The organism is Vibrio sp. ED002 (assembly GCF_023277445.1).
Classification (GTDB): domain Bacteria; phylum Pseudomonadota; class Gammaproteobacteria; order Enterobacterales; family Vibrionaceae; genus Vibrio; species Vibrio jasicida.
In genome coordinates this window covers 2,131,482-2,188,056 of record NZ_CP080239.1, presented here as the reverse complement: position 1 = coordinate 2,188,056, position 56,575 = coordinate 2,131,482, and the positions used below count along the sequence as shown (strand labels likewise).

The window sequence follows — 56,575 nt, the reverse complement described above, 5'->3', positions numbered from 1 at the left end:
TACAAACAGCATATGTTCAGCCGTGGCGGTGCTGAGTTGACCCCTTTCTTTGAAGACTTGTTGCTTGCTTTAGCTCCAGTATTTGAGCGCATCAGTAACCCAGTCATCATTAGCGGGCACACCGATTCTACCCCGTTTAAAAAACGCTTTGGAAAGCAATCTAACTGGGCGCTTTCGGCTTCACGAGCGGATGTCGCAAGAAACACCTTAGTCGAGGGTGGTATGCCGGATGATCGTGTGATGCAAGTGACGGGCATGTCGGATCGCGCGTTACTTAATCCTGACGAGCCAGATTCGAGTGAAAACCGTCGTATAGAGTTGTTTATTCTGACCACGCCAGCCGCGCAAGTGCTAGAGACCTTCTTCGGTAATCAAGAAGGCAGTGAACTACAGAAAGCCAAGCAAAAAGCGGAATTTAACCAACCCGTGATCAGGCAAGAAGTGATTCGCTATTCGGTGGATTCAGAAACACCAAAAGCGAAAATTCAAGACCTCTAAAATCAAAAAAGGTCACAACAAATACACGGTGTGACCTTTCATCTCGATTGCTGTTTGCATTGCTAATAATTGTTGCTATCACTGTTTAGTTGAGTTCGATATGCCTGTACGCGCGCCCAATAAAACCAAAAAAGATTCGCTCAAAAAAGCCTTTCTTTGGCTGATCATTTTTGATTATCTGTTGCTGGCATTCTTTCTAACTCAACTGCCAAGCCTTAATCTTAATAGTGGCACCATGATCAGCTTATTATTGGTCGTGTATAACATTTTGCTAGTTTCGCTTTGTTACCAACGCACCAGTAAGCAAGACTCTTACATCATTTATCCCGTACTCTCTGCAACGCTACTGGCGTTCGTATGCTTTTTGTATTTCTTCTTTTTGGTGTGATTCTTGGGATGCTGTCGCATTAAAGCATCAACTTAATGGTACCATTTGTACGTTTTTAACTGAGTGGCTATCTAATGGCGCTGCACAGTTGGTGAGCGTTCCAACATCAATACGACTCGTTTTTGAAAAAGCCACAATCACGTCAATACACGCTTCCTCATTTTCTGCTACCGATGGGTTGGCACTGATAAAAGCGCGAATTTTGTCCACATAAACCGGATGCTCTAAATAAAGGCTCGCCAGCTTTTTTCTACCGATATAAGTATGTTGGCGCTCCTCGCCAATTGGGGACAGCTTATTCTTGTGTTCATGCACTAAGTGGTAATTACAATTGTTGCAGCTTCTCACCTGAGTAAGCGTTAAGGTATTTTCTTCGTCTTTGAATACCTTGATGTCGGTTTGAGTTTGGTTGAGAGCAGCATGACTCTTTGTATCGGCTTTTGAATACTCTAACTGCCCTAACAGGTCGGTATTTTTGCTCACTAAGAAAGCCACATCTACCCCAGAAGCACTGATAAGGTGGCTATCAACGGGAGTGGCACTTGAGCATCCATTTAGAACGACCAATCCAAAGAGAAAAGTAAGTAGTTTTGATTTCATATAGGAATCCTTATTGAATGGAAGAAGTCATTTAAAAAGAATAAAGAAACCAAAGACGGATTAATTGTCATTGCATGCCTACCAGAATCCACCCAAAATAAAAAACCCAGCATTATCGCTGGGTTTGCCTTGATACGGCGACTAACAGTCAACCATTAACATGTTATTTGGTGCTCATTAGTTCTTTCTCTGTCAGGTAAGCTTCGATGATCTTTTCTGCTGACAAATCGATATCTTCCTTGGAAGTATGGCAACTTAGTACAGAAAACAGCATGGTCTTAAGCCCCTTATAACCAGAAGTCGATGGATAAAGAGTTCCCTCTTGTTGCAGTCGATGTACAACACGGGCCGTTAGCTCATTGCGATATTCCTCGCCTCCTTCACCAAACTGTGCTGAAAAACGATTCGACACCACATCGTTGAGGATAGTGATGCCATCCACTGTTGAAAGTTTTTCTGCCATACATTGTGCAAGCGCAGTACAACGGTCAACATGGTCTTCGATCCCCTGCTTACCTAATGACTTAAACGCAGCATAAACAGGCACACCACGAGCTCGACGCGAAGCACCAATCCCAAAGTTGATCGCATTGCGATCTGGCTTATCCATCGCATCATTAAGGTAGTCACCCATATTGCTGCCGCCCATCGCTTGAGCCAGCAAACCTGCGTTCTTCACGATGACCATTCCCGAGTCATAAGGCATGTTAAACCACTTATGACCATCAGTATCAATTGAATCAACTCTATCGATACCATCCAGTAGATAACGATGTTTTGCACTCGCTGCCGCCCAGAGCCCAATAGCGCCATCAACATGCAACCATGCATTACCATGAGCAGCAACGGCATCAGCAAGTGCATGGAAAGGGTCGAAAGCTCCGGAGTCAATACAGCCTGCTTGCGCGCAAACTAGGGTTGGCCCCTCAAGTGCAGTAATGGTCTCCATCAGGGAATCTGGAATTATGCGTAGGTTTTCATCCGTTGGAACTTTTACAATGTTTTCCAAACCGATTCCAATCATGGAAAGGGCACGTTTAATCGTTGAATGAATTTGATCGCTCACAACAACATTAATACGCGGCGCACCATACATACCTTGACTTGCCACATCCCAGCCTGCACGTTCTAAAAGTGCATTACGAGCGGTAATAAGGCTTGTATAAATCGCCTCTTGGGCACCAGATGTAAAGCCGATACCCGAATTTGGCGCCAAGCCAATTAGTTGGGTCATCCATTCTGCGGCGGTTTCTTCAACCACTGACAAAGCTGGACTAGCAACGTAATACGGTACATTTTGGTCCCATGCGCTCACCAGCCAATCTGCCGCCAGTGAAGCAGGGAAAGAGCTGCCAATGGCATAGCCAAAGAAACGTGGTCCCCCCGTTGCGATCAAGCCTGCATCAACATTTTTAACCATCTCATTGATAACGACTGACGGCTGCGTTGGTGTCAATGGGAGTGGCCCACCAATCGCTTGTCTCAACTCCTGAGAAGTGATGCACTTGTCTACAGGTCGCTCATTTAATGACTCTAAGTAGTCAATGGCGTGTTCAAAGGATTGGGTAAGCGGTGAACGGTATTCATGGAATCGATGTGACATGTTTGCTTCTCTCTTTGGTTTCGATACTCCTAATCTTATGGATTGAGAGAAATATAAATTGTCACCTCGTGCCACCAAACTGAACTATTCCGTCGGCACACTCTCTTTAGCCGAAATGTCACTTTATGCGCTAAGACGTAAGAAAAGACGATGCCTTCCGATAAGCAGACGGCGTTACTCCCAATTTTCTTCGAATAAATCGAGTAAAGTTTGCTGTATCGGTATACCCCAATGACGACGCAATGGTTGTGATTGATAGATGTGAATCTTTTAATAAGCGTAAACTTCTTTCCAACAGTAATTCTTCAATGACATCGCTATAGGTGACGCCAGCCATACACAAGCGCCGTTGCAAAGTTCGTTTATTGATCCCCAAAATACGCGACGCGTCGAGAATAGAAAGCCGTCCCATAGAGGTATAAGGCTGAATGGCTAATCGAAAAGAAGGAAGAAAAGACGTTGGTATCTCACTAAGAGCCGCTTTCACAACAGATTGTCTTTTACTGGGCATACAAACCATTTGGCTTAAGATGCCATCATCGAGCTGAATGCCTGTAGCTGCACGATTAGTATAGAACTGAATATGCTGAAGCTGAGAGCAGTTAAAAAACGGTGCCACCCCTGCGCACTTTAGACTCACACTCAACGTTTTTTGCTTAGAGTTCGAGAGCGCATCAACCAACTCATCCATGAAGATAACACTGAATAACTCAGCATATTGGTACCATGATTCAGCTTCACCATCTTTGTATCGAGCAAACCAAAGATGATTGTGGTAACGCTCAAGACCAATACGAGTGTTATTTGAGAACAGGGAAATCACACGGCAAAACTCTTCGATGCCTTCCGCTACCGTCATTGATGGAGTCAGGGATAACTGTTCTAAAATTTTAGGCACATACAAATCACGACACATCCCCCAGATGGTGTAAATAAAGGTTTCTGGTGAGCAAGATTTCCCAAACGCTAAAATAAGATTTTTAAGCGTGGTTTCAGGTAGAAACTCAACATCAGTAATCTGAATATCTTCTGGCGCCTGTGTTACCTTTATAAGCTGATGCACATCGACATCACTCCGCTTATAGAGCTCCGCTAAATAATGCACCCACTCCGCTCTAACCAAAGGGACACCTTCAAATACAACCGCCATCCTCTGCCCTTCACTTTGTCTAAATGTCGAAAGGTAAAGAAACCAAAACCGCTTGTCTTGTCATTTCGCGACAACAAAGGAATTCGCAAACACCATAAATGTGTTTTACGTACCGATGTATTTGAAGAGAGGCTTTACTGAACTCTCAAATGCACCGACGCAGAAATCACGATCGTATCTGCACTTAGCTTCGCAATTTGGAAAAAGCCACCCTTCTCTGAAAGCTGAGAAGCGTTCAGTGAGTCGACGTCCAACTTCTTAAACCAATATGGCGCTAACGTGCATTGTGCCGAGCCCGTTGCAATATCCTCATCAATTCCAATTTTGGGTGCAAAATAGCGCAATACGTAATCGTTAGGGCCTCGTTGAGCGGTAACCATCACCGCATGGAAATCTCGGATTTGTTTTAGGCAAGTAAAATCGGGGTGGTAACGTTTCACTTGCTGTTCTGATTCCAACACCACAACAAGATCGCGAGTAGTAAACACATCAACTGCCTGCACTCCCGATGGCTCCAGATTTAACAAGCTTAAATCCAAACTCGTCGGCACTGGCTTACCTTCCCATGATGGAAGTGCCATTTGATACTGGCAACCATGCTTAACGATAGTAATGTCGCCATAATCACTGTGTAACTTAACAGAACGCTGCTTTAGGCGAGCAATCAAGGCCGCACCAGCCCCCATACTGCCATGACCACACAGGTTGATCTCGCTGGTCAAAGAAAACCAACGAATGCGCCAACAGTTATCGATATGACTAAGAAATGAGGTGACAGGTTGTGCGACACTTTGTGCAATCGACAACATCTCTGAATCATTTAACCAATGAGACAAAAACACCACGCCACAAGGGTTACCTTGCGCTTGTTCAGAACAGAATACATCGTAAACTTGGGTATCGATAACTCACCTCATATCGCTAGCAGCCAAAAACCATAATGTTCATTATTAACGCATTTTCCAAATTAGAGAAAAACACTATTTTTCATCCATTGATAGGGAAAATATCGTGCAACAAATCATTAAGCAAGTGTACACATATCAATAATTGAATTTAGAAGGCTATTTATCTCTCTTGCTGGTTTCAACATTTCGCTCAGATAACAAATCAAAGCAATGAAAAAAGGAAGCATGTAATGCTTCCTTAAAACGTGTTATCTATCGTTAACACTCATCGAATCATTAGATAGAAAATAACCCCAGCAAAGAAACCAAGGATAAATATCAGAGACTTGCTGCGTTTACTTAATGCTTCCTTGCCTTGTTTTTGTGTTGCCATGATGACTCCTTGTCTTTGGCTGAATTAGCGCTTAAACCATTGTCTAAGCGAGTACGTGCTCGCTGATCATTTTGTTAAACGATACGAGGTCAAAAGAGCCCCTGATCTCAAAGCGCACTCGCCCGACTTCACTTAGGAACAATTCAATTTCACAATCCAGATCAAGTGTGCCAGACGTTTCAACCGAGAAAGCGTTAATTTTGCTGTATGGCAGAGAAGTGTAGTCCACTTTTGAACCTGTAATCCCTTGCACGTTGGCTGCGATAACGCGCTTATTGGTGAACACCACTTGGTCACGCACGGTCTTGAAGCCAGCAAAAATACTTTCTCCTTCAATCAAGAACTTGTGGAAATCGTCGCGCACCTTTGAAGTTTCAATCGGCTTGAGTTTGAATATGGATGAGTTTTCGAAATCGATCATGGTGTTTCCTCAGAACATGAGTGAATAAAATCAACTGCCAATTAATAGCAAAGTCTCTACCACGAGCCTATTGATTTTGATGACTTTTCTAACTCCATCTCGTTTTTGCTATCGCGCCGGCTTATTTCCATCCTTGTCGCCATTGTTGCGTGTCTTTCAAATCATGCCAATCTAGCTCGCGCTCTCGCTTGGTCATAACCGCTTCAATCACGCATCTCACGACGTTGCCTTCTTCATCAAACTCCATTTCTGAAATGATGAAGTGCTTCTCTTTGTTTTCCGGCTCTGTCGCAGTCCATTTGCTGCGAAGTAACTTTTTAGGGTGAATTCGATTCATAACACTCTGCCATTCATAAGAAAAAAGTTTGCTTTTAATACGTATAAATTAGCAAATGCAATCACATTCAAAGTCGCTATTTTTTTCTTCAATATGGTGTTTTTTCTTATTGGTTTGATCTCTTTTTCTGATACTTCCTGTTACTTTGAGTGTTCAAACAAACACAACACATAAAACAACGACAATGAAAAAAACAACACTTTTACTTGCTTCCGTAGCACTGGCACTTTCCGGTGTTGCCCAAGCCGATAAGCTGGAAGACATACAAAAATCAGGCACCTTACGTGTTGGAACAACGGGCGATTACAAACCGTTTTCTTACTATGACGGCAAAAGTTATTCTGGTTATGACATTGATGTCGCCAACCACATTGCGGAGCAACTAGGCGTCAAATTGAAGCTGGTTCGAACCACATGGAAAGATCTACTCAATGACCTTGATGAAGACAAATACGACATCGCCATGGGTGGTATCACACGTAAAATGCAACGCCAACTGAACGCAGAGCAAACACAAGGCTATATGACATTTGGTAAGTGTTTCTTGGTTGCAAAAGGCAAAGCAGAGCAATTCAATACGCTCGAAAAAGTTAACGACCCTTCGGTTAGAGTCGGCGTCAATATCGGTGGTACAAATGAAGCCTTTGCGGATAAAAACCTGCAACAAGCTCATTTCACCCGCTACGAAAACAACTTAGACGTACCGAAAGCCGTCGCGGCGGGCAAAGTTGATGTCATGGTGACAGAAACTCCGGAGGGGTTGTTCTATCAAGTCACGGACGAGCGTTTAGAAGCAGCTCGCTGTGAAGACCCGTTTACCAAAGGTCAGTTTGGCTACTTGATCCCAAAAGGCGAACAGCGTTTATTGAACACAGTGAACTTCATCATGGATGAAATGAAACTAAAAGGCATCGACGAGCAATTTATGCACCATAACTCGCTGAAGTAATTCACAGCCCATATCAAAAACCGTTCAATTTAGAGCGGTTTTTGTTGCTTCTTAAGATGCTTCACGCCATATTGTAATGCTGCGCTAATTTTACCGCACTAACCATCCTGCTGATGGTTCTAATATCAACCATGATTAATAGGTAAAATATGAAATTCTCAAGCACGCTCCCTCAAACTCATGAACAGCTTCTAACTAAAATTCTTGCGGTATTCACTGCTGACTCACGCATTCTTGGTATTGGTGCAAGTGGCTCTTACGCCTCTGACTCCATGGACAAATACAGTGATTTGGATTTGGTCATCGCCATCAATCCTGAAGATTTTGATTCGGTAATGGCAGAGCGCTTTGCGCTTATCGACCAAGTAGAAGGTCAAGTCGCGGCTTTCACTGGTGAACACGTGGGAGAACCAAGATTAGTGATCGCAATCTACGCGCCAGATGCGATTCATGTCGATTTCAAATTTGTCTCTTTGCCGGATGCAGCCACTCGTGTTGATGACACTAAAGTGCTTTGGGAACGCGACGGGCAGCTATCGCAAGTCTTCGAAATTACGGAGCCTCATTACCCACAACCGGATCCACAGTGGATTGAAGATCGCTTTTGGATTTGGGTTCATTACGGCGCAACCAAGATTGCGCGTGGGGAATACTTTGAGGCTGCGGAATTTTTATCGTTCCTACGCTCTGTTGCGATATCGCCATTAGCCCTGAAACAACAAGGGTTGACTCCTTCTGGCGTGAGAAAAATAGAATCACGCATGCCTGCGTTTGCGGCGGAGCTAAAACAAACCGTCGCCATGCCAGAACGAGAAGCGCTGATTCCTGCATTTGAAAAGATCGTAGAGCTGTATCTATCGCTGCGAAAGAACGAGCAAGTCAGTATTAAACCGGAAGCTCAGCAGCTTTGTATGGATTACTTCCAGCAAGAGCTGAAAAGCGAGTAGAGCCGGCACAGCGTAAAAACAATGACACGCAAAAACAACAACAGATAGAAACAACAAAGGGGATATCACTATCCCCTTTTTCATCGGTCTGATTCACTGAGAGCGATTACATCACGCACTCTTTTGCGGCTTGTGCCTTCTCGATGCCTTCTTCAATCAGAGATTTGGTTTCTTCGCTGCCGATAGATGACATCACTTTATCCATCACCTTATCCACTGTCGATTCAGAAGACGCTTCCACCAAACAAGCGTAAGCATTGGCAATGTGTTCTTTCGCTTCAATAAGTGCTTCAGGGTCACTGAAATCCACATTCATTGCTTCTTCAACCGATGCCGCCAGTTCTTCTACAGATTCAGCTGCATCACCAAATTGGTCTAGGTTAAACGCTTCTTCTACTGAATCCATCTGCTCTTGAACCGTATCAATTGCTTTGTTTGCGGCTTCTTGTGCTTGGTCAATGGCTTTGCTTGCGTCATCACAGCCGACAAGTGCCATTGCTAAAACCATTGTTGAGATTGTCTTTTTCATATTTGTTCTTCTAACAAGTAAATCGCTAAATAAACAAGGGTGAAGAGGTTTGAGCCAGCAGTTGGTTTGCAGAGGTTATAGAGAAACGAAACGTTTGGCTGAGGGCAACAATGCTAGACCGGAGCGGAAAACTGGCGACGCTGCTATTACAACGACCTCGGGCAGACAGGCCTGTAAACTACTCTCGACAATTCACCGATCAGCGTTACATCATTTTTATCATTGATACGTTTGCAACTATACATCGTCATTCAGTGTGCGACACGACATTCCATCAGCGACAAATTGATCATCAGTAGTTCAGAAGATCATTGGATCAGAATATCGACCACAGAAGTGAGCTGCGGTTGTTGCACCAGCTCATGTGCTGCACGGTGCACCAAGCGGGATCAATGAAGATTGTATTCAAAGCTGCGCCACAGAACCAATTTGTAACTACTAGTGCATAGCTGGGGCGCTGAGCATGACCTTTGCTATCTATTCAGATGAACCTCAGCCTCTTGAACTGGGTTTGCAAGCGCTGTTAGCGGATGGGAGCGACGGTTTCAGTACTTCGACCAAATCTGGATCATTAAATAATCTTACTCAATTATCTCTTATATTATTGGAACATGGAATAGCAGCGCAAAAACGCAAAAACCTTTCTAGCAGTGATTCATTAAAGTTGAGCTATAATTTACAACTTTTTTACCGCCTAACCTGCGGAACGATCAGCTGGCGTCGTTAATTAACCAGTGCTCAATGATTATAGTAAAGCGCTGTTCGCCAGTCGATGGAGGTGTCTTACCGAACTGCGGCGAACCGGAAGCAAAAAGCGCGGAAATCAATGCAGTACGAGCGCGGAGGCCACCAAGGGCAGAGCAGGATATAAAAGAAAAGCGATTGGATTTTGCCATGCAACCAGTTCGAACTTATAACAAGCTTTTATTATAGCCTCGAGCGCGACAGTTCGGATTTGACAAAAACTTTTTCTGGGGCGGCACGGTGGCGGGCGCGGATGCAAATGACAGCGACCAGTGAAACCAAAACACTAGTGGGACGTTTGCTTATAATTGAAGTGAGCCTATCACAAGCCCCTGCCTCCAAAATTAGAGTTTGACCGCACTTTCCTTTGGATTTACTTACAGATGAAACAGTTACTAAAAATCTGACCGCAAATTCACATACAAAAGAAAAACGGAGCGTATTTCACAGTTTCAAGGAACAAAAAGGCCACTGTGATAGCGGCTTTGGTTAGTCATTAATTGGTGTGAGCTTCACGCATTTATCTGGTACATCGCGAAATAGGTATCAGCTTGAATAACGTGTTTTTGGCTAAGCTGCTTCAAAGCCTCAACAGCGTTTGCGAATGGGTCATCTCCTGCGAATGCCTCAACCAACTTGTTGTAACGCTTTGAAGAAGAAAACAGCACATGCGCCAGCTCTTCAGCGCTGACTTCTAGCTCTACGGTCTCCTTGTAAACCTTCATCGCTTGGAAAGCATCACAATCACTGAAGTTGATAGCGTGGTCATAGTTGGACTCCATCAGTTCCATCTCTATGCCTAACAGCTTGAGGGGCTTTTCGAGCAACACTTCAAAATCGTACACCACAACGTGCGCTGCAGATTGGCAGACGCGTTGAAGCTCAGTCACCAAAGCCGCAGATTTCGCGTAAGAAAGTGAGCCTGCAAACGTCACGACATCCGCACTGTTGTCTGGTAATGGCACATGCTCACCATCCCCGACATGATACTCAATACCTGCTGATGGTTTGGTTTGCTCAATCATTGACGTGCTCGGATCCACACCATGCAATTGCTGACAGTATTTAGCCAATGCCAGTGTTGATATGCCCGTACCGCAGCCAATATCTAATCCCAACTGGAACTGGGGTAACGCACCTAAATTAGCTTGTAGGATGACTTGATGCAGCGGCGGACGATAAGCCGCGTAATGCTTAGAGATGGCTTGGTTGTATTCTTCGCTCACTGATGTTCTCCCAAAATCTGTCGATGTTAACTAGTCGTATAATGTCGGATATTACTGCCACTCAAAAGCAAAAAGCCACTCATTTGAGTGGCTCTATCTCACAACTTTAAATGCTTTCTGATTTGGTACGATGCTCTGCCTCAAACCAGCTTATAGCTTGGGTTCGGCTTCGAATTGCTTGAGGTCATCAGTAATGTCATTCCAAGGTGCTTTGGATGCGACAAAAATATGGAAGCTTGGCTTATGGGAAGGCACATCATCAAGAATACCCAAGCGCACATTGACGATACCGTTGTTCTTCTTCGAATAAAGGCTAGAGCCGCAGTGACGGCAGAATGAGAGTTCGGTATTGGCGCTCTTCTGATAGGTTTGGATGTGTTCCGCGCCCTCAATCACAATAAGTTTATCCAGTGCAACGCCACCTGCTGACGAGTAATCGGATCCGGTAAATTTGCGGCATTCAGAGCAATGACAATTGCCCATGTATTTGAATTCATCCGCGACTTCGAGTTTCACCTTGCCACACAGACATGAGCCTTTGAGTACTTCCATTGTTAAGTCCTTCTCTTTATTGGAATGTCAGTTACCGAATCACCATGCCAGTCCGAGACGACGAAATAAAGACAAGAAAGTCAGGTTTGCAAAAATGGAACGAAGAAAACCACCGCACTCTTCCATAAGCGCAGTGGAAAACAACTAGGACAAGTCGTTGCTTTTTTTTTAGAAGCGGAACTCTGCACTTAGCGCGTAGCTGTTCTCAACAACTTTTGCTTCGTACATGGTGTACTCAAGTGCAACGCGAGCTGGGCCCAATGTCACACCTGCACCTACGCCGTAGTAGATGTCGTTTGAATCACCAAGGTTCGTTTGGAAGTGGCCCATACCAACACGACCGTAAACGTCAAAAATAGTGATTGGTAGTGTTAGTTTCGCACTTGCTAGCCAAGCATCAGAGTAGATGTGCTCGAAGTCTTTGTGTGTATCGATGAAATCTGCATATCCACCTTCAATCGACAGTAGGTCATTAAACTGGTAACCGATGTAAAGATTGTAACCGCTGTTTTGGTCACTAAAGTCTGTGTTCTCGTTCTTTACTTGGTATTCAGAATATAGGTAGCTAGCACCAATGTATGGGTTAGCAGCAGCTTGTGTAGCAAAGAAGATAGCAGCGATTGGAAGAATAAATTTGTTCAGTTTCATTTCTTAATAACTCTCAATATAAAAGGTTGACTAACATTCCCTAATCCTTCAGTACGTGATGCTCATGCATCGAATTTTTATTTCCTTATTGCAAGTGACTTCAGGGAACGTTGCGCCTTTTCTCTTTTAAGAAGCTCGCCCCTCACTTGCGGTGTGGGATGCATCATCCTGTGTTTTCGCCGCTGTGACATAACGTAAAACTCAGCAGTTAATAAAACTTCATCACTGGCATATAAACAAAATATAAAATCAATAAATACAAAAACTTAAATATCAAAACAGAGGGTAAAACAACTAAGTTAATTGGAACTTTTCTGCCATTCAGTGTTGATTTCCTAGGTAAAAAGGAAGGCATTAAAGGTAGAGAGCAAAAATCGGCGTTCCGATAACGGAATGTGTAGAAAATCACGTTACTCGCGCTTTAAATTGTCAGCAAAATCATCCAATTGAGACTACATTTACTCAATGAGATGAATAAAAAATAGAAGAGCGAGTGTGAATGCCTGACAAAAACATCAGTTTTATCGTAGATGAGTGGCGTTTTGTGCCCAATGAGGGGCAAATACAGTTTGCTGACTCATGCATTACGATTGATAACCGTCTCTCAAAGTTGCTTGAGTTCTTATGTCTGAACCCAGGGCTGACTCACACGCGAGATGAACTTATCGAGCAAGTCTGGGGCGGCAGTGTATTGACCGATCAAGTGGTCACCCAAGCGGTATTTGAACTCAGAAAAGTGCTGAAAAAACACAGCCAACAGGAATGCAGCTACATCGTCACCGTACCAAAGCGTGGGTATCGATTTGATGGCGAAGTAAAACTGGAAAAAATCGCGATACAGAAACCGGAAGATCAGGTAATTGAAGAGGAAGAGTCACAAACTGAATCCTCGAAACCCGCGATAGAGGCCGTTGAGCACCGTCCTACAAAGAGCAAACAACCCATCTTAATTGGCGCACTTTCTTTGATTGTTCTTATTCAGGCGGCATTTTTACTGTTTCGCGCAGACGACCCAAAGCCGAACCCTGATTCTCACACCGGGCACTTAAGCCATTACGAATTTCGTTATGCAGTATTGAATGTCAGTGAAGATGTGAAAGCACGACCAGAACTGTACGGTATCGTCATTAAGTTCATGGAACACATAGGGTTTTACAGCAACATTCGTGTGGTCAAATCCAAAGAACACAGAAAACTCGCCGCAGTAGAGTTCAACATCTCCACCAGCAAGAACAGCGATGGAAAAAAGCTGCGTTTGTTGTTCCAGTATCACAATCGCGTTTCAGGGCAGACTCATTTGAATCGTCGTTACTCGACCAACTTTGAACGGTTTCATCAAACTTTCCCATCCATGATCGATGACATGCTACGCGCGATGTACATTGAGGTGCCGGAAGAAGAGTTGGAACACAATGTGTCAATCTTCCCTAAAGATCCTGAAGCAGTAAAAGCTTTGATGTCTGGGACGGGCGCTTTGTACAACAACGCTGGCTATGAAAATGCGATGGCGTATTTTCGTCAAGCAAAAGCCCTCGCACCAGATAATGCCTACACCATTTCGGTAAACTACATCGGTGAAGTGTTAAGGGTGTTTACCAAAGACGAAGCCAATAAGCAGCAAGTGATTGAAGCACTCAACAAGGAATATTCCTCTTCCTTGTCTGAAGTTTTGAAGCGAGGGAATAACCCAAGAGTGTGTGAAGCCAACGCAATCTTGGCGCTGTCGGAAGACAATCCGGATAAGGCATCACAAATACTGTTGTCGATTCCGTACAATCAGCAAACGTCCTTAACTTATCTATTACTAGCGAAAGCGGAAGAAGCTCGCGGTCACACAAGCGGGGCAAAAGAGCTGTATTTGCAAGCGACACAAAATACGTCGTCGCCAATTGCACTGAAACTTGCGGGCCCATTGTTCTTTGACAGCAACTTGGACACCATGATTAAAGAATTGCAAAGCGTAAAAAGCGAAGCTAACCCGTAGTGGTTAGCTTCGCATTAAAGTTTAGAAGTACTGTCCTGCCACACGTCGAGAAGAAGGTTGTCGGCTGATTAAGATATGGCATAGCTCAAGCAGCAAACCAAACGCGAGCGCACTGTAAACGTAGTGCTTATCGATGTTCAGCCCCAACCCTTCAACAATCAGCAGCGCACCTAATACAATGAGGAATAGCAGCGCGAGCACTTTCAATCCGGGATGGCGAGTAATCACAGCCTGAACTTTATTCGCCATCAACATCAGAATCACGCTTGAAGAGATGATCACACCAGCAAGAATAGTGATGTCCTGCGTTAGGCTTGCCGCGATAATCAACGAATCGAGAGAAAACACCACGTCCACCGCAATAATCTGCAATATTACCGTGCCAACTTGCCCAGCAAAGAATTGGTGTGGTGGAGTTTCAATAGGCACGACCCACGCCCAAAGCTCTTTGATGCCTTTAAACAGCAAGAATGCGCCACCGACAATAAAGATAAGATCATTACAAGAGAGCGGTACCCCTTGGTATTCGATAAACGGTTCTTTCCAAGACAGTAACCAAGATACCGAAAATACCAGCGCAATGCGGTTTAACACCGCTAAACCGATACCGAGATTACGTACGCGTTGGCGCAAATGAGGAGGAAGACGCTCAGTCATGATGGTAATAAAGACGATGTTATCGACACCCAGAATGAGTTCTAACATGAGTAAGGTGCCGAAGGCGATAAAGTAGTCGAGATTCATTATTTAAGTTCTCTGTGCAAAGTACGAAAGAATAGTTATTCAATATCCACTCTCTCCTAAGCAGGCACTACCTTGCGCTCAAATCCCCTCTCTAACATGGGGAAGTCTGTATTCCGTTCTTAGGTGCTTTGGGTGAGTTGTTCCCTAATGACGCGCTTATGAGTAGCGTCTTTTCATTGCTTTGTAGAACACGTAAAGCAATTTGATCGCGATAAGTGTCATCATTTTCTCCAAGGTTGTGGTTAATCAGAGGAGGGCTATTGTATTCACCCGTTTCATAACCACATCACAAAGCACTAAGAAAAAGATAAAGAAAATATAAAACAAATAAACACTTTAATTTCAAAGCTTTAAATAAGCTAAAAACCACCAAAGGTGAAAAACTCGTACCAAAAGAAACGGTTTCTTTGGCTTATAAAATGGCATGAGAGAGATATGATTTTTTGCTGAGAGAGACTTGACGCTTTTTCCGGTTGTTGACCGTACACTTGCCCTATAAAGAGGAGAACGTGATGCTGTCATCGATTGAACAATTTCTACAAATCCTGAGTGACTACGACATACTGCTCGGTCTGATTTTCATTTTGGCTTATCAAATCTTCAGTAAGATCGCGACGAAAGCACTCACTACGTTAGCGCGGAATAAAAAAGTCAAACCACCAAGAATATTATTCATTACCAGAACGGTGAACATTTTGTTGTTCGTCTTCTTATTTGCTACGTTTTTGCTCGTGAGTGGTATTGGCTACGGGAATTTTTCTATCTTCCTTTCTTCTGTGTTCACCGTTCTAGGCGTGAGCTTTATTGCTCAGTGGTCAATTCTGAGCAACATCACTGCTAGCTTTCTTATCTTCTTCGTTTTCCCTTATCGTGTAGGCGATAACATTCGTATTGATGATGGCGCAGGAATTGAAGGGATGATCATAGACATTCGTTTGTTTCACACCTTGATAAAGCATGAAGACGGCGACTTTTCGACTTACCCAAATAACCTCTTGCTACAAAAGAACGTCACCAAGAGAACCTATAAGAATGCCGTTGAACCCACTCTACAAAAGGTCACCGACGTAGATATCGATGTTAGTGCCGGTGTTGATGACCTTCAGATACAAGAAAACCGAGCATAGTGCTCGGCTTTCTTAGTATTTTACCCATCAAACGATGACAGGTAAGGTCTTCCACGTTCGTTCATGAAGCAGCTCACACCCATTCTCAGTAATGACGATATTTTCTTCATGCACCATCATTTTATTCGGTGCGAATGCCATCCCAGGTTCAAGCGTTAATACCATGCCGGGTTTTAAGATCACATCACCGTTAGGAACATGGGATGGCCATTCCGTCAGTTGCATTCCAAGCCCATGCCCCATACGTCCGACATCATTCCCTAACGCGCCGTTTTTCTCGAGTACAGACCACATTGCCTGCCAAAGATCACCTGTGGTTCTGCCCGGCTCTGCAATTATTAGCCCCGCTTCCGTCGCTTGATAGACCGTATCGTACGCCTGCTGAGCCTCTTCATCTATTTGACCAAAGGCATAGTTTCTGTCGAAGTCACTAAAGTAACCATCATAGTTTGCTCCGGTATCAATAATCAGCACATCGCCTTCTGTTAGTTCTCTATCGGTCGGCCCCATAATGATACTGTCATAACCACCAACACCGGAGCCAGATATCAAATAAGGGCAACTGTCAGCACCTAACCGTAACATTTCAATTTGCATGGCTTTACAAGCTTGGCGCTCTGTCATGCCGACTGCAAGGTATTGCTTTAAGAACTCAAACCCAGCGGCGGTGACCTGACAAGCAAAACGAATCTTGTCAATTTCAGCTTTAGACTTAACGCTACGAATATCACGGACAATCTGTGATACATCGACAACATTATGCCGACTCAATAGAGTTTGAAGTTGCTGGAAGTTCTGTGCGGGCATGCGCAAGTGTGTTTCCGGCCCGATCATTGCGCCGATTTTATGAGTTCGTAAACTGACTTCTGCTAATGTTGATGCCAATAATGAAATACCGTCATCTTGTGGTCGAGGTGACGGCCAACTTCTTACATCATCTATCCATGTATCTTCAAAGCCTGATACGCCGATCTCCGGAACCACGGCGATAGGTTTACCAGTACTAGGAACAACGAGAAACCATGGTCGCGTAGGACTCTCCCAAAACTGAGATTTGAAGCCACTGAAGTAACGAAATTCTGGTTCCGTAGTAAAGAAAGCCGCATCAATGTTCTGTTCTCGCAAGCGCTTTTGCAGCTCATAAGTACGCTGTTCAAACTCCGCGTTTTCAAACCCTCTAGGTGGGGCAATCAAAGGTAATGTGCTCATTTTTAGTCCTTTTAGCGCGATAAACACGACGTTAGTTGAACAAAATGTCTCTTGGTAACAAGGCGATTTCAGGGAAGAAAATCAGCAACGCAGACATCAAAATCAGAATGAGGAAGAATGGTAATGTGCCACGAATGACTTCCATGTACGGTCTTTCAAAGATGGCAATAGCAGTAAAAATATCGCACCCAAATGGAGGGGTAGCCGAACCAATTGCCATTTGAAGCGTCACCATGACACCCACCAAGATGGGATCGATTCCTGCGGCATTGACGATAGGCATAAATATCGGTGTGAGTATCAGTAACACCACAAGCGAATCGACAAACATACAGCCTACAAAGAAAGTTAACGCGATGATAAACAGGATGTATTCAGGTGACGCATTATCCAGTTCAAGAGGTGCAAGTAACTCTTGGGGTATTTGTTCGAATGAGATGTACCATGAAAAGGCTTGCCCAATGCCGACCAGTACGAAAACGACTGCGGTAATTAATCCCGTATTTAAAGCTGCATCACAAATATCTTTGACGCCCAACTTTCGGTACAGAAGGCACTCAACAATAATGGCATACAACACAGCAAAAGATGCGGCCTCTGTTGGCGTGACAATACCAGAATAGATACCGCCAATGATCAATGCAGGAAAACCTAATGGCAAAATCGCTTGTTTAATAGCGAGCAGCTTTTCGGCCCTATTGGTCTTTTCAACCAAGGTTAGGCTATCACTGTGTTTTACACTGTAGGCATAGCTGTACAAAGAAAATAACCCTGCCAGAACTAACCCTGGGCCAATGCCCGCAATAAACAACTCGCCAACACTGGCATTGGCAAGCGTACCGTAAAGAATCAAGCCGATGCTTGGGGGAATAAGAAACGCAATATCACTTGCGTTGATGATCAACGCCATAACGAAGCTGTCTTTGTACCCCGCTTGCAACAGCTTAGGGCGCATGATTTGTCCAACAGATACGACTGTCGCTTGCGTAGAGCCAGAGACTGAACCAAATAAAGTACAACTGATACACGTGGTGATTGGAAGCCCTCCTCGAAGGTGTCCCACAAACGCCTGTATTAACCCCAACAAGTTGTATGCTGTATTACCTCTCGTCATGATGTCCGCAGCTAAAATGAACATCGGAACCGCAATTAATGCATTGGGAGAAATCCCAGTAACCATCTGCTGAATGACAACACCAGGTTCAACTTGGGAAAAATGGATGAGACCGATTAAAGCCCCTACAGCAAGAGGAACAATCATAGGAAAACTAAGAAACAGCAAGATAACCATGACTGTGACCAAGGTGAAGGTCATGACATAAATATCCGGCTCTCCAGCAATGATGTCAGAGATAAACTGTGTCACGCTACTCATTCGAATTCACCTTTGGCACTGGTTTTGTTTTCAATGACATCAAAAGACACGTAGATCTCTTGGTGTAGCAAGTTCATGATAAAACTCATTGAATATTGCAAACCGGCAATCGCAAATCCGATAGGAATGATTGAGTACACCCAATACACTGGAAACTGCAATGCAGGACTAAGTCGGTTGATAGATTTAAGCTCTTCAACATAGAGTAAACCTTGGTACGCTAGATAGAACATAAGAAGCGCAGTGCAAAACGCGATCATTGTGGTGAGGATTTTTTGAGCACGAAAACTTAGCGAGTCATAGACTGCCGTCATTCGTATGTTGCGACCTTGCCTCACCGCGTAAGCAAAACCCACAAAGGTCACCGTCACAATTAAAAACTGGTTGAGCTCTTCAGAAAAAAATAAGCTTTTGTTAAAAGCATAACGACCAATCGCATTCGCCGTAGAATTTGTCATCATGACAAGAATGGCAATCATGATCAGAAAGCGTTCTAGCTTTTCTGTTGCAACACTGATTTTATGTAAAAGATCTTTCATCATTCACTAAGCTCCATACTTCCTTGAGCAGTACAATCCTTTTTCTGCTACTCGTGTTGAGCAGCAAAGACGATTACCCGCTTGCTAATCAAACGGATAATCGATGGCGCATAGAGCATTATTGCGTTTGGGAAGCCACTCGCACTTCATCTAGAATATTTTCAAGAATGGCTTTCGCTCCTTGGCGAGCTTCTGTCTGTTGATCGGCTGGATAAGCGTTCGCAACAACATCAAAGTAAGTATCATGAAGCTTTTCACTCAACACTTTAAAGCGCTCTCTTTCATCATCAGAAAGTACGACGACTTGAAGATCTGGGCGCTCTTTGAGGATCTTGTCCATATTTTCTTTGTTGATGCGAATTTGGTAATCGTAGGCAGCCTGATCTGCGGCTTTGATCGCTTTATCAACCATGGCTTGCTTTTCCTTAGACAAACCGTTGTACCACTTGCTGTTGGTCGAAACGGTGCTCACATAAGGCTGCTGCCCCGGGAACATCAAATAGTCTTGAACTTCATGCCATTTAGCGTTGTATATGAAATAGATTGGGTTGACCATGCTATCAATCGTTTTCAGTTGAAGAGAGCCATAAACCTCTCCCCAAGATAAAGGTGTCGGCGTTGCACCAAATGCTTTATAAGTTTCGACAGGAATCGTTGACGTAAAAGTGCGGATCTTTTGATTGGCGAAATCTTCTGGTGTACGAATCGGTTTATTACCTCCCCATACCATCTCGCCTTCAGACATCATGGACAGTAATTTTAGGTTTACACTCTCAAACTTAGGGGCGAGTTGGTTATAAATCGTCGGGCTTTCCGTTAAAACCTGATGCGTTACTTTTTCATCCGTACCCAGCACGTAAGGCAAACTGACTGCCTGAACTTCAGGAACGTATGAACCTAAGTGACCTGCGCCAACAGATACGAATTGAATGGTTCCTTTTGCTGCTAATTCGACGATGTCGTTTTCAGTGCCCAGTTGTCCGTAGTAGTAAATACGAACACGAATATCACCATCCGATTCTTTCTTAATCACCTCCGCAAACTTCTGAGCGTAGATATCTTGAACGTCCGTTTTGTCCTCTTCTGAAGCAAACTTCCATGTTTCGGCATGAACACCAAACACAACGCCTAAGCTTAAAATTGCCGCGCTTAATTTTTTCATCCTTTTCTTTCCTTTTCCTTCCAAGTGACACGTAAAATGAACCCCTTCATTTCACGCTTATCCTGAACTCACAGAGGACAACTTCTTTCCAAAACCTCCGCCAGCTATTCTCCTTACAATGAATTCAATCGATTGCTTACCAATTGAATCCAGTAACTTGCCCCGAACTTCAAGATTCGGTCATTAAAATCGTATTCCGGATTATGCAGTGCACACCCACCTACAGAGTTAATGCCGTTTCCAAGCAACACATAACACCCCGGTTTAACACGCAACATGCTGGAAAAATCTTCTGAGATGGTTATCGGGTCACACTTACCATTCACGTTTTCGTCACCCAGAACTTGCTGAGCCGTCGTGATGGCATAAGCGGTTTGCTCATCGCTGTTGATCGTCGGATAAAATGTATTGATGAATTCGAAGGTATAATCAGCGCCTGCAGACTGGCAGATCCCAGCTACAATTCGCTCCATACGTGTTCTGATGATCTCAAGGCTCTGCTCGGTAAAACAGCGACAATCACCTTTTATGGTCACTGTCGTAGGAATCACATTCACCGTCCCATCGGTGATAAGCTCGGTTGCGGATACCACCGCAGAGTCGTGAATCGCACTTAAACTTCTCGAAACAATGGTTTGTAGGCCCAACACAACCTGAGCCCCTACTACTAAAGGGTCAATCCCTTGATGTGGTAAAGCTGCATGCCCACCAACGCCTTTAATCACAATTTCAAAGCTGCTCTCACTCGCCATTAATGAACCAGGCCTCACCATCAGTTTTCCTTCCGCTAATCCGGGGAAGTTGTGAATGCCGTAAACTTCATCAATAGAAAAACGTTCAAAGAGCCCATCATCAATCATGGCTTGCGCGCCTTTTCCATGTTCCTCATCCGGTTGGAATATGAAATAAACGGTTCCATCAAAGCCGCCATGCTTAGCAAGATAGCAAGCCGCACCGAGTAGCATTGCTGAATGCCCATCGTGCCCACAGGCATGCATCTTCCCGTCATGCTGAGAGCAGTAAGAAAAAGTATTTTTCTCATGGACATGAAGCGCATCCATATCGGCTCGAAGACCAATGCTGGCTTTACTTTGTCCATGACGCAGGATCCCAACTAAGCCAGTTTTCCCGATATTACGAACCACTTCGATGCCAAAGCTTTGCAGCTTGCTTGCAATGAAATCAGCCGTCATATCAACATCAAACCCGCATTCAGGAAATCGATGCAAATGCTGTCGCCATTCCATCATGTTTTGAATCAATTCAGAGGAGAGCTGATTAGGGTCGATAGGCGTAGATGAATGCATAACAAAAAGTCCTTTAAAATCAGTTTCAAAGCGGGGTAATTAAAGATTTAGTGGTAAGTGCTGATCTAAAAGGAGACCAAAACCTTTAATGTTTTTGGGATAGTGGAGTAAAGCTAAAGTGTGCCAAGCCAGTACTTGATTGCTAGACAACACTGGCTTGTTTATCGCAGCTTCAATATCGTGAATAACCGTGGTCGCTCGTAGCGCGGTACAAGAAATGAAAACGGCGTCAGCATCGGGATGACAGGCTTGTATTGCCGCATGAGTAATATCATTTGGAGAGATGAACGTCATCGCGGTGTCATCTTCAAAATCAAAGCCTACGATGTTAAGTACTTCGATACCTACCGTTGAGAAAAAGGCGGCCACGTCTTGGTTTACTGCTTGCGTATAGGGCGTAAGAATAGATACACGCTTTATGTTCAATCGTTCAAAAGCAGCGAGTGCTGCAGTGACTGGGTTTGTCACTTTTGTATCGGGGTGATGTGCCTGAATAAGGTCGGCAATGCGCTGTTCACCGATCGCAATAGTGCCCGATGTACACGCGTAGATAACCACATCTAGCGTTGTCCCAGGAAGAATCGTATCCGCAACCTCTTGGATTCTAGGCTCCATACGACGCAGATTATCTATGGTTAGCGGGTTGTAGTTACGCACTCGACTGGTAAATGAAGCGACATTTTGTGGGAATAGTTGGCGTAAATCGTTCTCGATATTAAAGTCTGTCGCCAGCGAAATAACACCCACACGACCTGCGCTCGCAAGATTATCCAGTTCATTCTGTAGCGCTATTGATCCCACTTCCATGCTCGCATCCTATCCATCAATATCTTGCTGAAACTGACGTTTTGGTAATGCCAATTCGCCTTTCGTTTCGATTTATTATTGCTTTACATTTTGTTTACAAGATTAATAATGCCTTGACGACAACAAGGAATTTCATCGAATGACTCCCATATTGTGCGGATTTTCTGCATTTTTGGTGAGCTATAGTGGTTTTCCTTTAATTAGTAAAAACAAGACATTCGCTCATGAGTGAGGTCACAATTCGGAGCCAGAGCATGATTAGCTCACCATATGGCTTCCATCCATTACAGGCAGAAAGGAATCGATCGTCATGACGTCAACGCCACCACTTTCCGTCGATAGTTTCGACCGCAAAATTCTCGACATTGTCCAGCATTCAAATAGAGCGACTTCAGACACTATTGCTGATCAGGTAGGGCTATCGCCAGCAGCGGTACAGCGTCGATTAAAGCGTATGAGGGCGCAAGGGGTAATACAAGCCGATGTCTCTGTTGTTAATCCCAAGGCTGTAGGCCAAACCATGACTTTTGTTGTGCAAGTAACGTTGGAAAGAGAAAGAGTCGACTTGATGCATAACTTTAAGAAAGAGATGACAACAAATCGCTCGGTACAACAGTGTTACTATGTGACTGGAAGTTCAGACTTTATTCTTATTGTCACTGCGGCAGACATGGAAGGTTATGACAAGTTTACACGAGAAGCTTTCTTCGATAATGCCAATATTAAGAGCTTTCAAACCAACGTGGTAATGGACAACGTGAAAGTGGGTTTAACAATTCCCATCGATGACCAATGAGAAAATTGAGAAAAGTCCAACATTAGTAGACATAAAAACGGCGCCTCCTTTCAAGCGCCGTTTAACGATTTCAACTGATCAGATGGCTTTAAACAGACTCAGAGTCTCATTTCACCAGTTCTCGATAGAGTTCAGGGTCCGTTGCCCCTTCTGTACCTATCACTAATACCTTACTTTCTGATCCCAAACCAAGCGCTGTTGCATAGTCGCTATCTTGGCGAGCTAGCACTGCAGCCGCAAAACCAGGAACAGCGGACTCTCCAGCTTCAATATGATTTTCACCTTTTGCCAGTATTTGCATCGCCTGAGGGATTGCGTCTTCGCTTAGCGTCATAAAGTCATCTGCGCCGTTATGAAGAATGTCCCACGCTAATACTGATACTTCGCCACACGCCAACCCTGCCATTAAGGTCTCTAAGTCCCCCTCAACAACAATAGGTTTCCCTGCTTGCGCACTTTTTTGAAGGCAATTCGCTTGTTCTGGCTCTACGATAATAAATCTTGGGCGCTGAGCTCCCCACAGATCCCAGAAATAACCACAAACTGCGGACGCTAACCCACCAACTCCGCCTTGCACAAACACGTGAGTCGGGATTTCGCCGTCAAGCTGCGCAACAACTTCAGACAACATTACGGTATAGCCAAGAGCAACATCTTTGGGGATTTCCATATAGCCTTCATAAGACGTGTCGGAAACGATCACACGATCGTGTACTTTTGCTTCACTGTCGGCTAAGCGCACTGATTCATCATAGTTGCCAGATATTCTAACCACTTGCGCACCAAAAGATTCCATGGCGTGTTTTCGACCTTCTGAAACGTCTTTGTGAATATAAATCACACACCCACAACCAAACATTTGTGCGCCCCAAGCAACAGAGCGTCCATGATTTCCATCTGTGGCACAACTGACTACGATTTCAGCCGCCTCTGACTTCCAGTCACCTTGGAGCAGCTCTTTTATTGTTGGCTGTTTGCCATAACGCTGCAAAATGACACTCTGCAACTGACGAGCAACAGCGTACGCACCACCTAACGCTTTGAAACTCTTGAGTCCAAACCTTTGTGATTCATCTTTATACCAAAGGCATGACACTCCGATGCCATCTGCGATGGAATGCAAAGAATGAAGAGGCGTAACCCCATAACCTGGCCATTGAGAAATCGTGTCTATCGCTAACCGAGCGCTCGCTACACTAAGAATCTCTTTTTGTTCATCTGAATACGTAAGGCCAGAATGCGCGGAAGGATTGGAGAAGTGGCTCAATTTACCCGTCAATAACTGCATAGATGCTCGTCCTTAAATTGTTCTCATATTCAACCTCATATGCTCATGTGATATGAAATTGCCAACCATTCAAGTTTAACGAGACTCGATGCAGTATTAGTGCCTTATGCTTCAGTAAAATGCTTTTTTTGATACTTAATACTGAGAAGAGCGAGGAAAATCCTCACTTAGTGCGACTTAACGCCACTTACAAAAAATCCACCGTATTCAATGAATACGATGGATTCGTTTATTGCTTTTTGCTTCGAGAATTTAATTATGAAAAGCGTTAAAACACACAGTGTTTAGCGAAACCTGTTGCTTCGTTTGCCGTCCATTCACCTTTCGGCTTCTCTTTTAAGTCTTTACACCACTGCTCGCTACCGATGCCATCTTGCAGAACACAGTGCTTCGCGAAATCAACCGCGTTGTCTGTTGTCCATTCTGTCTTTGGCTTTTCGCGCATGTCTTTACACCAAGCTTCTGTACCCACTTCGTCAGAGCATGCCGTTAGCGCTGTTGCTGCTAACAGTAGCATTACCAGTTTTTTCATAAATTTAGGTTCCACTTTCAATTGATGAATGAACTATACCCAAAATATCACTGTTCGTGTTAAGCCCGCGACAATTTATCGACTCTCTCTCCGTAAAAGAGACGAATTTCTGCCAACTCAACCTAACTGCATCGAAGTCGTTACTCGGCGTTTAACCAAATACGCTCGAACATGATCATAGATGTAATTGAAGGCAAGCGCATACAAGGTGATGAAGATCGTCACGCCCACGTCCATGACAAACGCTTCCCACATGCTGACTTCTAGCATCCACGCCATTGCCGGAATGGTGGCAAATAACAAACCCGCTTCAAACAACACCACGTGTACGATTCGAAGTCGGATTGTGCGTTTCTCTTTTGCCCCTGTCGCAAAGCGATCAAATATCCAGTTAAAGATGAAATTCCAAATCATCGCAATGGTCGCGACGACTATCATGGTTCCTGATAATGCACTGACTTCATGATCTGTAAACAATGCCAAACCTATAATGGATAAACTGATTGCCAATACTTCAAATAATACGGCGTGAAACACACGCTCTAACGCTCCCATAAAAACCTCACAACTTTACATGGAACAAGTTAAGTGCCGGCGATTATGACAGCTAGATCACGAAGAGAAAGTTAACAACCATCACGAATAGTGATAGCTTACAACTATGCTTTCCGGATGAGTCTCATCCAAGTTCTCTTTAGGTATTGAAATGTACAGCTTTGAACAACTAAAAATCTTTGTCACCGTGTGCAAAACAGGCTCCTTCTCCGCAGCCGCAAGAAAGCTAAAGCGAGCGCAATCAGGTGTAAGCCAGTCTGTCGCTAACCTTGAGATCGCAATTAACCAAGAGTTGTTCAATCGAGAGAAAAACACACCGACACTCACAGATAGCGGTAAAGCCTTATTGCCTATCGCTCAGTCCATTCTGCATCAACAAAAATTCTTCGACCAAAAAGTCGAGTCCTTAGAGCAAGCCTACGAACATGAGTTAGTGATTGCGATGGATGAATCTCTTATCAACCAATCGTTGCTGGCGCAATTTGCAAGCTTGGCTGACCAATTCCCTATCACGCAGTTCGATATCATTACCGCACCGACATTTGATGTAGAAGAATTGATTCGAAAAGGCAAAGCGCAAGTGGGTATCGTGTTGGCTGATGGTGAGCTAAAAATGGACATGGATTTCTTTACCCTCGGGCACACTCGTTTTCTCACCGTGGCTTCGCCTTCTCACCCATTGGCACAGCTATCGGTGGTTCATGATGCGGAGCTCAAAGCCCATCGCCAACTGGTACTACGCAGTGCACAAAGGAAAGAACTTTGGTTCAGTTACGCCATCAGCACTCAGTTATGGTTTGCTAATTCACATCAGACGCTGACTGACTTAGCGTGCCAAAACGTTGGCTGGGGATTATTGCCAGAAAGAGTGGTCAGTAATGAGATTGAGAGCGGTAAGCTAGTTGCCCTGCCCGTTGCGCACGAATTTGATGGCTGGCTCACGACAGTTGGATGTTTAGTTTCTCGAACCCGAGGTATGGGCCCGGTTTTGCAAGCTCTAGTAAAAACCTTGCAGAGCTATCGCTATCAGGACGAATAGCCCAAAACTGTTTTGTAGGTTTAAGTTTTAGAAACGCTCAGAGACCTAGACAGAGTCCAAGCCTAATTGAAGTTAAAGACGACGAGCTTGGGTCAACGCTTGGAGATTCGCAGAACCTGTACCAAAGCACGCCAAACGTAACTCTAATGCCATTTGTTCAAAGTGGTCGACAACAGATTGCGTGCTGATCGTCGCGGCTTTTAATACCGCACCTGCTTGCCCAACAAGGTTAGCACCTAGGTGAATCGCTTTTGCCGCTTCTAAGCCGTTATGCACGCCACCAGAGGCAATTAAAGGTAAGTTAGGGTATTGAGCATGGATTTGCTCTAAACACTTAGCCGTTGGAATGCCCCAGTCACGAAATAGCTCCGCAGCGCGCTGCATCTTGTTGTCTGTTTGGCAGTAACCTTCAACCGCAGACCAACTCGTGCCACCAGCGCCCGCAACATCAATCGCATCCACACCCGCGTCCACAAGCTGCTTGGCTACTGCACCACTGATGCCAAAGCCGACCTCTTTGATGATCATCGGGACATCAACGCGCTGTTTTAGCTGCTCAATCGATTTAAGTACACCAATCCAATCATGGTCACCATTCTGCTGAAAGGCTTCTTGCATAGGGTTGAGATGCACAAATAAAGCGTCCGCTTGGATAAAGTCGACTGCACGTTGAGCGTTATCGAGACGTTGTTTATCTCTCAGTTGAGCGGCACCCAAGTTGGAATACAAAGGCACGCCTTTAGCGAGATCACGAATGGTTTTGCCTAAACCTGAGTGTAGGCTGTCTTCTAGGCTCACTCGCTGCGAACCAACCCCCATCGCAATGCCCATTTCACTGGCAGCTTCTGCCAGACGACAGTTGATGATCTCTGCATCTTTTGCGCCACCCGTCATGGAACTGATCAAGAACGGCAGCGTCAATGAATGGCCAAGAAACTCGCTCGAAAGATCGATGGCGTTAAAGTCACATTCAGGCAATGCGCAATGCTCGAATTCGATAGACTCAAAGCCCGCCGTTTTGCTTTTCATGTTCATGTCATGATGTAAAACAGCGTCAAGATGTAAGTCTTTGCGATTAGATTGCGGAGCCATAATGTCACCCTAAAGTAAAACAGTCGCGCAGTATTGCGATCCTTGCCATTGTCGTCAATGCGAAAATTCGGAAATTGAACAATTTATTTACCGAATCGAGCCTTGTGCGCTCTCGCTTTATGACTAAGAAAGCATATCGAGGCGCTGCGTTTAAAACACTGCGCCTCACTGCTCTATTAAGCTTGGGTAACGATTAACAATGTTGCCACTCCGATGTGCCAAGAGTGGAAGTTCTCTATGTCATTTAGGCTATTTAGCCTCGACGGATTGAATAAGCGCCACCACCGTGCTGGTTGTAGGTGGTATGAACTGGTCTGGATCATCACAGAATTGAATTTTACCTTTCTCTTCAACATGGAAAAGCGGAATCACCAAATTGTCTTTGTGGTACTCAAGGTAATCTTGGTAAGTGAAACTCTCACTCAGCTTAGTGTGTTTGATTTCAGCTCCTTGGCTCAGCAAACTCGCCATTTGGGAGTAACTGACGTTGCCGCCCATCAATAATTTGCCGTGATACTCTTCCGCAACTGAGTGTTTTTCATTGCCGTTAGATTTGGTTTTCTGCAGACAATGTACTTTATCTTCGCCAAACTCGCCGACAAATTGCATACACGCCATGATATTGAAGTGTTGGTCTGGCGTTAGCGCCACCACTTGACCAATGCCAATTAGATTCAGGTTGTCATCAGCATGGCTAGAGATCGGGTTACCGTAGTAATGGTCTAAGCCCAACATGCGAACTTGGCTAATGTAATCCCAGTTTGAATCGGTGAGCAGAACTTTGCGATCGTATCTCGCCAGCGCTTTACCTATCTCTTGAGCCACTCGGTTTGCACCAATCAATAGGAAACCTCTTGGCGCAGGCTCAGCCACATCCAACGCTTTAGCCATAGGACGCGCCGTCGCACTTTGTAGTACCACCGTGCCAATGATCACCATGAAGGTCATTGGCACCAACAGCATGGCTTCTGAAATACCATATTCCGTCAGCTTGATAGCAAACAGGGATGAGATGGACGCCGCCACGATACCGCGCGGAGCAACCCACGAGAGGAACAGCTTATCTTTGAAGGTTAAGTTACTGCGAATAGTTGAAGCGAAAATCGAAAGTGGACGCGATACCAACTGCATGAAAACAAACAGCAATACCGCACCGCTACCAAGCGCCGCGAAATCATCAAGACTGATGCGTGCCGCTAGGAAGATGAACAACCCGGTGATCAACAAGATGGTTAAGTGCTCTTTAAAGTGCAGGATTTGCTGAATATTGATGCCCTTGGCGTTCGCCAGCCACATGCCCATCACAGTAACGGTCAGTAGACCTGCTTCCGATTCCATTTGGTTAGAAATCGAGAACACACCGAGCACGACCATCAATACCGCAAAGGGCTGAAGGTATTCTGGCAGCCAAGCTCTACGCAAAACGGTAGACACCGCAGCACCAGAAGCAACACCGAGGACCAAGCCCACCGCAATGATGGTACCGAACACTTCGACGCTGTTAACGGCATTGTGCGAGACAATGAACTCGTACACCATCACCACAAACAACGCGCCCAATGGGTCGATCAAGATACCTTCCCAGCGCAGGATATTGGCTAATTTGGAGCTTGGGCGCACGGTTCTCAGCAATGGCACGATCACCGTTGGACCTGTCACGACGGTTAAACTGGCGAATAAAATCGCAAGCTCCCAAGTAAAATCAAGGAAATAGTGCGTCGCCACACTGGTGGCCACCCAAGAGATGATCGCGCCAACAGAGACAATGCTCCACACCGAGCCGCTCACCCCACGAATCTCTTTAAAGTTAAGGGTTAAACTGCCCTCAAACAGAATCACCGCCACCGCGAGAGAGACTAAGGGGAAGAGTAAATCCCCGAGAATTTCATCGGGTTTGAGCCACTGTAAGAATGGCCCAACGATCAAACCTGCCAACAATAAGAATAAGATGGCCGGCAAACGCATCCGCCACGCTAACCATTGGCACCCTAAGCCAATAACCCCAACCGCTGACAGCACCAGCGCTTCGTTGCCCACTTGCATCAATTATCACCTAATATTTATGGTCATTTTGGTGAGCTCACGCTCTACACAATTTAAGACTTTGAAATCTATTATGAATATAGTGTAGAGCAGACAAGCTGCCAGTGTTCATCCAAATATGCGACTCCATCTCAAAACTATCGTTCTCGGTTGTATATCGCGTTAGCTTGTCACACAGTGAACTAAGCTTAGCTAAGTTGCTCAAAGTTAAGGATTCTGAAACAAGGACAGGGAGTGCAGCAGTTGTTTATCTCATTGGCGGTTATCTTGGCGGTTTGCGCCTTACTCATCACATTGAAAGCAGTCGGTCGAATATCGAGGCTCGAAGACGAAGTATCTCAGCTTCATAAAGAACTGGCAGAACTGCGCGCGCGTTGGTTTGAGAGACATACACCGCCGACTCCAGAACCCGATCAACACGCTTCTCAACCACAACAGGCGTCGCCAGAACAGCCCGCACAACCTAGTGTTCCGTCGCTTAAATCAGATTCAAAGCCAACAATGATTTCAGAGCCTACCTCTGCGCCTCTAGCTGCCAAAGAAGCACCACCGCCAATTGTCGAGCCGAGCCTCCCTTCACTCGATGAAGTACACATAGCTGGTCTGGCGCAAAGCAGTGAATCCGTATTTGAGAAACAAGCCAATAAGCTGCTGACCAACATCCAAGAAAACTGGTTGGTTTGGGTTGGCGCGCTCGCCATGTTGATTGGTGGTGGTTATCTTGTACAAGTGATTGGCAGCCACATTGAGTTCTCACCAATCATGCGCGTGACCATCGCATTCTCCATCTCTCTTGCTACCGTGATAGCAGGTGAATGGTTCCATCGCCGCGAGCAGAAATCCCCAGACCGAGCAGGACGAGCGAAAGGCTTTACTTACGTTCCTGCCGCCATTACCGGAACAGGGTTAACTGGCACCTACTGCACGGTGATCTTTGCGTTTGTCTTCTATCAGCTCTTATCGCCAGGTGCATCACTGGTTATCTTGGCGGGTGCGGCATTTTCGAGCTTAGCGCTTTCTCTACGCCAAGGGCCTTTGATGGCCGTACTTGGTTTAATTGGTGGTTATTCAGCACCACTTTGGATTGGCGGTGCAGAGCCTAACTATTACTTACTCGCTGGCTACATCACTGCAATTTCAGTTGCCGCAACGCTACTGATGCAAAAGATCCGACACGCTTGGATTTCACCATCGATTACCGTGCCGCATATTTTGTGGATGCTGTTACTGATTGAGAGCATGCCAATAGAACAACTTTTCTCATGGCTTGCGATCTTCCTTTCTCTGAGTTTGTACCTGCTGTTTGCGGTGCCAAGAATGGGTTGGATACTCAAACCGCGTTACCGTCATTGCCAAGGCAGATGGACGCATCCACCGACAGGTATTGCTCTCGCGATGACATTATTAGTGCTGTCGGCACTAGCTCGCATGTCTAGCATTGATACCACTGAGATGATTTACTTCTATACCTTCTTTACTGCCATGATTTGGCTACCCGCCATTCGTAAAACTTGGTCATTAAGAGTCTATTTACCATCAATATTCGTGCCTTCTACCGCGATCATGCTACTTTCTATTGCGCTTGAATCTATCTACATGTCTGAAGGACAAACGCCAGTACTGCTCGCGCTCGGCATTAGTATTGTTTTGATTGCACTGAGAACATTATTACAGACATTGGCAGGTGACCGCTCTCAACTAACGGGCATCCTCTTCCTTGTGCTTGCCCCTGCAATGACCTTGATTACCCTGCTCTACACCTACGAATTCATGAGCCGTCATGTTTTAGGTTGGACACTCTTCACCGCCGTGATTGCGGCCTACTACGCCTTGCTAGGACAAAGATTCAAAGCGCTCGCACTGGAATGCTCTGCCATCATGCATGCCATAATTGCCGGAACGGCTTTCGTTTGGCTGAATGGCACATGGCTCACGACAGCTATTTCGATTCAAGTGGCGGTTATGGCGTTGCAGACTCAAGCCAATGTTTTCCGCCCAGCGAGTTGGGCAGTCAAAGTCGCAATGGGCATCTTAGTCGTACGTCTGACGCTATTACCGTTTATTCCAGAGTGGCAGCCTGTCAATGCGGGACACTGGGCTTGGGTGCTGATCAGTTACCTGCCTTCTTTGGCGATTCTTGCTTACGCTCGCACTGTGTTACATCGCTCAGATACAGAGCTCGCCAATTGGTTTGAAGGGGCGTTCTTACACGTCTTCTTGATGGCGGTGTTCACCCAAACCAACTACTGGCTCACAGGGCAATACGGTTACCTAGGCTACATCGATTTCACTTCGGCGATTGTGTTTGCTAACCAAGCGTTAGTGATGGGTTTGGTTTACAGCTATCGCAGCCAGTTTGCGCAGCAACTAGAGCGCGTTTATCAAGCTTACAGCTATCTACTTTGGGGCGCTTTTGTTGTGCTGATGATGTTGCTCAATAGCCTTGAATCGCCGTTGATGGTCAATAATGTTTCCGCTGAATCCGTGCCTGTGTTCAATATGCTGTCTCTTGGCTGGTTGCTACCTGCGATTGCCTTGCTAGTAACTAGTTACAAGCGTTGGAACACATTGCAGATCCCACGCCCTGTGGTCGCCAGCTTTGGTCTTATCTTGGCAACCATTTGGCTAGGTATGTCGATTCGCCAGTTCTGGCAACCTACCTCTATGACGCTCTCTCAACCGACTGGCATGGCAGAGCTGTTTACTTACTCGATTGCTGGTTTGATTGTCGGCGGCTTGCTGACTTGGGCTGGCGCAACCCGCAAAGCAATGACGATTCAACGCATTGGCTTAGCCGTGTTGGCGTGCGTCGCACTTAAGGTGTTCTTGTGGGATGTCCGCTCATTGGATGGCTTCTGGCGTGCGATCAGTTTCTTGGGCCTAGGTGCATCACTGATTGGATTAGGATGGTTATTTCAAAAACTCCATCGCTCGGTCGCGGAGCCTGCCGAGCAAGTGGAGTAGAGTTCAAAATAAGAAAGGTGATTCCCAACTCTTTTCTGGGTTACGCAACCACTGGTGAATTGAGAAGGGAATCTTGGAGTGTTCTTAACGCGCTATTTCAACAGCGCCACAACCGTATGACGACGAACATTCGCTTGTGCATTCAGCGCTTGGAACGTCGAGCTAAACTGACCGGAAGTGGCCATAAAGCCATCGAGTTTCGCATTGACATCAGCAGCACTTAACCGCTTGGATTGGCTCTGCACAGTATGCATTTGGGAGTTCAACTCACCGTGAAACGCTTTGGCTTCTTCCAAGCTGGTTTGTACCTGCCTTATGTGCTGATTCACTTTGGCGATGGTTTGCTTGATTCCATCACGAGAGCCTAAATCAAAGCTCAACTCAGCGATGCCATCCGGTTCTGATTTTAGGTTCAGAACATTCGCTTGCCCTGCAGGAAAGCGATGACCTTCGCCCGTCACTAGCACCTTTTGCTGCATTTGTTGATATGCCGTATCGCGCGCTTCAAACAAAATGGTGCCGTCTTCTGCCAGTGACGCTCGCATGCCCATCGCAATCAAACTGCGATCGAGCATTTTCACGGTGTGCGCACCATCGGCTTGACCATCAAATTGGATCATCACTGATTGACCTTGCGGAAAGTCTAAACGGATTTGCTCGGCTTTCTCACTCAAACGATGCACGTTCAAACCGGGGATGGAGAAACGGCGAATATCCGCTTTATCCAGTTTGAGGTGCAGCTCGTTATCAATCACTTTCTGCCCGTCAAAGCGCGCCTGTTCAACCACTTGTTGAATCGATGCTTTAGAACGTACTAGCCCTTCTTGTAAACCGGGAACGTTCTGCACGCCTTGGTTGACTGCTTGGGTCAAACCTCGCTTGATTTGAGTCAGCTCTTTACCAATCACTTGCAACGATTTAGAGGCAATTTGCACCGCGGTTGCTTGTTGCTGACCTTGAGTAAGCTGAATACCGGAAACGGAATAGGCTGACGCGGTGTCAGCCTGAACTTGCGTAGGACGCGGCTTAATCGCACTGCTCGAATCCGCTGAGCGGGTTGGCATGATAGAGGCTTGTTCTTGCCCACCTAAGCGTATGCTATGGGGTCTTACCTCTACTGTGCTCATCACCATACAAAACTTCCTTAAATACGATCAAACAGGTTGAGATCGTTGATCTTCACGTAGCTAGCTTGCGTTGCTTGTAACGCCGCCATGTAGTTGCTCAAACGTACTGATGCCTCACCGTAATCCAATGCCGATAAGTCACTGGTCACCTTATCAACGAACAACTTGTTTTCGCCGTGTGCACTGTCCATTAGGTCGAGGTTGTTATGGCGACCACCAATTTCTGTCATCGCTCCCAGTACGTTCGCCAAGGTATCATCAATGGCAGATAAGCTAGCGTCTACTTTCGCTTGAAAATTCGGACTCGGGTTCTCAAATTCTGCAATCAACGCATCGATTTGGTTCAATACGTTATCGCCACCGCCAAGCTCCAGAATCTCTTTCGCCGTCATATTGGAATCCATGGTCACGCCCTTTGCGACGGTGACCACGCGCTTATCACTGTTGCCATCAACTTGGTACGCACCACCAGCATTGCTCACTGCCGGCGTGTCCGTCTGAGTACCTGAAAACAGGTAGTGGCCTTCTTCGTCCTGCGCATTGAATGAGGATTCAATCGAATCACGGTAGCTTTTAAGCTCGATGATCATGCCGCTGCGGTCTTCATCGGTTAATGTGCCGTTCGCGCCCCAAAGCACCAAATCACGCACACTCTTCAAGCTCTCGTTGACCGAATCCAAATGGGTTTCTTGAGCAGAAAGTGTGGTTTTCAGATTGGCGATATTACTCTGGTACTGGCCGATCGCGCTGTTTTCACGTTCAAGGTTCAGCAGCTTTATCGACGCCATAGGATCGTCAGAAAGCTTGGTTAGTCGGTCACCCGTGGCCATTTGTTGAAGAACATGCCCCAAACCTGCGTTGTTGGTTTGCAGGCTTTGCAGCATCATTTGGCTAAATTGACTGTCACTGATTCGCATCTCGGGTTCCTTTTAGAATAACTGCAATACAGAGTCGAAAAGCTGGTTAGCGGTGCTAATGACTTTCATGTTGGCGTTGTGTGCATTAGCGAATGTCATCAGGTTCGCCGCTTCTTCGTCGCTGTTCACCGCACTGACGTTGTCGCGCGCGGCATGCGCTTGTTTGTTCATTGCCGCTTTAGCTTCATAATCCGCTTCTGCTTGGCGTGCTTTGATCGCCGTTTCACCGACCATTGCGGTGAACGCATCGTTTAAGCTCAGTGAGCCATAGCCAGTGACTGAAACCGGCTTATTGCTCAGTTGAATTAAGTCATTCAACACATCCGCATTGCCCGGAGTGCCATCGCTGGAGAACGCTAATTCTTCCGCGCTAATATTGGTAATGGTTAGGCTCGCTGCTGGGTTTGCTGGGTCGTAGCTAAACAATGGCTTGCCCGGATTGCCGTTGAGATCTTGCCCTGTAGCCAGAACAGCGTTGTATTCATCCGCCAATGCTTTTGCCATGTCATCCAAAGCGACTTGGTTTGGCTTAAGCACATCGGTTTGATAATCGTTAATCGCGCCCAACTTACCGCCTACCGAGTGGTCAATGACAAAGCTTTGCGAGGCGAAATCGACACTCAAATCCGCAAGATATGGGTCGCTTGGATCTGGCTTCGCTGTCAGCTGACCATAATCCGAACCCATTACCAAAGGCTGACCAGAAGCGAGTGTCACCTGCATGCTGCCGTCTGGTTGGTCGGTGGTTTTGATTTCAACGATTTGAGAAAGCTCGCCAATCAGCACATCGCGAGTGTCCATCAATTGAGCCGGATTGCCGCCTGTGCCTTGCATCTCGACAATCTGCTTGTTCACATCCGCAATGTTCGCCATCAAGCTATTGGCATGGTTCAACGCCGCAGTGCGCTGGTCACTCATGTCTTTATGCTGATTATGAAGGGACTCAGTTAACGTATTGAATCGGCGCGCCAACGCTTCTGATTCATTAATGATTTGCTGACGGTATGGGATTGATTCTGGTTTTACTGTGGCATCATTAAGCGCAGCATTAAGGGAATCTAACCCCGCAGAAACGCTAAAACCATCCGCGCCAAGCGTATTCTCAAGCTGGCTCATTGCGGTGGTATAACCCGCCGAATACGCCACTAAACTGTTGGTAGACCACGTTTGCTTCACCAAGAACTGGTCTGTGACACGACGAATGCTCGTCACTTCAACACCCATACCTGGGCTGAGCTTGTTGTACTTACCGTCACCAACAGACGCGGTTAGCGCTTGTTGTCGGCTATATCCCGGTGTGTTGATGTTTGCCACGTTTTGTGCGGTCACATCCAACGCCACACGGTTCGCGTTTAAGCCTGAAAGGGCGATATTAACAAGGTTCATTTACAGCTCCATTTTCCTGATCAGCGGCTGAGTAAACGCGGTCGTCATTCCGGCTTCACCGAGCACTTGTTTAACAGAGGCGACCGCTTGTAGCGTGGGATTAACTGCGTCGGTCTTCATCGCGATTTCATCGTTTTCAAGTTGTGATGTGCGTTCAAGGCTGACCACTTTTCCATCGTTCGCCGGAGAGACATTACGTGATTGGTCGAACGCCACTTCGCGCATCGAAGGGCTAAGTTGCTGGATCAGCATATTAGCGATACCAGAGTTCTGTTTTTTCGCCAGCTCCATCGCCAATTGCCCATCGTACATATCGCGAAACACACCTTGTTGCTGGCTAGCAAACGGGCTGTCTTTGTCGGCCAATACATCACTGCTGCTGCGCATTTGACGTAGCACCATTTGTAGGAACATCGCCTCGAATTGACCCGCAACCACTTCAAGAGCGCCTTCTTGATCGCGGCTTTTCTTAATGCTCGCTAGGGCGCTGTTGTCGTGATACAGCATGGTATTGAGTTGTGCTTGATCGCCGCTCGTGTCTAACTTCATCGCTAACTCCTTAAATCACCACAAGCTCAGCATTCAGCGCGCCCGCTTCATTCAATGCTTGCAGAATCGACATCAGATCCGTTGGCGTTGCGCCTAAGCTGTTTACAGCGTTGACGATAGTGTTCAGTTCCGTGCCCGGAGGCCAAATCACCATTTGCGCTTGTTCTTCGTTCACATCGATTTGGGTTTGATCCACCACTTTGGTTTCACCATCAGCAAACGCGTTCGGTTGGCTGACTTGTTGAGATTCAGAGATTCGAACAGTCAAGTTGCCGTGGCTTACTGCCGCTTCACCAACCTTAACGTTCTTACCAATCACCACCGTACCCGTTCGGGAATTGAAGACGATACGAGCTGTTTTACGACCTTCTTCCACGCTCATCTCTTCCAACATCGACATCATGGTGACACGCTGTTGGGTGTCCATTGGTGCACGCATTTCGACGCGCGCTTTGTTGATGGCTTTCGCTACGTTTGGACCAAAAGTATTGTTGATTTCACGGGCGATGTTTTTCGCCGTTGTGAAGCTAGGTTTACGCAGGTTCAACGTAATTTCGTCACGCTGATTAAAGTCGGTTTCGATTTCTCGCTCTAGCGTTGCTCCATTGGGAATGCGACCCGCAGTTGGCGTGTTCACTTCGACCTTGGAGCCACTTCTGCCTTCGGCAGACAGACCGCCAACAACCACGCTACCTTGAGCAATGGCGTACACTTCACCATCGATACCGCGCAGTGGCGTTAGCAGTAACGTGCCACCGCGCAAGCTTTTCGCATCGCCGATAGAGGAAACCACTACGTCCAAGGTTTGACCAGGGCCCGCCATTGGGTCAACGGATGCGGTAACACTTACAGAAGCCACGTTACGTAACTTCGGGTTCATGCTGTCGTCAATCTGAACACCAAATTGGCGCAGCATGTTAGTAATCGATTGAGCGGTGAATTTCACTTGGTTACGGTCGCCTTGACCGGCCAAGCCCACGACTAAACCGTAACCGACTAATTGGTTTTCTCGGATGCCCTGTACATCCACCAAGTCCATGATCGGAATTTCCACTTCGGCATGTGAAGTGGCAGGAAGTCCCAAGGTCAGAGCCAATAGGAAAGAAGTAAAGAATGCGTTGATTGGCTTCATTAGAATGGTACCCATGGGCTGTTGAAGAACTGAGTCAGCCACCCGGCTGCGTTGCTGTCCGCTAATGCGCCACGACCAGCGTAGGTAATGCGAGCATCCGCAATACGTTGAGAAGACACTTGGTTGCTGCGGTTGATGTCATCAACACGCACAATACCTGTTAGGCGAATAAACTCATCGCCTTGGTTGAGTCGGAGCCACTTTTCACCGCTAATGCGAAGCACACCATTTGGCAGTACCTCATGCACCGTTACGGTGATCGCCCCTTGTAACTTGTTGCCTTGCGAGCTGGACGCACTGCCATCGAAGTTGCGGCTGCCATCAATACTTACGCCCAACTCATCTATGGTTTTGGTGCCAATAGTTGGCGTAGCAAAGTCAACGGTAGAGCTTTTACCAAACTGGGTGCCCGCCTTCTTGCTTGAAGAGGTTTCTTCAGAGAGCTGCACGGTCAAAACGTCACCGACTCGGTAGGCTCGGCGATCTTGAAATAACGTCATGGTGTATTGGTGACGATAAAGGCTACCGGACTTGGCCTCTGGCAAGGTGTAATCCAACACTGGCGGCGCGTATTCGTCTGTGTTTGGCTCTGGCGGAATAAACTCATCACGACCGGCACATCCCACCAGCAACACGACGGCAACTGCCCAACTCTTCGAAAGCCATTTCATTGCTTTTTCCTTCATCATCACCAATTTCTTACTTACATCGATTGCGCGACAAACTTCAGCATGTCGTCTGCGGCAGAAACTACTTTGGCGTTCATCTCGTACGCGCGTTGAGTAGTAATCATGTCGACCATCTCTTCCACTACCTGCACGTTCGAGCCTTCTAAAGCGCCCTGTTTGATGCTGCCCGCTCCGTCTTCGCCTGCAATCAATTCATCCGCAGGGCCACTTGCTTCTGTCTCACGGAACAAGTTACCGCCAACGGCTTCTAGACCGGCTGGGTTGATGAACTTCGCCAGCGTGATTTGGCCCAACTGCTGCGGCGTTGGATCGTCAGCCGATGTGGTTGTTACCGTGCCATCCACACCCACAGAGAACGAAATCGCGTTGTCTGGGATTTGGATCTGTGGCTCTAGTGGCAAACCTTGGCTGTTGACCATCAACCCCTCTGAGTTGATGTGGAACTGACCATTACGCGTATACATAATCTGGCCGTCAGAATTTTCGATTTGGAAGAAGCCTTGCCCCATCACCGCTAAATCCAACTCTTGCGTGGTGTTTTGTGTGTTGCCTTGGGTGAAGACTTTCTGCGTACCCACAACGCGAACACCGGAACCAAGCTGAACACCGCTTGGCAGTTCATTCACTTGGTCGACTTGCGCGCCCGGCTGACGCTGAATGCTGTAAAACAAGTCTTCAAACACCACGCGGTCACGCTTAAAGCCGACCGTGTTAACGTTCGCTAGGTTATTAGAGATGGCAGTCATTTTGGTATCTTGAGCTGCCATGCCCGTTTTACTTACCCATAATGCTGAATGCATTGGTTATCTCCTTTGGACGAGAATCCCTTGCTGAGAGGCTTATCTCGCCGCCATCAATTTGTTTCCGGCTTGCGCCAAGGTTTCTGCGGTTTTCATCATGCGAACTTGCATTTCGAAGTTACGTGTCAACGACATCACGCTCAGCAGTTCATCAATGGCAGACACGTTACTGCCCTCAATGTGCTCTGGAGAAAGCTGCACGGTTTCATCCGCAGGGAAAGGCACGCCATCTACGCTGTGTAGCAAGCTGTCGCTCTCTTTTTGCAGTTGGTTGATTGGTGGTTTCACCATCTTCAAGGTGCCCACTTCCACTTCTGCACCACCACCCGGAGGAATCACAGAAACGCGGCCACGTTCACTGATTTCAATCTTCTGAAAATCAGGCACAACGATTGGTCCGTTTTCACCGACAACCGGGAAGCCATTGATGCTCATTGCGCCAAAGGTATCGACTTTGATGTTGCCCGCTCGGGTGTAAGCTTCATTGCCAATTGGCGTTTCGACGGTGAGGTAGCCCTCGCCCATGATCGCCACATCCAGAGGACGACCAGTTTTCATGATGTCGCCAGAATCAAAACGCGTTGCGGCTGAGTTGGTCACCACCATGGTGCGGCCATCAAAGCCCGCACCTTGTAGCTCAACGCTGCGCACGCGTTCCATATCTGCACGGAAACCTGCGGTGTCAGCGTTCGATAAGTTGTTCGAACGTACGTGCTGAGCCTTAAGTACTCGACTCGCACCCGACGTGGCAGTAAATAACAAGCTATCCATGCGACTCTCCCATTACACCGCGTTGAACAGAGCTTGAGTCAGCTTGTCGTTGGTTGAGATGGTTTTGGCGTTCGCTTGGTAGTTACGCTGCGCCGTCATAAGCGCAACCAGTTCGCTGGTTAAGTCAACGTTAGAGCCTTCTAGCGCACCCGGTGTTAAGTCACCCAATGTGCCTGTACCCGGAACGCCCATGATTGGCGCGCCTGAGCTAAAGCTTTGTGTCCAAGCCGTGCCGCTCACTTTCGATAAACCTTGCGTGTTAGCAAAATCCGCAAGCACAACCTGACCTTGCAGCTGAGACTGACCATTGGTGTAAGTCGCGTAAACCATGCCGTTGTCTTCCACTCGAACGCCTGCAAGCTCACCTGAGGTGTAACCGTTCGGGTTATTGGTGCTCACGCCAAACGCAGCGCCAAACTGAGTGCTGCCGTTCAAGCTGATATCAATACTCATTGCGTTTGCGCCCGCAGCTGGGAATGCAACATTGAATGAACTCGTTGGAGAAGCTAACGTGCCGTCGGTATTGAATTGAACCGTTTGAGCCGTTGCTGGCGTCGTTGGTGCACCGTCGACTTCCACGTTCACTTGCCATTCGTTATCTGATGTCTTCGTGAAGTACTGAGTTACCGTGTGCGAGTTGCCAAGTGAGTCGTACACCTTAGTGGTGTAAGAAGAATTGAATGAGTTTGGATCGGAAGAATCGAATGGGTAAACCGCTTGATCGACTGCCGTTGCGCTTGCGTCGAAGTTCGCCACAAAGTCCAGATTGTCGGTCGCTTTTGCGTTAAGTGAAGAAGTAGATACTTTGATGTCACCAACAGAGCCAGTTTGAAGGTTCGCATTGTTGTCTACGCTGTAACCTTGCAACTTGGCACCGTTATTTGCGGTCACAAAGTTGTTCTTATCAGTGCCAAACACACCGGCGCGAGTGTAAAGCATCTGACCCATGTGATCTTTCGTCACGAAGAAGCCGCTACCGTTGATCGCCAAGTCCATTGCACGGCCTGTGCCTGTCACCGAACCATTCTTATCGAAGTTCTGAGAAATCGACGCCACTTCTACGCCGCCCGGTTGCATGCCGTTGTAAACCGCTGCAAATTCTGTGCGGCCACCTTTAAAGCCGTACGTTGATGCGTTGGCAATATTGTGGCTGATGGTGTTTAACTCTGTATTGGTCGCGTCCAGACCACTTAGTGCGATGTTAAAACTCATAAATAACCTCTGATTTCCTTATTTGGTTAAGCACCAAACTGAGTGATTTGATAGAAAGGAACGTTGCCAACGCCTTGAACATTGACCAGTGCTGCGCCACCTGAGCTAGGAATTCGTACCTGCTCAACCGTGCCTGCCAGCAAAACATTTGGGCTCTTTTGCCCTTCTTGAACTTCCACCGCAACGGTGTATTTACCCGGTTTCAAACCAAGCTCTTCTGGATTGATCGAGAATTCGACGTCACCCGCACCGTGTGCACCTAAAGGCACTTTGGTTGATTGGCCGAACTCATCTTTGACGACTAACGTCACTTGGTTCGAACCGTGTTCTAGCTCGACCTTGCCACTTTGCACACCTTCACCAAGTTCAAACTCGTTTGAAGAGACGTACACGGTTTGACCAACCAAACCAGCCGTTGAAAGCACCTGCATGTTGTCGAGCAATACCATGCTGTTTTGCATCAGCATCGACATGTTTTCAGTACTTTGAACTTGCGAAAATTGCGCTAGCTGGCTGACATACTCAGTGCCATCAAGCGGGTTAAGTGGATCTTGGTTTTGAATTTGCGCCACCATGAGCGAGATAAACTCGTTTTGCAGTGACGTTGCGCTGTTCATATCCGATGGGTTCGCAGAAATGCCGCCGGTATCACCACTAGCGGTAGTTGCGACTGGTGCGTCAGAAGAGAGCGCAGTGTATTGTGCGAGACTCATTAATTACCCTGCCCTAATCGAAGCAGACCTTGCTGCATGCTTTTCACATTCGTCAGCACTTCCACGTTGGTTTCAAAGCTGCGCGTTGCGGACATCATGTCGGCCATCTCTGACACCACATCAATGTCTGGGTAGTACACATAGCCTTCATCGTTCGCTAACGGGTTGTTAGGTTCAAAGCGTTTTTCTGCCTGACCTGCGTTTTGCACCACATCTACAATGCGCACTTCCGCATTCGGATAAACACCGTTTTCCGTCGCCATCTGCGTTTTTTGATACACAGTGGCGAACACAGGTTTGAGTGCTTTGTAGGCATCATCCGGATTGGCAGACACCGCGTCGGCGTTGGCAAGGTTACTGGCTACCGTGTTCAGGCGAACGGTTTGTGCCGTCATCGCCGAGCCAGTGATCGAATAGATATCAGTAAATGACATGTTTAACGTCCCTCAATCACTTTCGCCAAGCCACTGAATTTCATGTTGAGAAACGTCAGGCTGGTTTGAAAGTCCATGTTGTTTTGCGTGAACTTGGCTTGTTCAACGCCCAGTTCCACAGTGTTGCCGTCTTTGCTGTTTTGGTAAGGCACCGAATATTTCGCCTCAACCTGAAACTTCGGCACCGGTTTATTCACACTGCCCGCTGACATTTGGTTCATCACGGTGGTGAAACTTAGGTCCTTTGCCAAGTACCCTGGGGTATCAACATTTGCTAGGTTACTGGCGAGGACTTTGGTACGCTGAACGCGAAAATTGAGTGCCTCTGGATGTACACCTAACGCATTTTCGAATGTGATCGCCATGCATCTTTCCTTAAAGTCGGCTCGAATACGCCAAGATCAAAACAAGATGCATGCCATAAAATTTAGTTATATATATCAATGAATTACAAACAAGAAAGGAAGCCTCGCTTCCGGTTTACGGAAACCATTCAAACCAAGGGGAAAGGTCGACTTTCCTCAATCATGCTGCTTTGCGGTTTGGCTTTGAGTGCAAGCTCAATCAGTGCTTTAGCGAATGAGAAAAACCTAACCGCAGACGAGTTAAAAGCCATTGTCAGCGAGCAGTTTGAGCAAGAAGTGGCGCAAGTAGCACACTCACGTCAATGGGGAAATTACCAACTCGATTATCAAATATGGGTGCCAGGCTCTGCCAATCATCTACCGGTTTGTGACGCCCCTTTGGCAATCACAGGACGCGATAACCGCCCGTTGCCTGTTGGCAATTTAAAGCGTGCTGTCAGTTGTGAAGCGGTGAGCTCTCCATGGCGCATCAATGTCACAATCAAATCGGTGGTGACGCTTCCTGTGCTTGTTGCCACCAGCACAATTGACCGCAACGAAACCCTCTCAGCCTCAAACTTAAAATCAGAAACACGCACAATTTCACGCCAAGACGATTTCTACACGAAAACAAACCAAGCCATTGGCCTTGAGGCCACCCGCCGCATTCGCGCAGGCCAAATCATTGACCCAACCAACTTAAGTTCGCCGCCATTGATCGAGAAAGGCAACGAAGTGATCATCATCGCCAGCAAAGATGGATTTAGTGCCAGCACTAAGGGAGTCGCTTTAGAACAAGGTAAGAAAGGTCAGCAAATTGAGGTAGAAAACATCAGTTCTGGCAAGGTGATACGCGCTGTCGTAACGGGGCTCAATCAGGTGCATACCCAATTTTGATTTTGGACTCAGGTTATCATTTTTCGATTTAGGCACTCGTCATCACAGGTGAACTTCGAGTACAAAAAATAAATATTTAATGTTCATCACGCCCTAGTCGCCTATTCGATTTAGAACATGATGATTGAGGACAACAGCATGAAAATCGACAAAGTCGCGGGCGGTCATGTCCCACAAACTAAATTCCAGCAGGCGAGTAAAAAGCCAGTCGACACCATCGCACAGAGCAAAATTAACGAGCCAGCATTCCAAGCGAACACAGCTGCGATCGATCGCGCTCAAGCAGAAATGAAATCCCTGCCAGACGTAGACATGGCAAAGGTTGAGCAAATTCGCAATGCGTTGGCACGTGGTGAACTGAATCTAGATACCAAAGCATTATCCAAAGCAGTAATGCAATTTCACACCGGTCACGAGTAACGCAGCGCATTAGGAGTCATGCATGGCAACGGCGGCATCACAGCATATTCAGCAGTTTGTTCGTTCTATTTCCGAAGACATCAAACTCTACCAGCAATTGCTTGGGCTGATTCAACAGCAAAAAGCACTGTATTTGAAGTTCGATGGTGAGGCGCTAAGCGAGAACATTCAAAAACAAATGCCGATTTTGAATCAGCTTGGTCGCTCTGTAAGCGAAAGAAGCCAGTTAATGCGTAAGCTCGGATTGCCTTGTAATGAAACCAGTGTGAATCGTATTTTCAATGCCTTGCCCGCCAAGATTGGTACGCAAGCGAGAAAACAATGGACGCTGTTGGAATCCTTGGTGAAACAATGCCAACAGGACAATCAGAGCAATGGCCAAAGCTCTGCAGCGTTCCAAGAGTTAGTCAGTCAACTCAAACAACCTGTGCAACACACTTATGAAGAGCGCTCGTTCTAAACAACGATTCTCGCCTTGCCTGCAGAGTCTACCGCCATCCCGGTCGATTGCTGTGGGCTTTTTTGTTTTGTGCGTGATGTGCTTGTCTCCAATGACGATGGCCAAGCCGCATAAAGCCAGTATCGACCAGCAATATCAAGTGCTCGCGCCATATCAAACGCAAATTAGCCAACGTCTCGATTCCGTTAGCCCGCTTCTCGATCATATTTTCAAACAGCTTAAGCAAAAGTCTTTACCCGCCAACTTGGTGTTAGTGCCCATGCTGGAATCATCTTACAACCCGAAAGCAGTATCACACGCCAATGCCGCCGGTTTATGGCAACTGATTCCTGCTACAGCGACGCGCTTTGGCTTGCAAGTGAGCGATAAGCAAGATGAGCGCTTTGATACTAAAGCCAGCACTCAAGCCGCCATAAGATATTTGGAATTTCTGTATAACAAGTTTGATCAAGATATTGCGCTCACTCTGGCCGCATACAACGCAGGAGAAGGTCGCGTTGCACGAGCCATCAAAAAAGCAGATAGTCGAGATTTCACGGCACTTACTTTGCCCAAAGAGACTCAGCAATACGTTAATCGCTTTTACGCATTGGAACGTTTGGTAAACATACAACAATTGCGTACCGATTCTTTCCAGCCATTACTTTTGTTTGCAAACCAATCCTCCATCTACGCCGAACCGCTTATAGACCTTAGTCGATTACCCCCACTCGTGGAATTGTGAACACTCTCACTAAATTCCACCAATGTCAGAAGCACGTAAAATTACAAGATCCTGTTCTGCCAATTTGCAAACTCGTGATCTCGATGCAAACGCGTGCATAAAAGTTACGGTAATGTATCTCAAAGATAAGAAAGAGCAGTGGTTTGCTGATAATTTACCAACTTGCACTTGTGTATTGGCTAGATATCCATCACATTACGTGTGCAAATAAAGTGAAAACCAATAGTTAGACCTATTAATTATTTACACAACAAATATAAAGCCGCTATTGTTTTCACAGATTGATACAAAAAACAGAATATCGAGATGACGCTTCGCTTGCGCGTCTGGAATAAGTCCGGGTTCCGGGGGGGAGCTCGGACTTTTTTTATTGCTTGGAAGTTACAATTTTGATCTGAGGAGAGTTACAGCAACTCTTTTGCGATAAGTTGTAGCAAGAAAGTTTCGCGTTCAATGCTCATGCCTTTCTTCGGACTTTCCGCCATCGTCTTTTCATTGTGCGCGATCGCGTCGTGAACATTCATCCATACTGGGCGCATGCCGTTCTTCACTTCGTAATCTTCATAAGCCGTTTCACCTAGCTCACGGTCAATTTTGCACGTGTAGCAATAAGACGTCATGTGCATCACATCGGCATCGTCTTTGTACCAAGGACGAAATTCTTCGAAGATACCGTAAGGCTTGATGTTGTGAATGTTCTTCGCACCCGTTTCTTCTTCCAACTCACGAACCAAACCTGCAATCACATCCTCACCGTCATCGATGCCACCGCCAGGCAGGGTGTAATCGTGGTAACGCTCTGTGTAAAGAAGCAGGACATCTTCACCGTCTAATACAATGGCGCGCGCCGCATTGCGTTGGAAGATGATTTTTTCATCCAGATGTTCGATATCTGGGTGCGTGGTGGTTTTCAAATGTCTCATCGCAGATTCCGCTGTGAATGTTTTGCGCGCATACTACCGAAATTCATGCGCATTCCCAAGTTTCAATTTGAGCACCTCTGAAACAAATATAGGCGAACAGTGAGCAAATTCTAAAATTGCACAGAATTCCCTTACAAGCGTCGTGCTTTTAACAAACATAAGACAATATTTTTCTGAAACTCTCCTATAATCAACACACTACTCGTTAATCCCATGCGGAGATCAAGAATGAAAAAGACAACTTTAGTAACGGCAGTGGCAGCAGCGATGGTGTTGGCAGGTTGTTCAACTTATGAAGGTGCGACTCGCTCAAATGAATACACATCAGCAGCAAACCCAGCAGCGGTATACTGCGTACAGCAAGGCGGCGAGCTAGATACAGTAACGGAAAATGGTGAACGCGTAACTTACTGCCAACTGTCTGAAAACGAGCGCTTTGAGCAGTGGGAATACTACCGCAACAACCACAAAGAAGATGGCGAGTCGTAAACAACGTTAACATTTGCGCAATCTAAGATTACAATTTTATCAACAAAGGAGCGTTAAGCTCCTTTTTGTTTACCGTAAATTTCCCTACATTCTGATACTTAGCCCTTTATCCACCAGCCTTACCGCATAGCGATACGATATCGAACGGCGTTTTATTCTGACATTTCCCTGACATTACTTTCCAAGTGGTCAATAAAATTCCTTGCACACATCACGAAATTTCACGTTTTTTCCACATTTTTATCGGAGCGGGTGGTCAGGATGAAAACAAATACTGTTAAGCAAGCCGAATCGGCACAAACGAACGTCATTACAGAAGAATCAAAACGCATCATCTATAAGTCGATGCTAAGTGCACTCACCATTGTTGCCATCAGTATTTTAGTCAACCTAAGTATCCGAGTGGACTACGTTTTATTAGGTTCTTCATTGGGCGAAACCTCTATTACTGAAACACTGCAATTGATCATGCTGGCGGTTGCATCTTGGTCTTTCTTCCGCATGTCTAAACAAGAGACTCATGTCTCACATGCCGCGATACTTATTTCAGGCTTTTTTGCGGTATTGATGATCCGTGAAATGGATTACTGGTTTGACATGATCCACCACGGCTCTTGGGTCTTTCCTGCCCTTGCGTTAGCGGCACTGGCTTGTGCGAAAGCTTACCAAGGTGGTAAAGGTACCGTGAACGAAATGGCAACCATTCTACAATCACCTTACATGAAGCTACTTATCGGCTCAGTGATCTTGTTGTTGGTGTTCTCTCGCCTGTACGGCATGGGTAGCTTCTGGCAACACGTAATGGGCGAGCACTACGTACGCGATGTGAAAAACATCTCAGAAGAAGGTATGGAGCTGTTGTGTTACAGCCTAATCGCGCTAAGTGCCGTACGCACACGTCGCGAACTTAAGCGTCAGTAAGTTGAAGTGGCTTAACTAGCTATTCGCTTCGGGGTCAAGTTGCAGGTTCAACGTCGTTAATATCGGATGAAACACTGCTAACGCTTGCTCTGCTGCAACCACTGAATCATCAAAGGCCGTCATTTCGATGGCCTTTTTCATATCTGCAATTTGCCCTCGCACTTCAGGCTCTAAATCGAGCGCTTGAAGCTTTTCTATCGCACCAAGGCCAATGTCTAAAGGCTTTGCTCGTACCTCAGCGAGATCACGTTCAAAAGCGCCACGCTTAACTCCCTCTAGATACACGCGGTAAGTCGTGAGTTCATCAAACAACAAAAATGCTTCCGCTAAAACGCCTGTATTAGGGTAAGGCACACTCACATGGTGTGAGAGGTCGAGTGAAATGTTGAGCTTTACGCCCACTTCTGCACAGCGCGACTTCAATACGCGTAATAAACCCTGTTCATCCATTAAGGTTTGAATCTCGATGATGCGCTCTAGATGGTAGTCATTGGAGAGTAAAGTGACGTCAATGGTTTGCCCTGCCTCGCAAAGGCCACTTCTTAATAACTCCGCAGCGGCATTTTGCATGTTCTGCACCGTATTGAGTGAACGATTCTCGATGATGACCTGCTGCTCAGGAAAATCGATTTCCCTAGCCTTAGCTAACTGGTAAAAGTAGCGGTACATCGCATCCGCTTCTGAGACGGTTTGTCCTTGGGTCACACCGCCACAAAAAACCAAGGCAGTCGTCTCAAAGCAAAATTCGTTTAAAACATTCAACAGCGCTTCCACGCGTGAGCGACCTTCAGCACTTAACTGATCGTGCACCAACCGCTTACCTAAAATGATCACTACCTTGTTTAACTTCATTACCCAGATCTCAATTACTCATACTTTAGCGAACAATTTGTATACAAAAATCTGCTTTGCCAATACTCTCACAGGTATTAACATCTAATTAACAATGTCATTTTAGAGACCTGAATAAAGGTCCGTAGAGAAAGGAAGTCAATTATGCTGTCGATTTTCGATATTTTTAAGGTCGGTGTCGGTCCATCTAGCTCCCACACCAATGGCCCAATGCTCGCAGGTTACCATTTCACTCAATTACTTTGCGACTCTATGGCGAAAGTGCACAAGGTGCAAGTTGACCTTTACGGTTCTTTATCGCTGACTGGCAAAGGCCACCATACAGACCGCGCTACCGTCCTTGGTTTAATGGGCAATAAACCCGATACCATTAAAATGACCAGTGCAAAAGCGGCGCTACAACATACCATTGAACATGGCACACTCTCGGTTGCAGGTGTTCATGAGATCGTGTTTAGCTATGATCACGATATTGTCTTCCACAGTGATAACCTTCCTCTTCATGAAAATGGCATGACCATCACGGCTTATGATGCTTCTGGTGATCAGGTGGCGTTTGAAACTTACTACTCTATTGGTGGTGGCTTTATCGCGACGGCAGCGGAACTGGAACACGGCAGCAATGATGCTCAAGTTGAAGTACGCTTTCCGTTTTCTTCTGCCGACGAAATGTTGGAAAACGCAGAGCTCAATGGCCTCAGTCTAGGAGGCATGATCCTACAAAACGAATTGGCTTTTCGCGAACAAGAAGAGATCGATCAAAAAGCTGAGCAGATCTGGAAAGTGATGTCGCTGTGCATGCAACGAGGCTTTGATACCGAAGGCATTCTCGAAGGCGGGTTGAACGTAACTCGCCGAGCACCAAACCTACTCAAAAAACTCGAAGCCAATGCGGCAGTCGAGAACGATCCAATGGAGATCATGGATTGGATTAACCTGTTTGCTTTCGCAGTGAGTGAAGAGAATGCTGCAGGTGGTCAAGTAGTGACATCACCAACCAATGGTGCTGCCGGTGTTATTCCTGCCGTGCTTATGTACTACCACCGCTTTATTAAGGAGCTCGATAACAAGCAATTGAAAGACTTCTTAGCCGTGGCGGGGGCGATTGGCATCTTGTACAAAACCAACGCTTCCATCTCAGGAGCAGAGGTTGGATGCCAAGGCGAAGTCGGGGTATCGTCTTCGATGGCGGCCGCAGGCTTAACGGCACTGCGTGGAGGCAGTAATGAGCAAATCTGTATTGCCGCAGAAATCGCCATGGAGCATTCGCTTGGCATGACTTGTGACCCAATTGGTGGTCTGGTTCAGGTGCCGTGTATCGAGCGAAACGCGATGGGCGCGATGAAAGCCATTAACGCATCACGCATGGCACTGAAACGCACCAGCAAATGCCTTATTTCATTAGATAAAGTTATCGAAACCATGTACCAAACGGGCAAAGACATGAATAAGAAATATCGTGAGACATCACTTGGTGGACTCGCGGTGATTCATATGGCCCCACCATGCGAATAGCATACTTTATATCAGTTATTGCTAATTAATATTTTTCATTGTTGGCGGACAAAATTCCGCCAACGCCTGTTTTCTTATCAAAAACCACCTTATTTACTCAAACTCTCCCGTCTGTTTATTATTTCAACGACTTTTCAAAACCTTAAAAACCATATGAGAACAATCATCTTATAAATTGTTACTTTTTGGTCATTTATTCACATAATTTCTAGTTGATCTAGAACAACACATTAGTGAGGCAAACGTTTCGCATTAGAAATTTTAGTGCATTAAATTCAGTTTATGCGACAATTGTTTCAATATGTAACATAGCGTTTAAGTAACATTTAACAGAAATAATAACTACCTTTCTCGCAATAGTGAGTATTTAATTATGTGGAATAAACTAAATAAATCTATGATGTTCTGCCAAATGATGTTTGGCTTATCATTTTATGGCGTGTTAGTCAGTCTGACGCGTTTCTTCTTAGAGGATCTGAATTACAACGAAGCTGATACCATGATGATCGTCGGTGCATTTTCGGCGATTGGCCCTCTATTTGCGATTGCTGGCGGCTTTATCGCTGACAAATTTTTAGGTGCTTACCGCTCTCTATCGATTGCCTTCTTAGCATTCGCATCTGGCTATGTACTGCTTGTTCTTGGTGCTTCGGCAACCAACGTACCGCTTTCCATGTGTGGTATCGCATTGGCAAGTTACGGCCGTGGTTTAATGTCTCCTTCTTACCCTAGCTTGTACAAACGTACCTTTAAGTCGCAAGAAGACTTCGAGAAAGGCTACCCAATTAACTACTCAGTGAACAACGTGGGCGCTTTCCTAGGCCAATACTTGTTCCCTATGATTGTGCTTATCATCGGCTTTAATGGTGGTTTCACTATTTCAGCAGTGATGGCTGGCGCAGCATTGGTGATGCTACTTGTGTTCCGCAAAGGCTTGGTTGGCGTTGCTTCTGATCTGGATCGTCAAAGCGTAAGCATGAAGAACTGGATCTTCTTCGCCATTATCTCTGCGGCGATGATTGCACTGGTATTCTTCATGTTCTCTAACATGGATATCGGTCAAAACATCGTTTACGCTATCGGCGGTGCAGCGATTCTTTACTTTGTTTCTTTGATGTTGAAAGCAAGCAAAGCGGAATCATTGAAGATGGGTACTATCCTTATCGTTACCTTCCTAACCACGTGTTTCTTCGTTTACTACGGTCAAATGATGACTTCAATGAACATGGTAGCGATTAACACTCTGAAAGGTTCTCTATTTGGCTTCATCCCACTAGAGCCTGAAGCAGCAATGGCAATGAACCCACTATGGTGTATGGTTGGTGGCCCTATCGTTGCTGGCTTCTTTGGCATGCTAGAAAAACGTGATATTCACCTATCAACCGCGACTAAGATTGCATTGGCATTCGTGCTAACCGCTATCGCATTCGGCATCCTAACGTTCGCGGTAACGACTGTTGGCGAAGACGTTATCATCATGCCTGAAATCTTCCTAGCGATTCACTTCTTCCAAGCAATTGCGGAAGTTATCGTAGGTTCAATGGTAGTTGCGTTCATTCTATCTGTGGCACCTAAGCACATCGAAAACTTCTCAGTAAGCTTGTTCTCTGTAGCAATCGCACTAAGTGGTATCGTTGGTGCTGCGTTCTCTACGTCTATCGCACTAGAGAAAGGCCAAGAGATCACCCAAGAGATCGTACAACACGTTTACGGCGAATACTTCCAACTGCTGACTATCCTAGCGGTTGTGATGGTTGCGATTGCCTTGGGCGCGTCATTCATCATTCGTAAGATGCTTGAAGCAGCAAAACAAAGTGAAGCTGAATTGGAAGTGGTTGAGCAAAACTAATTCTCTCTCAGCAGCAAACGAAAAACGGAAGCCAAGCGGCTTCCGTTTTTTTATCGACAAAGAAGAAGGATAGAGAAATCATTAAGCGGTTAAAGTAACCATCAGATAACCGTTGAGTGCGAGTACTAAAGTAACGATAACCATACCGACATAAGAGACCCATTTGTTATTTTTGAACTCACCCATCAAGCGTTCGCTGTTGGTAAAGATAAGCAATGGGATAATCGCCAACGCAATACCAAAGCTCAACACCACTTGGCTCATCACCAAGATATCGGTGGTGTTCATGCCTAAACCAATCACCACAAACGAAGGTGCCATAGTAATAAAGCGTCGTACCCACATTGGAATAGAGAAGCGGACAAAGCCTTGCATCACCACCTGACCTGCCATTGTTCCAACAACGGTAGAAGACAGGCCTGAAGCAATCAACGAAACACCAAACAACACAGATGCGGCTTTACCTACCAATGGCGTTAGCGTCATGTACGCTGTTTCAATTTCCGCCACATGTTGGTTGCCTGAGTAATGGAACACGGCAGCAGCCATCGCCACAATTGCGATATTCACAAAGCCTGCAATTACCATCGCAATCAACACATCAAAGCGAGTGGTGCGAAGGCGAGTTTTGGTGCTTTCGCCATAGCTGTTTTTGAACAGTGCAGAATGAAGATAGATCACGTGAGGCATTACAGTCGCGCCTAGAATACCTGCAGCAAGATAGATTTGATGTGAATCCGTAAAGGTTGGAGTCAGCAAACCTTTCACCATTTCACCGCCCGCAGGGTGCGCAAAAAACAGTTCAGCAATGTAGATAACCGCCACCAACATCAAAAGTGAACCGATCACGACTTCTAGCGGTTTTTGACCTTTCTGGTTAAGCATCAAAATCATCACGGTTGCTACCGCAGTGATCATCGCTCCTTCCATTAAGCTAATTCCAAACACCAACTGAAAGCCGACTGCTGCACCGATAAACTCGGCAAGGTCTGTCGCTATCGCGATGATTTCAGCTTGGATCCAGTAGAAGCCTACCGCCCATTTATTTGGTAAGTGGTCACGTAGATGCTCCGCTAGATTTTTGCCTGTAACGATACCTAGCTTGGCGGATAAATACTGAATCAACATCGCCATTAGGTTTGCCCATAGCACTACCCAAAGTAGCTGGTAACCAAATGAAGATCCTGATTCAATATTTGTCGCAAAGTTGCCTGGGTCGATGTAACCAATCGCGGCAATAAACGCCGGGCCTAACATCAGCATTTTGCGTTTGATTTTGTTGAATGCCGAAACTTTTGATGTTGTGGCGGCATCTAAATGTATGGATGCATTATTTATCGATACATTACTCATGACGATATTCCTCTCTAGTCGATGAGAAGAATCATACGCCCACCCAAATGATAATCAATATCATTTGGGTGCACAAAAACGGTAATTAAGATTTCAACAATTAATTTTTAATTATCGATAAACAAAAGCTATCAAAGATTTCTGTTGAATTTGGCTTGCCATCGACCAAAAACAACAATGCCGCGTTAGACGCGGCATTGAAAGCGGGGGATGGTTTCGATTACTTAGTCGCGACGGCCGCGCAATTGAATCGGTTGGTTAGAAGCGTCTGTTTGAATCATCACACCACCGTAAGTAGCGTCATTACGACCTTTAAGAGTCAGGTTAGAATCCGCACGCTCCACATTAACTTGGTTTGTTTGGCTAGTAGCCATATCAATGGTACCCGTGTATGAGCCATCGCCAGCGAATGCTACATTCATTGAACAAGCCATTAAGCCTACTAGTGCGATTAGTTTTTTCATACGTCACCTCGATTATTTGTGGTACATCGTTTCGATGAAGAAACTGTAGCAACAGTTCCAAAGTAGCACGAGGAAAACCCGAATTTACCAAATGGAAATCCTCGGTCAAAAAATGCTTTTCTGCCATAAACTTAGAATTGACCATCCCCTGTCTTTTTTTATGGGAGGCGGAGTTATGATGCCGTGGCAACGTTGGCTGGAGTAAAAGAATGACAATGAATCTGGATATGCAAAACGTTTTGGTATTAAAGCGCATGTATGAGCTGCGTAATGTTCGTTTAGTGGCAGAATCGATGGGGAAAACCTCAGGTGCCATCAGTAAGAACTTAACCAAGATGAAAGCGCAACTGGACGATCCTTTGTTCATTCAAACCAAAAATGGCTTTGAGCCGACCTCGTTTGTCGAAGCCAACATGCCTCATTTTGAGCAGATTCTAGCAAGCGTGGATGCCATCAAACCACAAGAATTCTCACCCGCTCACTTTACTGGTGAAGTATCCATTTACGCCAATACCCTGTTCTGGGATCGCTTTGGCGACAAACTGTACATTGAACTTATCAAGCAAGCACCTAACGCGAGATATGCGTTTTTAAGGTGGGGAGCAGATGCCCGTAATCGAATCATCGATGGTGAAAACGCTATTGCAATTCACTACTTTGATGAAGACTTACCTCAGTCAATCGCTCAGAAAGAATTGGGGAAAGGAAAAGCGGTGTTCTTTGTGCGAAACGACCATCCAGCACGAGACTTCCAATCATTAAGTGACTACGCCTTACTACTGTTCAAAACGCCGGGGTGGAATGATCATAAATACCCATTGCTCGATCGTTTAAAGAACATTGGTTTCGATGTCACGCCCAAAGTGGAAGTGGAGCACCCCGCAATGATTCATAGCATCATCATGCAAACCGATCATTTTGGGATCACCATGAGCGGTAATGTTCCAGAAAGTTGCCGTAGTATAGATTTACCAAACGGGTTGGAGTTGGGTGTTAGCTTTGTTATGAGTTGCCGTCGCTCTCAGCAGCATGACCCGCAAAATCAATGGCTATTCAATGTCATCCAAACGATCATCGCGAAGCATTCAAAACCCGATTAAAACGGTGCTTCACCTAACACACCGAGTGTGATCGCTTGGTGATGTTTCTTAAGATACTCAATGTCTTGTAAATAAGCCGTATGGTGGCAATCATCCATGTTCGCTTGAAATTGCGCATCGCCAGTGGCAGCAGACGTACGCATAAAGTCTACCAGTGCAGTCAAACGCAGCGTCATCGTATCCACCAGTTCTTCTCGCTCTAACCTTGAACAACCATAGGCGTCACAGAAACGCTTTGCTCGTTTAATCTGCTCTTCAAGCGTGCCCATTTTGTCATTTTCATCGGTCTTAAATGGCGCCCAACCATAGACTGAAAAAGCCACATCCCAAATTCTTGGAGCTGGGTGTGCCGTATCAAAATCAAAAATGCCCACGACAGCGCCATCCTTTAACGCAACGTTATAGGGCATAAAGTCGCCATGGCAGATGACTTCGTGTGGCAAGCGAGTTGGCAGCATCCAATGGCAAACTTCATCTTGATGTCTGGAAAGGAAGTCTTGAGAAGCATCATGCAGTTGTCGGAGCAGTTTTGCTGCGGAAGTAAGAGCCGAGAGCGAAGCAATCTCTCCCTGCAAAGGATAGTTATAGCTTTCTCCATCGACGAAGGTCAGCAACTCTTTTCCACCTTCAATTGACACCGCTTTAGGACAAGCATGAAAACCGTTGGCATGAAGATGATGAAGCAATTGATGAATGGTTATGGTCCAAAGACTTGCAGGTCGACTGACCAAGTCTCCTTTACGATAAATAGCCCCTTCTCGGCCACCTTGTAACGTTTCCATGACCCCTCCTTGAAAAGTCGAGCAAATCGCTCATGAGTAATGACGACTTGAAACGTATTCGCTTTATACCATTATACCCAAGTAACCTCGAGCGGCTTAGGTCAATGAGTTAACCCATATCATAAACTGTTCAATAACCATTTGGTAAACGCATCAACATGTGGTTTTTCTCCGTGTTTGACCATCATATAATGCGCACCACGGCTCGGCATGGACCACTCCCCTATGCGAACCAAGCTTCCTTGTCGCAGATGTTCGTCAACCAAGAAGTCTCTCACCAATAATACCCCTAACTGATTCACCGCCGCTTCAATCGATAATAAAGAGTGCTCGAATTCTGCGACCATTGGAGCCAGTCTCCCTTGATAACCATGATAAGCAAACCAAGATTGCCATGTTTCCTGATACCCACCCGTCGCCAGCTTGGCAGTATGTGCCAATTCAGACAAATTCGACATTGGGTTGAGATGTAAGAAGCCAGGACTGGCTACCACAATCCAGTTTTCATCCGTCAACTTTACAGCTTGTTTTGACTGCCAGTTCCCATACCCGTTGATAATTTCGACATCAGCAATATCGCTGCTACTCGGTACAGCATTGGCCGTCGTCGAAATCTTAAACCGAATGTCAGGGTACTGACGATGAAAATCGGCTAGGCGAGGTATCAACCACTGGACACAAAAACTGTGTGCAACATGTAAGGTTAATTGAGTGTGCCTTTGACGTGAGAACAAGTGCAGAGTCGCCACAGAAAGACTTTGAAATACATGACTAACGACAGGCAAATAATCGTGTGCGGCTTGTGTCAAAAGTAGCTTAGCTCCATTGCGCTCAAACAAGGTCGCATCGAGATAAACTTCCAAGGATTTCACTTGCTGACTGACGGCAGCACGTGTGACATTGAGTTCTTCTGCCGCTTTGGTAAAGCTTTGCAAGCGTGCTGTGGCTTCGAACGCTTTAAGGGAATTTAAAGGTGGTAAGTTTTGCATGTCAGGCTCCACGCGAACAAGTAAGAAAATACTATGACGGGGCTATGACAGATAAATGAAAGGATACAAAAAAGCCAGCGTTAGACGCTGGCTTTCAAAGTAGCTAATTCAATAAAGAATTATTGAGCAGCTTCTTCAGTTTGGTATTGGAACGCAGGAACAACAACTTCTACACGACGGTTCGCTTCACGACCTTGACGAGTTTCATTGCTTTCTACTGGGTTCGCTTCACCCATACCTTTAACAGTCATACGGTCTGCTGCGATACCTTCAGCTTGGAACTGGTCAGCAACTGCTTGTGCACGCTTCTCAGTTAGCTCTTGGTTG

The 56,575-nt window shown here is 46.0% G+C and carries 60 protein-coding genes (2 of these 60 only partly in view); 19 read left to right on the top strand and 41 right to left on the bottom strand.

The features are described from left to right. Together ITG12_RS26525 and ITG12_RS26520 are read left to right on the top strand one after the other, a co-directional pair. Positions 1-498, top strand: partial view of a flagellar motor protein MotB gene (locus tag ITG12_RS26525; RefSeq protein ID WP_248874555.1) — the 3' portion only. The gene continues 495 nt to the left of window position 1, outside the view; only the last 498 of its 993 coding nucleotides appear in the window; its start codon lies off the left edge, out of view; the stop codon is at positions 496-498. A gap of 100 nt (positions 499-598) precedes the next feature. Further along, the gene (locus tag ITG12_RS26520) at positions 599-886 is read left to right on the top strand and encodes a hypothetical protein (protein WP_248874553.1); all 288 of its coding nucleotides are present in this window, start codon (positions 599-601) and stop codon (positions 884-886) included. Between the two features lie 27 nt (positions 887-913). Here the strand turns inward: ITG12_RS26520 and ITG12_RS26515 are convergent, their stop codons facing one another. The 6 genes from ITG12_RS26515 to ITG12_RS26490 form a co-directional block, all read right to left on the bottom strand. Next, positions 914-1,486: a hypothetical protein gene (locus ITG12_RS26515; RefSeq protein ID WP_061034406.1), complete on the bottom strand. Its 573-nt coding sequence runs from the start codon at positions 1,484-1,486 to the stop codon at positions 914-916. A gap of 163 nt (positions 1,487-1,649) precedes the next feature. Continuing rightward, positions 1,650-3,089 carry an aminotransferase class V-fold PLP-dependent enzyme gene (locus tag ITG12_RS26510; RefSeq protein WP_248874551.1) on the bottom strand — a complete coding sequence of 480 codons (1,440 nt, stop codon included), beginning with the start codon at positions 3,087-3,089 and terminating at the stop codon, positions 1,650-1,652. A gap of 130 nt (positions 3,090-3,219) precedes the next feature. Beyond that, positions 3,220-4,239: an AraC family transcriptional regulator gene (locus ITG12_RS26505; RefSeq protein ID WP_248874548.1), complete on the bottom strand. Its 1,020-nt coding sequence runs from the start codon at positions 4,237-4,239 to the stop codon at positions 3,220-3,222. Between the two features lie 134 nt (positions 4,240-4,373). Beyond that, positions 4,374-5,144 (bottom strand): PhzF family phenazine biosynthesis protein, encoded by a 771-nt coding sequence (locus ITG12_RS26500; RefSeq protein WP_283102971.1) that lies wholly within the window; start codon positions 5,142-5,144, stop codon positions 4,374-4,376. Between the two features lie 419 nt (positions 5,145-5,563). After that, complete coding sequence (locus tag ITG12_RS26495; protein WP_038868327.1) at positions 5,564-5,941, bottom strand: PH domain-containing protein; 378 nt, start codon at positions 5,939-5,941, stop codon at positions 5,564-5,566. Between the two features lie 121 nt (positions 5,942-6,062). Further along, positions 6,063-6,278 (bottom strand): TIGR02450 family Trp-rich protein, encoded by a 216-nt coding sequence (locus ITG12_RS26490; RefSeq protein WP_039975801.1) that lies wholly within the window; start codon positions 6,276-6,278, stop codon positions 6,063-6,065. A gap of 184 nt (positions 6,279-6,462) precedes the next feature. Here ITG12_RS26490 and ITG12_RS26485 point away from each other — a divergent pair, with 184 nt between their 5' ends. Both ITG12_RS26485 and ITG12_RS26480 read left to right on the top strand, forming a co-directional pair. Continuing rightward, positions 6,463-7,227: a transporter substrate-binding domain-containing protein gene (locus tag ITG12_RS26485; RefSeq protein ID WP_248874544.1), complete on the top strand. Its 765-nt coding sequence runs from the start codon at positions 6,463-6,465 to the stop codon at positions 7,225-7,227. A 149-nt stretch (positions 7,228-7,376) separates the two neighbouring features. Then, entirely contained in the window at positions 7,377-8,174 is a 798-nt protein-coding gene (locus ITG12_RS26480; RefSeq protein ID WP_038876455.1) for an aminoglycoside 6-adenylyltransferase, read from the top strand. Between the two features lie 106 nt (positions 8,175-8,280). On the opposite strand, the gene ITG12_RS26475 is transcribed toward ITG12_RS26480, so the two are convergent. Continuing rightward, positions 8,281-8,703, bottom strand: coding sequence for a hypothetical protein (locus tag ITG12_RS26475; RefSeq protein ID WP_038876457.1), 423 nt, complete (start codon positions 8,701-8,703; stop codon positions 8,281-8,283). Positions 8,704-9,166: 463 nt separating this feature from the next. On the opposite strand from ITG12_RS26475, the gene ITG12_RS26470 reads away from it, so the two are divergent. Then, entirely contained in the window at positions 9,167-9,430 is a 264-nt protein-coding gene (locus tag ITG12_RS26470; protein WP_248874542.1) for a hypothetical protein, read from the top strand. 529 nt (positions 9,431-9,959) lie between these two features. Here the strand turns inward: ITG12_RS26470 and ITG12_RS26465 are convergent. The 3 genes from ITG12_RS26465 to ITG12_RS26455 all read right to left on the bottom strand — a co-directional run bounded on the left by ITG12_RS26465 (position 9,960) and on the right by ITG12_RS26455 (position 11,873). Then, positions 9,960-10,673: a class I SAM-dependent methyltransferase gene (locus ITG12_RS26465; RefSeq protein WP_248874539.1), complete on the bottom strand. Its 714-nt coding sequence runs from the start codon at positions 10,671-10,673 to the stop codon at positions 9,960-9,962. 150 nt (positions 10,674-10,823) lie between these two features. Further along, a complete protein-coding gene (locus ITG12_RS26460) occupies positions 10,824-11,225 on the bottom strand; it encodes a GFA family protein (RefSeq protein WP_005435931.1) in 402 nt (133 codons plus the stop codon). Positions 11,226-11,393: 168 nt separating this feature from the next. After that, positions 11,394-11,873: a porin gene (locus tag ITG12_RS26455; protein ID WP_038868315.1), complete on the bottom strand. Its 480-nt coding sequence runs from the start codon at positions 11,871-11,873 to the stop codon at positions 11,394-11,396. 499 nt (positions 11,874-12,372) lie between these two features. On the opposite strand from ITG12_RS26455, the gene ITG12_RS26450 reads away from it, so the two are divergent. Next, complete coding sequence (locus tag ITG12_RS26450; protein ID WP_248874537.1) at positions 12,373-13,857, top strand: winged helix-turn-helix domain-containing protein; 1,485 nt, start codon at positions 12,373-12,375, stop codon at positions 13,855-13,857. Positions 13,858-13,878: 21 nt separating this feature from the next. On the opposite strand, the gene ITG12_RS26445 is transcribed toward ITG12_RS26450, so the two are convergent. Next, positions 13,879-14,601 (bottom strand): TerC family protein, encoded by a 723-nt coding sequence (locus ITG12_RS26445; protein ID WP_248874535.1) that lies wholly within the window; start codon positions 14,599-14,601, stop codon positions 13,879-13,881. A gap of 512 nt (positions 14,602-15,113) precedes the next feature. On the opposite strand from ITG12_RS26445, the gene ITG12_RS26440 reads away from it, so the two are divergent. Next, a complete protein-coding gene (locus ITG12_RS26440; protein WP_038876473.1) occupies positions 15,114-15,728 on the top strand; it encodes a mechanosensitive ion channel family protein in 615 nt (204 codons plus the stop codon). 27 nt (positions 15,729-15,755) lie between these two features. On the opposite strand, the gene ITG12_RS26435 is transcribed toward ITG12_RS26440, so the two are convergent. The 6 genes from ITG12_RS26435 to ITG12_RS26410 form a co-directional block, all read right to left on the bottom strand. Then, complete coding sequence (locus ITG12_RS26435) at positions 15,756-16,937, bottom strand: Xaa-Pro peptidase family protein (protein WP_038876474.1); 1,182 nt, start codon at positions 16,935-16,937, stop codon at positions 15,756-15,758. A gap of 31 nt (positions 16,938-16,968) precedes the next feature. Further along, positions 16,969-18,312 carry a TRAP transporter large permease gene (locus tag ITG12_RS26430; protein ID WP_038876476.1) on the bottom strand — a complete coding sequence of 448 codons (1,344 nt, stop codon included), beginning with the start codon at positions 18,310-18,312 and terminating at the stop codon, positions 16,969-16,971. After that, entirely contained in the window at positions 18,309-18,851 is a 543-nt protein-coding gene (locus tag ITG12_RS26425) for a TRAP transporter small permease (RefSeq protein ID WP_038876542.1), read from the bottom strand. Before ITG12_RS26425 ends, ITG12_RS26430 begins: the two co-directional genes overlap by 4 nt. A gap of 118 nt (positions 18,852-18,969) precedes the next feature. Further along, a complete protein-coding gene (gene dctP, locus ITG12_RS26420) occupies positions 18,970-20,013 on the bottom strand; it encodes a TRAP transporter substrate-binding protein DctP (protein WP_038876478.1) in 1,044 nt (347 codons plus the stop codon). 113 nt (positions 20,014-20,126) lie between these two features. Further along, the gene (locus ITG12_RS26415; RefSeq protein ID WP_038876479.1) at positions 20,127-21,320 is read right to left on the bottom strand and encodes a M20 aminoacylase family protein; all 1,194 of its coding nucleotides are present in this window, start codon (positions 21,318-21,320) and stop codon (positions 20,127-20,129) included. A gap of 39 nt (positions 21,321-21,359) precedes the next feature. After that, positions 21,360-22,127: an aspartate/glutamate racemase family protein gene (locus tag ITG12_RS26410; protein ID WP_038868307.1), complete on the bottom strand. Its 768-nt coding sequence runs from the start codon at positions 22,125-22,127 to the stop codon at positions 21,360-21,362. A 310-nt stretch (positions 22,128-22,437) separates the two neighbouring features. Between ITG12_RS26410 and ITG12_RS26405 the strand changes: the two genes are divergently transcribed. Continuing rightward, a complete protein-coding gene (locus ITG12_RS26405) occupies positions 22,438-22,923 on the top strand; it encodes an Lrp/AsnC family transcriptional regulator (RefSeq protein WP_038868305.1) in 486 nt (161 codons plus the stop codon). Between the two features lie 106 nt (positions 22,924-23,029). On the opposite strand, the gene ITG12_RS26400 is transcribed toward ITG12_RS26405, so the two are convergent. From ITG12_RS26400 to ITG12_RS26390, 3 genes are all read right to left on the bottom strand, one after another. Further along, positions 23,030-24,211: a diaminopropionate ammonia-lyase gene (locus ITG12_RS26400; protein ID WP_248874533.1), complete on the bottom strand. Its 1,182-nt coding sequence runs from the start codon at positions 24,209-24,211 to the stop codon at positions 23,030-23,032. A 268-nt stretch (positions 24,212-24,479) separates the two neighbouring features. Then, entirely contained in the window at positions 24,480-24,743 is a 264-nt protein-coding gene (locus ITG12_RS26395) for a DUF3012 domain-containing protein (protein ID WP_038868301.1), read from the bottom strand. Positions 24,744-24,860: 117 nt separating this feature from the next. Next, a complete protein-coding gene (locus ITG12_RS26390; protein WP_248874531.1) occupies positions 24,861-25,298 on the bottom strand; it encodes a PACE efflux transporter in 438 nt (145 codons plus the stop codon). Positions 25,299-25,449: 151 nt separating this feature from the next. Here ITG12_RS26390 and ITG12_RS26385 point away from each other — a divergent pair, with 151 nt between their 5' ends. Further along, positions 25,450-26,337 carry a LysR family transcriptional regulator gene (locus ITG12_RS26385; RefSeq protein WP_104026038.1) on the top strand — a complete coding sequence of 296 codons (888 nt, stop codon included), beginning with the start codon at positions 25,450-25,452 and terminating at the stop codon, positions 26,335-26,337. Between the two features lie 72 nt (positions 26,338-26,409). Here the strand turns inward: ITG12_RS26385 and fni are convergent, their stop codons facing one another. After that, positions 26,410-27,429, bottom strand: coding sequence for a type 2 isopentenyl-diphosphate Delta-isomerase (gene fni / locus ITG12_RS26380; protein ID WP_038868297.1), 1,020 nt, complete (start codon positions 27,427-27,429; stop codon positions 26,410-26,412). 249 nt (positions 27,430-27,678) lie between these two features. Next, on the bottom strand, positions 27,679-29,472 hold the full coding sequence (locus ITG12_RS26375) for a sodium:proton antiporter (RefSeq protein WP_104026037.1): 1,794 nt from the start codon (positions 29,470-29,472) through the stop codon (positions 27,679-27,681). A 234-nt stretch (positions 29,473-29,706) separates the two neighbouring features. Here ITG12_RS26375 and ITG12_RS26370 point away from each other — a divergent pair, with 234 nt between their 5' ends. Continuing rightward, on the top strand, positions 29,707-32,436 hold the full coding sequence (locus ITG12_RS26370; RefSeq protein ID WP_248874529.1) for a DUF2339 domain-containing protein: 2,730 nt from the start codon (positions 29,707-29,709) through the stop codon (positions 32,434-32,436). Between the two features lie 92 nt (positions 32,437-32,528). Here ITG12_RS26370 and ITG12_RS26365 read toward each other — a convergent pair whose 3' ends face one another. Genes ITG12_RS26365 through flgB form a run of 12 tightly spaced genes read right to left on the bottom strand, consistent with a single transcriptional unit; the run spans position 32,529 to position 42,531 of the window. Next, positions 32,529-33,569 (bottom strand): flagellin, encoded by a 1,041-nt coding sequence (locus ITG12_RS26365; protein ID WP_248874527.1) that lies wholly within the window; start codon positions 33,567-33,569, stop codon positions 32,529-32,531. Positions 33,570-33,580: 11 nt separating this feature from the next. Then, entirely contained in the window at positions 33,581-34,480 is a 900-nt protein-coding gene (gene flgL, locus ITG12_RS26360; protein ID WP_248874526.1) for a flagellar hook-associated protein FlgL, read from the bottom strand. Between the two features lie 12 nt (positions 34,481-34,492). After that, positions 34,493-35,866, bottom strand: a complete 1,374-nt coding sequence (gene flgK / locus ITG12_RS26355; protein ID WP_248874524.1) for a flagellar hook-associated protein FlgK — start codon at positions 35,864-35,866, stop codon at positions 34,493-34,495. Then, positions 35,867-36,415, bottom strand: a complete 549-nt coding sequence (locus ITG12_RS26350) for a rod-binding protein (RefSeq protein ID WP_005432415.1) — start codon at positions 36,413-36,415, stop codon at positions 35,867-35,869. 10 nt (positions 36,416-36,425) lie between these two features. Next, a complete protein-coding gene (locus tag ITG12_RS26345; protein WP_248874522.1) occupies positions 36,426-37,547 on the bottom strand; it encodes a flagellar basal body P-ring protein FlgI in 1,122 nt (373 codons plus the stop codon). After that, positions 37,547-38,218 (bottom strand): flagellar basal body L-ring protein FlgH, encoded by a 672-nt coding sequence (flgH, locus tag ITG12_RS26340; RefSeq protein ID WP_038868279.1) that lies wholly within the window; start codon positions 38,216-38,218, stop codon positions 37,547-37,549. The genes ITG12_RS26345 and flgH overlap by 1 nt, the downstream gene beginning before the upstream one ends. 32 nt (positions 38,219-38,250) lie before the next feature. Continuing rightward, on the bottom strand, positions 38,251-39,036 hold the full coding sequence (flgG, locus tag ITG12_RS26335) for a flagellar basal-body rod protein FlgG (RefSeq protein ID WP_005432423.1): 786 nt from the start codon (positions 39,034-39,036) through the stop codon (positions 38,251-38,253). Between the two features lie 39 nt (positions 39,037-39,075). After that, complete coding sequence (gene flgF / locus ITG12_RS26330) at positions 39,076-39,807, bottom strand: flagellar basal-body rod protein FlgF (RefSeq protein WP_005435899.1); 732 nt, start codon at positions 39,805-39,807, stop codon at positions 39,076-39,078. A gap of 12 nt (positions 39,808-39,819) precedes the next feature. Beyond that, positions 39,820-41,019 (bottom strand): flagellar hook protein FlgE, encoded by a 1,200-nt coding sequence (gene flgE, locus ITG12_RS26325; RefSeq protein WP_248874520.1) that lies wholly within the window; start codon positions 41,017-41,019, stop codon positions 39,820-39,822. Positions 41,020-41,045: 26 nt separating this feature from the next. Further along, positions 41,046-41,732 (bottom strand): flagellar hook assembly protein FlgD, encoded by a 687-nt coding sequence (flgD, locus tag ITG12_RS26320; RefSeq protein WP_005535962.1) that lies wholly within the window; start codon positions 41,730-41,732, stop codon positions 41,046-41,048. Next, positions 41,732-42,166 carry a flagellar basal body rod protein FlgC gene (gene flgC / locus ITG12_RS26315; protein ID WP_005432431.1) on the bottom strand — a complete coding sequence of 145 codons (435 nt, stop codon included), beginning with the start codon at positions 42,164-42,166 and terminating at the stop codon, positions 41,732-41,734. Before flgC ends, flgD begins: the two co-directional genes overlap by 1 nt. Positions 42,167-42,168: 2 nt before the next feature. Continuing rightward, complete coding sequence (flgB, locus tag ITG12_RS26310) at positions 42,169-42,531, bottom strand: flagellar basal body rod protein FlgB (RefSeq protein ID WP_038876504.1); 363 nt, start codon at positions 42,529-42,531, stop codon at positions 42,169-42,171. A gap of 78 nt (positions 42,532-42,609) precedes the next feature. On the opposite strand from flgB, the gene flgA reads away from it, so the two are divergent. The 4 genes from flgA to ITG12_RS26290 all read left to right on the top strand — a co-directional run bounded on the left by flgA (position 42,610) and on the right by ITG12_RS26290 (position 45,011). Next, on the top strand, positions 42,610-43,407 hold the full coding sequence (gene flgA / locus ITG12_RS26305) for a flagellar basal body P-ring formation chaperone FlgA (RefSeq protein ID WP_081634925.1): 798 nt from the start codon (positions 42,610-42,612) through the stop codon (positions 43,405-43,407). A 138-nt stretch (positions 43,408-43,545) separates the two neighbouring features. Continuing rightward, the gene (flgM, locus tag ITG12_RS26300; RefSeq protein WP_027726655.1) at positions 43,546-43,827 is read left to right on the top strand and encodes a flagellar biosynthesis anti-sigma factor FlgM; all 282 of its coding nucleotides are present in this window, start codon (positions 43,546-43,548) and stop codon (positions 43,825-43,827) included. Positions 43,828-43,849: 22 nt separating this feature from the next. Beyond that, positions 43,850-44,287, top strand: a complete 438-nt coding sequence (gene flgN / locus ITG12_RS26295; RefSeq protein WP_038876507.1) for a flagellar export chaperone FlgN — start codon at positions 43,850-43,852, stop codon at positions 44,285-44,287. A 46-nt stretch (positions 44,288-44,333) separates the two neighbouring features. Beyond that, the gene (locus tag ITG12_RS26290) at positions 44,334-45,011 is read left to right on the top strand and encodes a lytic transglycosylase domain-containing protein (RefSeq protein WP_038876544.1); all 678 of its coding nucleotides are present in this window, start codon (positions 44,334-44,336) and stop codon (positions 45,009-45,011) included. Positions 45,012-45,415: 404 nt separating this feature from the next. Here the strand turns inward: ITG12_RS26290 and ITG12_RS26285 are convergent, their stop codons facing one another. Continuing rightward, positions 45,416-45,934, bottom strand: a complete 519-nt coding sequence (locus tag ITG12_RS26285) for an NUDIX hydrolase (RefSeq protein ID WP_038876509.1) — start codon at positions 45,932-45,934, stop codon at positions 45,416-45,418. 228 nt (positions 45,935-46,162) lie between these two features. On the opposite strand from ITG12_RS26285, the gene ITG12_RS26280 reads away from it, so the two are divergent. Beyond that, positions 46,163-46,423: a DUF333 domain-containing protein gene (locus ITG12_RS26280; protein WP_038876511.1), complete on the top strand. Its 261-nt coding sequence runs from the start codon at positions 46,163-46,165 to the stop codon at positions 46,421-46,423. A 261-nt stretch (positions 46,424-46,684) separates the two neighbouring features. Continuing rightward, complete coding sequence (locus tag ITG12_RS26275) at positions 46,685-47,344, top strand: hypothetical protein (protein ID WP_038868264.1); 660 nt, start codon at positions 46,685-46,687, stop codon at positions 47,342-47,344. A gap of 15 nt (positions 47,345-47,359) precedes the next feature. Here the strand turns inward: ITG12_RS26275 and ITG12_RS26270 are convergent, their stop codons facing one another. Then, positions 47,360-48,196, bottom strand: a complete 837-nt coding sequence (locus ITG12_RS26270) for a YdcF family protein (RefSeq protein WP_248874517.1) — start codon at positions 48,194-48,196, stop codon at positions 47,360-47,362. 144 nt (positions 48,197-48,340) lie between these two features. Between ITG12_RS26270 and ITG12_RS26265 the strand changes: the two genes are divergently transcribed. Then, complete coding sequence (locus ITG12_RS26265) at positions 48,341-49,711, top strand: L-serine ammonia-lyase (protein WP_038876515.1); 1,371 nt, start codon at positions 48,341-48,343, stop codon at positions 49,709-49,711. A 373-nt stretch (positions 49,712-50,084) separates the two neighbouring features. Further along, positions 50,085-51,560, top strand: a complete 1,476-nt coding sequence (locus tag ITG12_RS26260; RefSeq protein WP_038876517.1) for an MFS transporter — start codon at positions 50,085-50,087, stop codon at positions 51,558-51,560. Between the two features lie 81 nt (positions 51,561-51,641). Here the strand turns inward: ITG12_RS26260 and ITG12_RS26255 are convergent, their stop codons facing one another. Together ITG12_RS26255 and ITG12_RS26250 are read right to left on the bottom strand one after the other, a co-directional pair. Continuing rightward, a complete protein-coding gene (locus tag ITG12_RS26255) occupies positions 51,642-52,913 on the bottom strand; it encodes an Nramp family divalent metal transporter (RefSeq protein WP_038868255.1) in 1,272 nt (423 codons plus the stop codon). A 224-nt stretch (positions 52,914-53,137) separates the two neighbouring features. Beyond that, the gene (locus ITG12_RS26250; RefSeq protein WP_009705043.1) at positions 53,138-53,377 is read right to left on the bottom strand and encodes a hypothetical protein; all 240 of its coding nucleotides are present in this window, start codon (positions 53,375-53,377) and stop codon (positions 53,138-53,140) included. Positions 53,378-53,586: 209 nt separating this feature from the next. Here ITG12_RS26250 and ITG12_RS26245 point away from each other — a divergent pair, with 209 nt between their 5' ends. Next, the gene (locus tag ITG12_RS26245; protein WP_038868253.1) at positions 53,587-54,477 is read left to right on the top strand and encodes a LysR family transcriptional regulator; all 891 of its coding nucleotides are present in this window, start codon (positions 53,587-53,589) and stop codon (positions 54,475-54,477) included. Here ITG12_RS26245 and ITG12_RS26240 read toward each other — a convergent pair. The 3 genes from ITG12_RS26240 to ITG12_RS26230 all read right to left on the bottom strand — a co-directional run. Next, positions 54,474-55,259 (bottom strand): phosphotransferase, encoded by a 786-nt coding sequence (locus ITG12_RS26240; protein ID WP_038876520.1) that lies wholly within the window; start codon positions 55,257-55,259, stop codon positions 54,474-54,476. The two genes, ITG12_RS26245 and ITG12_RS26240, sit on opposite strands and share 4 nt — an antisense overlap. A 119-nt stretch (positions 55,260-55,378) precedes the next feature. Then, positions 55,379-56,248 (bottom strand): LysR substrate-binding domain-containing protein, encoded by an 870-nt coding sequence (locus tag ITG12_RS26235; RefSeq protein WP_038868249.1) that lies wholly within the window; start codon positions 56,246-56,248, stop codon positions 55,379-55,381. A 119-nt stretch (positions 56,249-56,367) separates the two neighbouring features. After that, positions 56,368-56,575 carry the final stretch of an outer membrane beta-barrel protein gene (locus ITG12_RS26230; protein ID WP_038868247.1) on the bottom strand. The gene runs 758 nt beyond the window's last position, so the window shows 208 of its 966 coding nt (coding positions 759-966); the start codon falls outside the window, past its right edge — the gene reads right to left on this strand; it ends in the stop codon at positions 56,368-56,370.

Excerpts from the sequence above, each read along its gene's own strand:
- ITG12_RS26520 (WP_248874553.1), top strand. The coding sequence starts at position 599 with ATGCCTGTACGCGCGCCCAATAAAACCAAAAAAGATTCGCTCAAAAAA.
- ITG12_RS26515 (WP_061034406.1), bottom strand. The coding sequence starts at position 1,486 with ATGAAATCAAAACTACTTACTTTTCTCTTTGGATTGGTCGTTCTAAAT.
- ITG12_RS26510 (WP_248874551.1), bottom strand. The coding sequence starts at position 3,089 with ATGTCACATCGATTCCATGAATACCGTTCACCGCTTACCCAATCCTTT.
- ITG12_RS26505 (WP_248874548.1), bottom strand. The coding sequence starts at position 4,239 with ATGGCGGTTGTATTTGAAGGTGTCCCTTTGGTTAGAGCGGAGTGGGTG.
- ITG12_RS26495 (WP_038868327.1), bottom strand. The coding sequence starts at position 5,941 with ATGATCGATTTCGAAAACTCATCCATATTCAAACTCAAGCCGATTGAA.
- ITG12_RS26490 (WP_039975801.1), bottom strand. The coding sequence starts at position 6,278 with ATGAATCGAATTCACCCTAAAAAGTTACTTCGCAGCAAATGGACTGCG.
- ITG12_RS26485 (WP_248874544.1), top strand. The coding sequence starts at position 6,463 with ATGAAAAAAACAACACTTTTACTTGCTTCCGTAGCACTGGCACTTTCC.
- ITG12_RS26480 (WP_038876455.1), top strand. The coding sequence starts at position 7,377 with ATGAAATTCTCAAGCACGCTCCCTCAAACTCATGAACAGCTTCTAACT.
- ITG12_RS26475 (WP_038876457.1), bottom strand. The coding sequence starts at position 8,703 with ATGAAAAAGACAATCTCAACAATGGTTTTAGCAATGGCACTTGTCGGC.
- ITG12_RS26470 (WP_248874542.1), top strand. The coding sequence starts at position 9,167 with ATGACCTTTGCTATCTATTCAGATGAACCTCAGCCTCTTGAACTGGGT.
- ITG12_RS26460 (WP_005435931.1), bottom strand. The coding sequence starts at position 11,225 with ATGGAAGTACTCAAAGGCTCATGTCTGTGTGGCAAGGTGAAACTCGAA.
- ITG12_RS26455 (WP_038868315.1), bottom strand. The coding sequence starts at position 11,873 with ATGAAACTGAACAAATTTATTCTTCCAATCGCTGCTATCTTCTTTGCT.
- ITG12_RS26450 (WP_248874537.1), top strand. The coding sequence starts at position 12,373 with ATGCCTGACAAAAACATCAGTTTTATCGTAGATGAGTGGCGTTTTGTG.
- ITG12_RS26445 (WP_248874535.1), bottom strand. The coding sequence starts at position 14,601 with ATGAATCTCGACTACTTTATCGCCTTCGGCACCTTACTCATGTTAGAA.
- ITG12_RS26440 (WP_038876473.1), top strand. The coding sequence starts at position 15,114 with ATGCTGTCATCGATTGAACAATTTCTACAAATCCTGAGTGACTACGAC.
- ITG12_RS26435 (WP_038876474.1), bottom strand. The coding sequence starts at position 16,937 with ATGAGCACATTACCTTTGATTGCCCCACCTAGAGGGTTTGAAAACGCG.
- ITG12_RS26430 (WP_038876476.1), bottom strand. The coding sequence starts at position 18,312 with ATGAGTAGCGTGACACAGTTTATCTCTGACATCATTGCTGGAGAGCCG.
- ITG12_RS26425 (WP_038876542.1), bottom strand. The coding sequence starts at position 18,851 with ATGAAAGATCTTTTACATAAAATCAGTGTTGCAACAGAAAAGCTAGAA.
- dctP (WP_038876478.1), bottom strand. The coding sequence starts at position 20,013 with ATGAAAAAATTAAGCGCGGCAATTTTAAGCTTAGGCGTTGTGTTTGGT.
- ITG12_RS26415 (WP_038876479.1), bottom strand. The coding sequence starts at position 21,320 with ATGCATTCATCTACGCCTATCGACCCTAATCAGCTCTCCTCTGAATTG.
- ITG12_RS26410 (WP_038868307.1), bottom strand. The coding sequence starts at position 22,127 with ATGGAAGTGGGATCAATAGCGCTACAGAATGAACTGGATAATCTTGCG.
- ITG12_RS26405 (WP_038868305.1), top strand. The coding sequence starts at position 22,438 with ATGACGTCAACGCCACCACTTTCCGTCGATAGTTTCGACCGCAAAATT.
- ITG12_RS26400 (WP_248874533.1), bottom strand. The coding sequence starts at position 24,211 with ATGCAGTTATTGACGGGTAAATTGAGCCACTTCTCCAATCCTTCCGCG.
- ITG12_RS26395 (WP_038868301.1), bottom strand. The coding sequence starts at position 24,743 with ATGAAAAAACTGGTAATGCTACTGTTAGCAGCAACAGCGCTAACGGCA.
- ITG12_RS26390 (WP_248874531.1), bottom strand. The coding sequence starts at position 25,298 with ATGGGAGCGTTAGAGCGTGTGTTTCACGCCGTATTATTTGAAGTATTG.
- ITG12_RS26385 (WP_104026038.1), top strand. The coding sequence starts at position 25,450 with ATGTACAGCTTTGAACAACTAAAAATCTTTGTCACCGTGTGCAAAACA.
- fni (WP_038868297.1), bottom strand. The coding sequence starts at position 27,429 with ATGGCTCCGCAATCTAATCGCAAAGACTTACATCTTGACGCTGTTTTA.
- ITG12_RS26375 (WP_104026037.1), bottom strand. The coding sequence starts at position 29,472 with ATGCAAGTGGGCAACGAAGCGCTGGTGCTGTCAGCGGTTGGGGTTATT.
- ITG12_RS26365 (WP_248874527.1), bottom strand. The coding sequence starts at position 33,569 with ATGGTGATGAGCACAGTAGAGGTAAGACCCCATAGCATACGCTTAGGT.
- flgL (WP_248874526.1), bottom strand. The coding sequence starts at position 34,480 with ATGCGAATCAGTGACAGTCAATTTAGCCAAATGATGCTGCAAAGCCTG.
- flgK (WP_248874524.1), bottom strand. The coding sequence starts at position 35,866 with ATGAACCTTGTTAATATCGCCCTTTCAGGCTTAAACGCGAACCGTGTG.
- ITG12_RS26350 (WP_005432415.1), bottom strand. The coding sequence starts at position 36,415 with ATGAAGTTAGACACGAGCGGCGATCAAGCACAACTCAATACCATGCTG.
- ITG12_RS26345 (WP_248874522.1), bottom strand. The coding sequence starts at position 37,547 with ATGAAGCCAATCAACGCATTCTTTACTTCTTTCCTATTGGCTCTGACC.
- flgH (WP_038868279.1), bottom strand. The coding sequence starts at position 38,218 with ATGAAATGGCTTTCGAAGAGTTGGGCAGTTGCCGTCGTGTTGCTGGTG.
- flgG (WP_005432423.1), bottom strand. The coding sequence starts at position 39,036 with ATGCATTCAGCATTATGGGTAAGTAAAACGGGCATGGCAGCTCAAGAT.
- flgF (WP_005435899.1), bottom strand. The coding sequence starts at position 39,807 with ATGGATAGCTTGTTATTTACTGCCACGTCGGGTGCGAGTCGAGTACTT.
- flgE (WP_248874520.1), bottom strand. The coding sequence starts at position 41,019 with ATGAGTTTTAACATCGCACTAAGTGGTCTGGACGCGACCAATACAGAG.
- flgD (WP_005535962.1), bottom strand. The coding sequence starts at position 41,732 with ATGAGTCTCGCACAATACACTGCGCTCTCTTCTGACGCACCAGTCGCA.
- flgC (WP_005432431.1), bottom strand. The coding sequence starts at position 42,166 with ATGTCATTTACTGATATCTATTCGATCACTGGCTCGGCGATGACGGCA.
- flgB (WP_038876504.1), bottom strand. The coding sequence starts at position 42,531 with ATGGCGATCACATTCGAAAATGCGTTAGGTGTACATCCAGAGGCACTC.
- flgA (WP_081634925.1), top strand. The coding sequence starts at position 42,610 with ATGAATTACAAACAAGAAAGGAAGCCTCGCTTCCGGTTTACGGAAACC.
- flgM (WP_027726655.1), top strand. The coding sequence starts at position 43,546 with ATGAAAATCGACAAAGTCGCGGGCGGTCATGTCCCACAAACTAAATTC.
- flgN (WP_038876507.1), top strand. The coding sequence starts at position 43,850 with ATGGCAACGGCGGCATCACAGCATATTCAGCAGTTTGTTCGTTCTATT.
- ITG12_RS26285 (WP_038876509.1), bottom strand. The coding sequence starts at position 45,934 with ATGAGACATTTGAAAACCACCACGCACCCAGATATCGAACATCTGGAT.
- ITG12_RS26280 (WP_038876511.1), top strand. The coding sequence starts at position 46,163 with ATGAAAAAGACAACTTTAGTAACGGCAGTGGCAGCAGCGATGGTGTTG.
- ITG12_RS26275 (WP_038868264.1), top strand. The coding sequence starts at position 46,685 with ATGAAAACAAATACTGTTAAGCAAGCCGAATCGGCACAAACGAACGTC.
- ITG12_RS26270 (WP_248874517.1), bottom strand. The coding sequence starts at position 48,196 with ATGAAGTTAAACAAGGTAGTGATCATTTTAGGTAAGCGGTTGGTGCAC.
- ITG12_RS26265 (WP_038876515.1), top strand. The coding sequence starts at position 48,341 with ATGCTGTCGATTTTCGATATTTTTAAGGTCGGTGTCGGTCCATCTAGC.
- ITG12_RS26260 (WP_038876517.1), top strand. The coding sequence starts at position 50,085 with ATGTGGAATAAACTAAATAAATCTATGATGTTCTGCCAAATGATGTTT.
- ITG12_RS26255 (WP_038868255.1), bottom strand. The coding sequence starts at position 52,913 with ATGAGTAATGTATCGATAAATAATGCATCCATACATTTAGATGCCGCC.
- ITG12_RS26250 (WP_009705043.1), bottom strand. The coding sequence starts at position 53,377 with ATGAAAAAACTAATCGCACTAGTAGGCTTAATGGCTTGTTCAATGAAT.
- ITG12_RS26245 (WP_038868253.1), top strand. The coding sequence starts at position 53,587 with ATGACAATGAATCTGGATATGCAAAACGTTTTGGTATTAAAGCGCATG.
- ITG12_RS26240 (WP_038876520.1), bottom strand. The coding sequence starts at position 55,259 with ATGGAAACGTTACAAGGTGGCCGAGAAGGGGCTATTTATCGTAAAGGA.
- ITG12_RS26235 (WP_038868249.1), bottom strand. The coding sequence starts at position 56,248 with ATGCAAAACTTACCACCTTTAAATTCCCTTAAAGCGTTCGAAGCCACA.